Source organism: Paenibacillus pabuli, assembly GCF_039831995.1.
GTDB lineage: Bacteria > Bacillota > Bacilli > Paenibacillales > Paenibacillaceae > Paenibacillus > Paenibacillus pabuli_C.
On sequence record NZ_JBDOIO010000001.1, the window covers coordinates 170,841 to 228,147 of the forward strand.

At 37.8% G+C, this 57,307-nt stretch carries 82 protein-coding genes (1 of these 82 running past the window's edge); all 82 read left to right on the top strand.

From position 1 onward, the window contains the following. The first annotated feature begins 148 nt into the window (after positions 1 to 148). A complete protein-coding gene (locus ABGV42_RS01210; RefSeq protein ID WP_347379996.1) occupies positions 149 to 745 on the top strand; it encodes a hypothetical protein in 597 nt (198 codons plus the stop codon). Between the two features lie 94 nt (positions 746 to 839). Beyond that, positions 840 to 1,343 carry a helix-turn-helix domain-containing protein gene (locus ABGV42_RS01215; RefSeq protein ID WP_347379997.1) on the top strand — a complete coding sequence of 168 codons (504 nt, stop codon included), beginning with the start codon at positions 840 to 842 and terminating at the stop codon, positions 1,341 to 1,343. 55 nt (positions 1,344 to 1,398) lie between these two features. Next, positions 1,399 to 1,677, top strand: a complete 279-nt coding sequence (locus tag ABGV42_RS01220; protein ID WP_347379998.1) for a winged helix-turn-helix transcriptional regulator — start codon at positions 1,399 to 1,401, stop codon at positions 1,675 to 1,677. A 13-nt stretch (positions 1,678 to 1,690) separates the two neighbouring features. After that, complete coding sequence (locus tag ABGV42_RS01225) at positions 1,691 to 1,969, top strand: hypothetical protein (protein ID WP_347379999.1); 279 nt, start codon at positions 1,691 to 1,693, stop codon at positions 1,967 to 1,969. Positions 1,970 to 2,244: 275 nt separating this feature from the next. Then, a complete protein-coding gene (locus ABGV42_RS01230; protein ID WP_347380000.1) occupies positions 2,245 to 2,856 on the top strand; it encodes a hypothetical protein in 612 nt (203 codons plus the stop codon). Positions 2,857 to 3,986: 1,130 nt separating this feature from the next. Then, a complete protein-coding gene (locus ABGV42_RS01235; RefSeq protein ID WP_347380001.1) occupies positions 3,987 to 4,472 on the top strand; it encodes a hypothetical protein in 486 nt (161 codons plus the stop codon). 105 nt (positions 4,473 to 4,577) lie between these two features. Further along, entirely contained in the window at positions 4,578 to 6,185 is a 1,608-nt protein-coding gene (locus ABGV42_RS01240) for a TROVE domain-containing protein (RefSeq protein ID WP_347380002.1), read from the top strand. A 280-nt stretch (positions 6,186 to 6,465) separates the two neighbouring features. Next, positions 6,466 to 6,879, top strand: a complete 414-nt coding sequence (locus ABGV42_RS01245) for a hypothetical protein (RefSeq protein WP_347380003.1) — start codon at positions 6,466 to 6,468, stop codon at positions 6,877 to 6,879. Positions 6,880 to 7,735: 856 nt separating this feature from the next. Further along, positions 7,736 to 8,047 carry a hypothetical protein gene (locus tag ABGV42_RS01250; RefSeq protein WP_347380004.1) on the top strand — a complete coding sequence of 104 codons (312 nt, stop codon included), beginning with the start codon at positions 7,736 to 7,738 and terminating at the stop codon, positions 8,045 to 8,047. Between the two features lie 339 nt (positions 8,048 to 8,386). Next, the gene (locus tag ABGV42_RS01255) at positions 8,387 to 8,830 is read left to right on the top strand and encodes a hypothetical protein (protein ID WP_347380005.1); all 444 of its coding nucleotides are present in this window, start codon (positions 8,387 to 8,389) and stop codon (positions 8,828 to 8,830) included. Positions 8,831 to 8,982: 152 nt separating this feature from the next. Continuing rightward, positions 8,983 to 9,285, top strand: coding sequence for a hypothetical protein (locus ABGV42_RS01260; protein ID WP_347380006.1), 303 nt, complete (start codon positions 8,983 to 8,985; stop codon positions 9,283 to 9,285). Positions 9,286 to 9,339: 54 nt separating this feature from the next. Further along, positions 9,340 to 9,504 (top strand): hypothetical protein, encoded by a 165-nt coding sequence (locus tag ABGV42_RS01265; protein ID WP_347380007.1) that lies wholly within the window; start codon positions 9,340 to 9,342, stop codon positions 9,502 to 9,504. Positions 9,505 to 9,607: 103 nt separating this feature from the next. Beyond that, a complete protein-coding gene (locus ABGV42_RS01270) occupies positions 9,608 to 9,976 on the top strand; it encodes a hypothetical protein (RefSeq protein WP_347380008.1) in 369 nt (122 codons plus the stop codon). Positions 9,977 to 9,997: 21 nt separating this feature from the next. Beyond that, positions 9,998 to 10,315, top strand: a complete 318-nt coding sequence (locus ABGV42_RS01275; protein ID WP_347380009.1) for a hypothetical protein — start codon at positions 9,998 to 10,000, stop codon at positions 10,313 to 10,315. A 15-nt stretch (positions 10,316 to 10,330) separates the two neighbouring features. Next, on the top strand, positions 10,331 to 10,783 hold the full coding sequence (locus tag ABGV42_RS01280) for a hypothetical protein (RefSeq protein ID WP_347380010.1): 453 nt from the start codon (positions 10,331 to 10,333) through the stop codon (positions 10,781 to 10,783). 15 nt (positions 10,784 to 10,798) lie between these two features. After that, entirely contained in the window at positions 10,799 to 11,026 is a 228-nt protein-coding gene (locus tag ABGV42_RS01285; protein WP_347380011.1) for a hypothetical protein, read from the top strand. A gap of 20 nt (positions 11,027 to 11,046) precedes the next feature. Beyond that, positions 11,047 to 11,250 (top strand): hypothetical protein, encoded by a 204-nt coding sequence (locus ABGV42_RS01290; protein WP_347380012.1) that lies wholly within the window; start codon positions 11,047 to 11,049, stop codon positions 11,248 to 11,250. Positions 11,251 to 11,375: 125 nt separating this feature from the next. Beyond that, a complete protein-coding gene (locus tag ABGV42_RS01295; RefSeq protein WP_347380013.1) occupies positions 11,376 to 11,732 on the top strand; it encodes a hypothetical protein in 357 nt (118 codons plus the stop codon). 139 nt (positions 11,733 to 11,871) lie between these two features. Then, positions 11,872 to 12,858: a ketoacyl-ACP synthase III gene (locus ABGV42_RS01300; protein ID WP_347380014.1), complete on the top strand. Its 987-nt coding sequence runs from the start codon at positions 11,872 to 11,874 to the stop codon at positions 12,856 to 12,858. Between the two features lie 295 nt (positions 12,859 to 13,153). Beyond that, positions 13,154 to 13,363: a hypothetical protein gene (locus tag ABGV42_RS01305; RefSeq protein WP_347380015.1), complete on the top strand. Its 210-nt coding sequence runs from the start codon at positions 13,154 to 13,156 to the stop codon at positions 13,361 to 13,363. Between the two features lie 19 nt (positions 13,364 to 13,382). Then, entirely contained in the window at positions 13,383 to 13,604 is a 222-nt protein-coding gene (locus tag ABGV42_RS01310) for a hypothetical protein (protein WP_347380016.1), read from the top strand. A 10-nt stretch (positions 13,605 to 13,614) separates the two neighbouring features. Further along, entirely contained in the window at positions 13,615 to 14,373 is a 759-nt protein-coding gene (locus ABGV42_RS01315) for a GNAT family N-acetyltransferase (protein WP_347380017.1), read from the top strand. A 15-nt stretch (positions 14,374 to 14,388) separates the two neighbouring features. Continuing rightward, positions 14,389 to 15,030, top strand: a complete 642-nt coding sequence (locus ABGV42_RS01320; RefSeq protein WP_347380018.1) for a hypothetical protein — start codon at positions 14,389 to 14,391, stop codon at positions 15,028 to 15,030. Between the two features lie 21 nt (positions 15,031 to 15,051). Further along, positions 15,052 to 15,477: a hypothetical protein gene (locus tag ABGV42_RS01325; protein WP_347380019.1), complete on the top strand. Its 426-nt coding sequence runs from the start codon at positions 15,052 to 15,054 to the stop codon at positions 15,475 to 15,477. A 14-nt stretch (positions 15,478 to 15,491) separates the two neighbouring features. Beyond that, on the top strand, positions 15,492 to 15,713 hold the full coding sequence (locus ABGV42_RS01330) for a hypothetical protein (RefSeq protein WP_347380020.1): 222 nt from the start codon (positions 15,492 to 15,494) through the stop codon (positions 15,711 to 15,713). A gap of 4 nt (positions 15,714 to 15,717) precedes the next feature. Next, on the top strand, positions 15,718 to 16,272 hold the full coding sequence (locus ABGV42_RS01335) for a hypothetical protein (protein WP_347380021.1): 555 nt from the start codon (positions 15,718 to 15,720) through the stop codon (positions 16,270 to 16,272). A 1,409-nt stretch (positions 16,273 to 17,681) separates the two neighbouring features. After that, positions 17,682 to 18,179, top strand: coding sequence for a hypothetical protein (locus ABGV42_RS01340; protein ID WP_347380022.1), 498 nt, complete (start codon positions 17,682 to 17,684; stop codon positions 18,177 to 18,179). A gap of 121 nt (positions 18,180 to 18,300) precedes the next feature. Continuing rightward, complete coding sequence (locus ABGV42_RS01345) at positions 18,301 to 18,693, top strand: hypothetical protein (protein WP_347380023.1); 393 nt, start codon at positions 18,301 to 18,303, stop codon at positions 18,691 to 18,693. Between the two features lie 132 nt (positions 18,694 to 18,825). After that, positions 18,826 to 19,350: a hypothetical protein gene (locus ABGV42_RS01350; RefSeq protein ID WP_347380024.1), complete on the top strand. Its 525-nt coding sequence runs from the start codon at positions 18,826 to 18,828 to the stop codon at positions 19,348 to 19,350. A 160-nt stretch (positions 19,351 to 19,510) separates the two neighbouring features. Continuing rightward, complete coding sequence (locus ABGV42_RS01355; RefSeq protein WP_347380025.1) at positions 19,511 to 20,071, top strand: hypothetical protein; 561 nt, start codon at positions 19,511 to 19,513, stop codon at positions 20,069 to 20,071. 200 nt (positions 20,072 to 20,271) lie between these two features. After that, entirely contained in the window at positions 20,272 to 20,667 is a 396-nt protein-coding gene (locus ABGV42_RS01360; protein WP_347380026.1) for a hypothetical protein, read from the top strand. Between the two features lie 120 nt (positions 20,668 to 20,787). Continuing rightward, positions 20,788 to 21,492 (top strand): MgtC/SapB family protein, encoded by a 705-nt coding sequence (locus ABGV42_RS01365; RefSeq protein ID WP_347380027.1) that lies wholly within the window; start codon positions 20,788 to 20,790, stop codon positions 21,490 to 21,492. A gap of 12 nt (positions 21,493 to 21,504) precedes the next feature. Continuing rightward, the gene (locus ABGV42_RS01370) at positions 21,505 to 21,723 is read left to right on the top strand and encodes a hypothetical protein (protein ID WP_347380028.1); all 219 of its coding nucleotides are present in this window, start codon (positions 21,505 to 21,507) and stop codon (positions 21,721 to 21,723) included. 715 nt (positions 21,724 to 22,438) lie between these two features. Next, positions 22,439 to 22,510, top strand: coding sequence for a lipoprotein (locus ABGV42_RS31840; RefSeq protein WP_431523593.1), 72 nt, complete (start codon positions 22,439 to 22,441; stop codon positions 22,508 to 22,510). A gap of 705 nt (positions 22,511 to 23,215) precedes the next feature. Then, positions 23,216 to 23,911: a hypothetical protein gene (locus tag ABGV42_RS01380; protein ID WP_347380030.1), complete on the top strand. Its 696-nt coding sequence runs from the start codon at positions 23,216 to 23,218 to the stop codon at positions 23,909 to 23,911. A gap of 62 nt (positions 23,912 to 23,973) precedes the next feature. Continuing rightward, positions 23,974 to 24,282, top strand: a complete 309-nt coding sequence (locus tag ABGV42_RS01385; RefSeq protein ID WP_347380031.1) for a hypothetical protein — start codon at positions 23,974 to 23,976, stop codon at positions 24,280 to 24,282. A gap of 103 nt (positions 24,283 to 24,385) precedes the next feature. After that, a complete protein-coding gene (locus tag ABGV42_RS01390; protein ID WP_347380032.1) occupies positions 24,386 to 24,763 on the top strand; it encodes a hypothetical protein in 378 nt (125 codons plus the stop codon). 12 nt (positions 24,764 to 24,775) lie between these two features. Next, the gene (locus ABGV42_RS01395; protein WP_347380033.1) at positions 24,776 to 24,994 is read left to right on the top strand and encodes a hypothetical protein; all 219 of its coding nucleotides are present in this window, start codon (positions 24,776 to 24,778) and stop codon (positions 24,992 to 24,994) included. Between the two features lie 146 nt (positions 24,995 to 25,140). Continuing rightward, positions 25,141 to 25,404: a hypothetical protein gene (locus ABGV42_RS01400; RefSeq protein WP_347380034.1), complete on the top strand. Its 264-nt coding sequence runs from the start codon at positions 25,141 to 25,143 to the stop codon at positions 25,402 to 25,404. A gap of 16 nt (positions 25,405 to 25,420) precedes the next feature. Further along, positions 25,421 to 25,777, top strand: a complete 357-nt coding sequence (locus tag ABGV42_RS01405) for a hypothetical protein (protein ID WP_347380035.1) — start codon at positions 25,421 to 25,423, stop codon at positions 25,775 to 25,777. A gap of 32 nt (positions 25,778 to 25,809) precedes the next feature. Continuing rightward, positions 25,810 to 26,781 (top strand): DNA polymerase beta superfamily protein, encoded by a 972-nt coding sequence (locus ABGV42_RS01410; protein WP_347380036.1) that lies wholly within the window; start codon positions 25,810 to 25,812, stop codon positions 26,779 to 26,781. Between the two features lie 23 nt (positions 26,782 to 26,804). Next, entirely contained in the window at positions 26,805 to 27,215 is a 411-nt protein-coding gene (locus ABGV42_RS01415) for a hypothetical protein (RefSeq protein ID WP_347380037.1), read from the top strand. A gap of 16 nt (positions 27,216 to 27,231) precedes the next feature. Then, positions 27,232 to 27,591 (top strand): hypothetical protein, encoded by a 360-nt coding sequence (locus tag ABGV42_RS01420; RefSeq protein ID WP_347380038.1) that lies wholly within the window; start codon positions 27,232 to 27,234, stop codon positions 27,589 to 27,591. A 12-nt stretch (positions 27,592 to 27,603) separates the two neighbouring features. Then, positions 27,604 to 28,395, top strand: coding sequence for a DNA polymerase beta superfamily protein (locus ABGV42_RS01425; RefSeq protein ID WP_347380039.1), 792 nt, complete (start codon positions 27,604 to 27,606; stop codon positions 28,393 to 28,395). A 646-nt stretch (positions 28,396 to 29,041) separates the two neighbouring features. Continuing rightward, entirely contained in the window at positions 29,042 to 29,296 is a 255-nt protein-coding gene (locus ABGV42_RS01430; RefSeq protein WP_347380040.1) for a hypothetical protein, read from the top strand. A 22-nt stretch (positions 29,297 to 29,318) separates the two neighbouring features. Next, positions 29,319 to 29,555 (top strand): hypothetical protein, encoded by a 237-nt coding sequence (locus ABGV42_RS01435; protein WP_347380041.1) that lies wholly within the window; start codon positions 29,319 to 29,321, stop codon positions 29,553 to 29,555. A gap of 350 nt (positions 29,556 to 29,905) precedes the next feature. Next, positions 29,906 to 32,032: an ATP-binding protein gene (locus ABGV42_RS01440; RefSeq protein ID WP_347380042.1), complete on the top strand. Its 2,127-nt coding sequence runs from the start codon at positions 29,906 to 29,908 to the stop codon at positions 32,030 to 32,032. Between the two features lie 261 nt (positions 32,033 to 32,293). Then, a complete protein-coding gene (locus ABGV42_RS01445; protein WP_347380043.1) occupies positions 32,294 to 32,641 on the top strand; it encodes a hypothetical protein in 348 nt (115 codons plus the stop codon). A gap of 286 nt (positions 32,642 to 32,927) precedes the next feature. After that, positions 32,928 to 33,257, top strand: coding sequence for a hypothetical protein (locus ABGV42_RS01450; protein ID WP_347380044.1), 330 nt, complete (start codon positions 32,928 to 32,930; stop codon positions 33,255 to 33,257). A 192-nt stretch (positions 33,258 to 33,449) separates the two neighbouring features. Then, entirely contained in the window at positions 33,450 to 37,955 is a 4,506-nt protein-coding gene (locus tag ABGV42_RS01455; RefSeq protein ID WP_347380045.1) for an S-layer homology domain-containing protein, read from the top strand. 84 nt (positions 37,956 to 38,039) lie between these two features. Next, the gene (locus tag ABGV42_RS01460) at positions 38,040 to 38,426 is read left to right on the top strand and encodes a PH domain-containing protein (protein WP_347380046.1); all 387 of its coding nucleotides are present in this window, start codon (positions 38,040 to 38,042) and stop codon (positions 38,424 to 38,426) included. A 158-nt stretch (positions 38,427 to 38,584) separates the two neighbouring features. Beyond that, positions 38,585 to 39,754, top strand: coding sequence for an ATP-dependent DNA helicase (locus tag ABGV42_RS01465; protein WP_347380047.1), 1,170 nt, complete (start codon positions 38,585 to 38,587; stop codon positions 39,752 to 39,754). A gap of 12 nt (positions 39,755 to 39,766) precedes the next feature. After that, the gene (locus tag ABGV42_RS01470) at positions 39,767 to 40,009 is read left to right on the top strand and encodes a hypothetical protein (protein WP_347380048.1); all 243 of its coding nucleotides are present in this window, start codon (positions 39,767 to 39,769) and stop codon (positions 40,007 to 40,009) included. A 366-nt stretch (positions 40,010 to 40,375) separates the two neighbouring features. Then, entirely contained in the window at positions 40,376 to 40,537 is a 162-nt protein-coding gene (locus ABGV42_RS01475; RefSeq protein ID WP_347380049.1) for a hypothetical protein, read from the top strand. Between the two features lie 322 nt (positions 40,538 to 40,859). Beyond that, positions 40,860 to 41,375 carry a hypothetical protein gene (locus tag ABGV42_RS01480; protein WP_347380050.1) on the top strand — a complete coding sequence of 172 codons (516 nt, stop codon included), beginning with the start codon at positions 40,860 to 40,862 and terminating at the stop codon, positions 41,373 to 41,375. 107 nt (positions 41,376 to 41,482) lie between these two features. After that, positions 41,483 to 41,998 carry a hypothetical protein gene (locus ABGV42_RS01485; RefSeq protein WP_347380051.1) on the top strand — a complete coding sequence of 172 codons (516 nt, stop codon included), beginning with the start codon at positions 41,483 to 41,485 and terminating at the stop codon, positions 41,996 to 41,998. A gap of 485 nt (positions 41,999 to 42,483) precedes the next feature. After that, complete coding sequence (locus tag ABGV42_RS01490; protein ID WP_347380052.1) at positions 42,484 to 42,735, top strand: hypothetical protein; 252 nt, start codon at positions 42,484 to 42,486, stop codon at positions 42,733 to 42,735. Between the two features lie 21 nt (positions 42,736 to 42,756). Then, positions 42,757 to 43,167, top strand: a complete 411-nt coding sequence (locus ABGV42_RS01495; RefSeq protein ID WP_347380053.1) for a hypothetical protein — start codon at positions 42,757 to 42,759, stop codon at positions 43,165 to 43,167. A 686-nt stretch (positions 43,168 to 43,853) separates the two neighbouring features. Continuing rightward, positions 43,854 to 44,195, top strand: coding sequence for a hypothetical protein (locus ABGV42_RS01500; RefSeq protein WP_347380054.1), 342 nt, complete (start codon positions 43,854 to 43,856; stop codon positions 44,193 to 44,195). Further along, on the top strand, positions 44,195 to 44,398 hold the full coding sequence (locus ABGV42_RS01505) for a hypothetical protein (RefSeq protein WP_347380055.1): 204 nt from the start codon (positions 44,195 to 44,197) through the stop codon (positions 44,396 to 44,398). Before ABGV42_RS01500 ends, ABGV42_RS01505 begins: the two co-directional genes overlap by 1 nt. Before the next feature lie 26 nt (positions 44,399 to 44,424). After that, a complete protein-coding gene (locus ABGV42_RS01510; protein ID WP_347380056.1) occupies positions 44,425 to 44,949 on the top strand; it encodes a hypothetical protein in 525 nt (174 codons plus the stop codon). Positions 44,950 to 44,964: 15 nt separating this feature from the next. Next, positions 44,965 to 45,330: a hypothetical protein gene (locus tag ABGV42_RS01515; RefSeq protein WP_347380057.1), complete on the top strand. Its 366-nt coding sequence runs from the start codon at positions 44,965 to 44,967 to the stop codon at positions 45,328 to 45,330. A gap of 608 nt (positions 45,331 to 45,938) precedes the next feature. Further along, on the top strand, positions 45,939 to 46,325 hold the full coding sequence (locus ABGV42_RS01520; protein WP_347380058.1) for a hypothetical protein: 387 nt from the start codon (positions 45,939 to 45,941) through the stop codon (positions 46,323 to 46,325). 4 nt (positions 46,326 to 46,329) lie between these two features. Then, a complete protein-coding gene (locus tag ABGV42_RS01525; protein WP_347380059.1) occupies positions 46,330 to 46,683 on the top strand; it encodes a hypothetical protein in 354 nt (117 codons plus the stop codon). A gap of 20 nt (positions 46,684 to 46,703) precedes the next feature. Then, positions 46,704 to 47,048: a hypothetical protein gene (locus ABGV42_RS01530; protein ID WP_347380060.1), complete on the top strand. Its 345-nt coding sequence runs from the start codon at positions 46,704 to 46,706 to the stop codon at positions 47,046 to 47,048. A 1-nt stretch (position 47,049) separates the two neighbouring features. Next, positions 47,050 to 47,355 carry a GNAT family N-acetyltransferase gene (locus ABGV42_RS01535; RefSeq protein ID WP_347380061.1) on the top strand — a complete coding sequence of 102 codons (306 nt, stop codon included), beginning with the start codon at positions 47,050 to 47,052 and terminating at the stop codon, positions 47,353 to 47,355. Continuing rightward, positions 47,352 to 48,014, top strand: coding sequence for a hypothetical protein (locus ABGV42_RS01540; protein ID WP_347380062.1), 663 nt, complete (start codon positions 47,352 to 47,354; stop codon positions 48,012 to 48,014). The genes ABGV42_RS01535 and ABGV42_RS01540 overlap by 4 nt, the downstream gene beginning before the upstream one ends. 26 nt (positions 48,015 to 48,040) lie before the next feature. Beyond that, positions 48,041 to 48,640 carry a hypothetical protein gene (locus tag ABGV42_RS01545; protein ID WP_347380063.1) on the top strand — a complete coding sequence of 200 codons (600 nt, stop codon included), beginning with the start codon at positions 48,041 to 48,043 and terminating at the stop codon, positions 48,638 to 48,640. A gap of 16 nt (positions 48,641 to 48,656) precedes the next feature. Then, positions 48,657 to 49,262 carry a hypothetical protein gene (locus tag ABGV42_RS01550; RefSeq protein ID WP_347380064.1) on the top strand — a complete coding sequence of 202 codons (606 nt, stop codon included), beginning with the start codon at positions 48,657 to 48,659 and terminating at the stop codon, positions 49,260 to 49,262. Positions 49,263 to 49,294: 32 nt separating this feature from the next. Continuing rightward, the gene (locus ABGV42_RS01555; protein ID WP_347380065.1) at positions 49,295 to 49,909 is read left to right on the top strand and encodes a hypothetical protein; all 615 of its coding nucleotides are present in this window, start codon (positions 49,295 to 49,297) and stop codon (positions 49,907 to 49,909) included. Positions 49,910 to 49,933: 24 nt separating this feature from the next. Next, on the top strand, positions 49,934 to 50,509 hold the full coding sequence (locus ABGV42_RS01560; protein WP_347380066.1) for a hypothetical protein: 576 nt from the start codon (positions 49,934 to 49,936) through the stop codon (positions 50,507 to 50,509). Positions 50,510 to 50,535: 26 nt separating this feature from the next. Continuing rightward, a complete protein-coding gene (locus ABGV42_RS01565) occupies positions 50,536 to 50,868 on the top strand; it encodes a hypothetical protein (RefSeq protein ID WP_347380067.1) in 333 nt (110 codons plus the stop codon). Between the two features lie 73 nt (positions 50,869 to 50,941). Beyond that, positions 50,942 to 51,355 carry a hypothetical protein gene (locus tag ABGV42_RS01570; protein ID WP_347380068.1) on the top strand — a complete coding sequence of 138 codons (414 nt, stop codon included), beginning with the start codon at positions 50,942 to 50,944 and terminating at the stop codon, positions 51,353 to 51,355. Between the two features lie 277 nt (positions 51,356 to 51,632). Beyond that, positions 51,633 to 52,391 carry a hypothetical protein gene (locus tag ABGV42_RS01575; protein WP_347380069.1) on the top strand — a complete coding sequence of 253 codons (759 nt, stop codon included), beginning with the start codon at positions 51,633 to 51,635 and terminating at the stop codon, positions 52,389 to 52,391. Between the two features lie 102 nt (positions 52,392 to 52,493). Then, the gene (locus ABGV42_RS01580) at positions 52,494 to 52,796 is read left to right on the top strand and encodes a hypothetical protein (RefSeq protein WP_347380070.1); all 303 of its coding nucleotides are present in this window, start codon (positions 52,494 to 52,496) and stop codon (positions 52,794 to 52,796) included. A gap of 22 nt (positions 52,797 to 52,818) precedes the next feature. Then, positions 52,819 to 53,019, top strand: coding sequence for a hypothetical protein (locus ABGV42_RS01585; RefSeq protein ID WP_347380071.1), 201 nt, complete (start codon positions 52,819 to 52,821; stop codon positions 53,017 to 53,019). 23 nt (positions 53,020 to 53,042) lie between these two features. After that, positions 53,043 to 53,453, top strand: a complete 411-nt coding sequence (locus ABGV42_RS01590; protein ID WP_347380072.1) for a hypothetical protein — start codon at positions 53,043 to 53,045, stop codon at positions 53,451 to 53,453. 129 nt (positions 53,454 to 53,582) lie between these two features. Next, complete coding sequence (locus ABGV42_RS01595) at positions 53,583 to 53,783, top strand: sporulation transcriptional regulator SpoIIID (RefSeq protein ID WP_347380073.1); 201 nt, start codon at positions 53,583 to 53,585, stop codon at positions 53,781 to 53,783. A gap of 21 nt (positions 53,784 to 53,804) precedes the next feature. Then, a complete protein-coding gene (locus tag ABGV42_RS01600; protein WP_347380074.1) occupies positions 53,805 to 54,221 on the top strand; it encodes a hypothetical protein in 417 nt (138 codons plus the stop codon). A 116-nt stretch (positions 54,222 to 54,337) separates the two neighbouring features. Beyond that, complete coding sequence (locus tag ABGV42_RS01605) at positions 54,338 to 56,299, top strand: ATP-dependent helicase (RefSeq protein ID WP_347380075.1); 1,962 nt, start codon at positions 54,338 to 54,340, stop codon at positions 56,297 to 56,299. Next, positions 56,292 to 56,600: a hypothetical protein gene (locus ABGV42_RS01610; RefSeq protein ID WP_347380076.1), complete on the top strand. Its 309-nt coding sequence runs from the start codon at positions 56,292 to 56,294 to the stop codon at positions 56,598 to 56,600. Before ABGV42_RS01605 ends, ABGV42_RS01610 begins: the two co-directional genes overlap by 8 nt. A 226-nt stretch (positions 56,601 to 56,826) precedes the next feature. Then, positions 56,827 to 57,307 carry the 5' portion of a hypothetical protein gene (locus ABGV42_RS01615; protein ID WP_347380077.1) on the top strand. It continues 221 nt past the right edge of the window, so only the first 481 of its 702 coding nucleotides appear in the window; the start codon lies at positions 56,827 to 56,829; its stop codon lies beyond the right edge, outside the window.

A 57,307-nucleotide genomic window follows, 5' to 3' on the forward strand; every position in this document is an offset into this window, starting at 1 on the left:
TCCAATGAACAAGTAGCTTTCAGTACATATCTTCAGAACGCAATGAAAAATAATAAAAACTCTCACTAACTGTGGGAGTTTTTTATTTATCCTATTGCTGGCGATAGCACTAATAATATAGAATAATTGTAAAGGTGGTTGGTTAAATTTGAACGAGACTCTTTCGCTCTTGGAAAATTTGCCTGACAGATATAGGTACCAAATAGACAAAGAGATAAGTATTTACACAGAAACCAAACATCGAAGTTTAGCTAAAATGCGGGAAGCTGCAGGATACGATTATTTACGTGTTTTTAATATTGAGGATTCACTTGGAAAATTTGAGACACTGTATAAAATTATCCGAAAAGGATTCGATTACGACATTGACATGGAAATTGCACGGAAAGAAATTTTTAAGGCTGTAGCTGATAATCTTAAATTTCTACGTGCACACTATTATCATGTATACTTCAGGGAAATGCCTGATTTCGATCAGGAACTTGAAGAATTGGATGATATTATCAACTATAAACATACTATTTGGAGGGATATTGCTATGAACTATAACGACTTTGTAATGCAAGTTAATTCTCTTATGCACCATATCACTGACGCAACTACTCGAATGGCGGGAAATCGCGATACAGGTTACCGAATGAATCAGCGGGAGTTTATTAGCCAGCGTTTAGAAGAAATGACACAATTGTTTGAGACATATCCTGAGCATCACGCAGCTTACGTTATTAATGGTGGTTTTAGATAAATATAAAATCAACAATTAATCGTATTAAATATGGTATATACAGGAACAGGACTTAATCCTGATCTGATTCTTTTAGTTAAGGGAGAAAATCTTTGTGAAAATTCTATTGGATGAAATACTGACGGATTTAGGTATAAGTCGAAATTATTTTTCTGATATTTCAGGTGTTAGACCTAACACAATTAATGATTTGTGTCTAGGTAACTCGAAAAGATTCGAAGTAGAAACACTTGAAAAAATCGTATACGCACTCAACGAGTTTGTATCTAAAATGGATATCAGAAAATCCTATGACGTTGGTGATATCATCGTTTTGAATGGTGAAGATAAGCGTAAAGTTACGCCTAGACACACTGATAGATCCCTTAATGAAATGGAATTATCTTTATTGGCTCAGTTAAAGCACCAAGAAGACAGTTTTAATAGATTGATAGCAGAAATCAATCATATCCCGGAAGGGTTACCCTCTAACGATATTGATAAGTATCAGCAGTACGCAGAACGAATGAAATCTGCACAAGCTGAAATGGCAAAACATATTTCTGCTATGGAATATTTGAACGGTCAACTTAAGATGTTGAATTTGTTGCGAAGTTAATTCAATTAACTTAAATCGGATTCGATAAACTTTCTGAGAATAATAGGAGAATATCATGAAAACTCGAGTAAAGATACTCATTTTCGTAAATAGATTCGCAAGAGAGAATGGATACGCTCCGACAATCCGGGAAATCGCTGATAATGTTGGTCTTAGTTCTGTATCTACCGTCCATACACATTTATTATCACTCGAAAAAGATGGGCTGATATTACGCGATAATGGACGAATTAAACTATTTGAGAACTACGAAAGTACAACAGTACTAGAAAGAGACTCAAATGGACCAACTCGAATTTTGTGGAATAATCAAATATTTACCAGGGACGAATGATGGAGGGAATCTATTGATTACAGTTGCAATTAAAAGTGGAACTTCTGGTCATTATGATCCAGAGGGCAATGATTTAATTATTGCCCAATTTAAGTACAAAACTATACCTCAAATTGGTCACACCCTACATATTAATTTAAGGGCACGTGATGAATTTAACAAACTCTACCTATTAACTGGGGAGAAGTTGGATAAATATTACCAGGTAACTGGTGTTCACAACTACTTCTACGAGAGTGGCGTAGCTTATGAGGTATACCAAGAGGTTACCGTTTATGTGGTTGAAATTTAAATTAACGGAGGAATCGTATGTTTACTGTAATGATTAAAAGTGGTACCTCTGGTTACTTCGAACAGGACGATATTGATTTAAAAATTGCTGATATCGATTCTAACAATATTCCAAATAAAGGGGATATTTTGGAACTACCTTCGAATGATTCCCAATCAATCCAAAGTTATATTGTTCATGAAGTACGACGTAAGTATGTAAAAGGTGTTACTGTCAATTTTTATAACGAATTCTTTTATGTCTACGTATATAAAATTTAACTGGGAGGTTTGTAAATGAGCAGCTATCATGTAATCGGATCTACCTTGGATTGTATCACTGTTGAGGTAGAAAACAGATTCGTTAACAAGGCAGAATACAACAAGTTCTACGAGGCTTTCATGGAAATGCAAAGTACATACTGTTACTTCGGTGACATCGAACTGCCAATTAAAATCGCACTAAATTACGATAATGAATCAGGACTTGAGGTTCGTTTCAATTTCATTAACTGGTCCGGATATGATTTCTTGAGTAACATGGATAAAGTTAGGTGTTTTATTCCGCAAGATACTGTTCTCTGTGCTGAAGGAACCGCGTACGATTACGAATATTACAGCGACGGTCAGTACGGAGTATTGAGATTCGTTTCTGATGTCGAACTTGATACTAATTTCAATATCGAATATGAAGTTGCGCACTATGAAAAAAGTATGGGATACTTCGAAGAACAGTACTTCAAGCGTGCGCAAGGAATACCGAAAAGTGTTAATATTTACCGTATTTTAACCGCTATGAATCATTACGTCTACAATGCTTTTTATAAATCTCAGATTGATTTCGGATTTTATCTGTCTGATGAAGGTAAATTCCTTGATATCGTCGCACTTAGACCTAAAGCTAACTAATTCAACAATTTATACTGGGCACTAAAATAAAGGTGCCTGGTATAAATTATACTAACCATTGAGAGTCTAAAGTATTAAGTAGGTGTAAGGAGAAGTTAAGCAATGAAATAATTTCAAACGAGTGGTAACCTCTGGCTACGTAAATATCGGTTGCGGCTGTATTGCTAGGTGATAGGTTCCGGAATAGCTACCCTTCGCCATATCGCTTCACTCGTTTGGAATTATTTGATTGATTAACTTAGTATTCGAGTCGCTTTCTCAGGCATTCATCGACTTGTAATCGGGTGGTCAGAGGTTCAAATCCTCTCGTTCCGGAAACGGAATGTAGCTCAGTCTGGTTAGAGCGCCTTATGCTTGGGATAACACTTTTACTCGAATTACTTACATATTATCTGGAGGGATGGCATATAGTCCTTTTCGCTGAAGGTATATTTCTATTACTCGAACTACTTGTAAACCTTTTCACTTTTCTTGTCGTTTTGATAGCATATCGATTTTTGGGGCTAACGCTTTCTTGCATCTGTTTAGCTGTATATGCTATATTTTGGTTCAGTCCAGTGATGGTAGTTCTTGCAGCTATATTCGCAGTGTGTTCATTAGTATCTATGTGTCTCAGTAGCAGAGCTCGCGATGAACTTAAAGATATTGCATTCTAATAAATAACAAACTTAGAATAAAAACTGAGTCTCAAGTAAGTCCTTATAAGTAAGTAGTATAAGGAAAGAAGAAATAATAAAATTTAAGTGAGTCGCTAGATAAGGGTTTCCTCGACTTTTAACCGATAATAAACCTTTAACGCCTTATTTACTCACTTTTAATAATTAACAATATTTTGAGTCGTTCGTCACTGGTTACTTCGACGCTGATTCTATAGAACCTGTGGCATCACCTTTCACTCAAAGTAAAATATAATAGTTCGAGTCGCTTCTGAAGGAATTCTTCGCATTTGACGCACCGGGTCGTTGGTTCGAATCCAACACTTCGCTCTTAGGAGGAAGTTAGCTCAGCGGGAGAGCAGGTTATGAGTCCTTCGCCTATTACCTTTACTCGAACTATTTATTTAAAAATCACTCGCCTTCATCGAAATTAACTTCGACGCTGGCGTTTTTTAATTTAAAGGGGGATTTAACGTGAACAGTGGAATTGATCCAGTAGTTGAGCACCGGGAACTTTTGAAGGAATTGAAGAATAATTTAATTGATGAACTGGAGAACTATAGTTATTCCGGATTAATTGCCGAAGCTGAATTTTCACTTGCAATCACGTTTTATAATCCTCGTTATTATGATCGTGTTTTGCATATCCTCGATAAGGGTCGTGAAAAGGAGACACGTAAGAATCAGAACTTACTTATTAAATTTTTGACTATTACTCCCGAGAAACGTAACGATTATATACATAGTTTAACCGACGCAGAATTAATGACTAAAGCTAAGCAAATTATCACAGCTTTACTCGATAATCCTGCTTATAATAATGTAGCAAGGGCAATCTTAAAGAAGAACCCTACGACACTAAGTGAAGCACAACGTAAGGTATTTTATGGTTTATTAAATGTTGATTATCATGAATCTCGTGAAGACTACTTTTCTCGGGAAAATAAAGGAGAATTGTAGAATTACATATAATATTCTATTGTATCCTTAAACTATCCAATTAATTAAGTGGTGTTGGATTAATGGAATAGTATAAAATGTAATATACATATTGGAGGTAATAAAATGTCTAATGTTCGCAACTTATTCGATGACGCAAGTTTCGCTAAAAAGCCTGACGAACTGAACCGGGCTGGATATGAATCGTACTCTAAAAGTCTTGAAGAAAAGTATTTGCAGCTTATTTTGACTAATCAACTGGGTAATACATTTTACGCAGACAGACATAAGATTCTTAACGAATCAATTGAATTGCATCAGGCTATTTTTGAGAAAGATCCTGAGTTTATGGCAAAGGCTTTACGTTATGCACGTAATAAAGGCTTCATGCGTACACAGACAGCACTTGGATTGTCTATTCTATCCAAAAACCCAGCTATCTTCGCTAAGGTTTTTGCTGATATTATCTTGATTCCTGATGATTTGTCTGATTTCATGACAATGATCAAGAGTCAAGGACGTGGCGAAGGTGGTCGTGCTATTCACCGGGCAGTCTCTCGATTCTTTAATGAGAAAATGACTGAATATTGGGCGATCAAATACGCTTCAGCTAACCGTTCACATGGTTATGATCTTGGGGATATGCTAATCACACATCACGTTAAAGCGCCAAAAGATGATGAGGTTAAACAAGCACTGTTCAAGTACCTAGTGCTCCGTTCAGCTATTACACAGAAATCTAGCAAGAAAAAGCAAGAGTCGGCTAAGGCGCAGATGGAGCAGTTTAAACTGGAAAAACTTCATCTACTTCCGCAAGTTGAAGCTTATGAGAAATTGAAGGACTCGGAATCTGTGGAGGAACAAATCAACCTGATCACTGATGGTAAACTTCCAATGGAAGTTGTCACTCAAGCTGTAACAATGACACCTTCACACTGGCAGGCACTTATGAAACAAATGCCAATTACAGCATTGATTCGTAACCTGGAAACACTGAGCCGGCATAACGTTTTGGAAAATAACCGTGAATATATTCACTCACGGATTACGGATGAAGTTGCCTTGGAAAAAGGTAAAATCCTCCCGTATAATCTATTGAAAGCATTCAACAAAGTTACAGCTCCTTGGGTAAAAGACGGATTGCGTCTTGCTGTTGAGAAATCAATGAGCAATATCCCTGATATTCCTGGTCAAACTGCAATCTTTTTCGATGTATCATCATCGATGTGGGGAGACGAGATGTTCATGACGGGTGCAATCTTCACTTATGCACTTCACCGCAAAACTCAGGGTAATGGTGTAGCTTGGGCATTCAACCGAGCCGTATACGATATGAATCCGTCATCTATGGATACTATCCTAACACAGGCTCAAAATGCCACCAATGAGCATGCAAAAAGTGTTTACAGAAACACTGATGGTACGGACACAGGGGCACCGGTTTCCAGATTGATCTCGATGGATAAGAAAGTCGATAATATCATCATTATCACTGATGAGCAGCAAAACACTGGTCGACCTTTCTATAAAGAGTTCCTGCGCTACCGTAATAACCTGAATCGTGGCACAAAAGCATTCATTATCGACGTATCTCCTTATCAAAATGCAGTAACTCCTAAGGAAGATGGAGTTTACTATATTTATGGGTGGAGTGATAAAGTACTTAACTTTATCTCGATGGCTTCCGAAGGCTTCGATTCAATGTCACAGTTCATTCATCAGCAAGAATTGTAAATAAGAAGACCACCCTCGAGGTGGTTTTTATTTTGTCTACAATTAACCTATAAGAATAGGAAAGAGTAAAACGAAATTAAGTGAGGTGTCTTTCATGCTTAATCCTATTGAACTTATGGTTAGTCAGCAGGCTATATTCAATCTCGCAGCATACATCGTTAACTCCGATAAATTACAGCTGATTACACAATCTATTGGGATTGTCTTTATTTCAATAGTTCTGGGGTTAGTTGTATATCGAACAGAGAAAAATAAGATGACTTAGGAGGATGTATCATATATGATGTACGTTATAGCGCCAATTGATTCAGTATGTGCTAATTGTAATCGAAAAATCAAGAAAACTGTATTTATCGATCACATTCCCTATGGATCAGAGTGCGCAAAGGATATATTAGGCTTAACTGATGATGATTTTGGGGCTCCGTTGTGGTTATACAAATTAGCGCAAGAGTTCGTAAACAATGAATTCAATTTACACTCACCTTATTCTTGGTTAAGCGACGTTCAGGTCAATTTCTTTAATGAGCATGCTACCTCGGGAAAAGTTTGGGAAAAGCCTGTTGTGATTGAAGGTAAGCGTATCAAAGTTGCGTGGCAGATTGAGATTGGACGGTATATCGCATTTCAGTATGCTGAAGTTTCTGGTAGACCTATCTCTGAATTTAGTGACGGAGAGTACTACACTAAATAAAAACACAAATTTACTGAGAGTATTAGCATCTGACTACTATTTATCCAATAAAATATATAATATAGAATAAATAGAGAGGTCAGGTGGATGTTTTGGCTAGTACTCTCCCTCCAGGATCGGTAGACTTCAGTGGGATGAAGATCGGTAAATTAGATGTAGTTCGATTCTTTGATACATACGAACGAAAGACTCTATGGGTATGTACATGTCCTTGTAAGAATAGAATTTTAGCTACATTCGATGGTGAAACATTCAGTAATTACGATAGCGGTCGGTGTACGCACTCCGTATTCAATTACTCCTTTAGCTGGTTACTGGAAGGTGCAGGTTCTAAGGCTAATAGCTACTATATGTACGGAGTACCTGAGAGTGCACCGGAACACGTAGATCAAGATAATGCGGCTGAAACTATTCACGAAGCAATTAAAACGGCTTATAATAGTAATAAAGGGCCTGCACGATCAAAGAGAACTTCTCACGAAAACTACATCGGAACTAAATGGAATTCGTTAACTGTTGTAGGACCAACTGAAGAACGTAAGAATCGAACAGTTATTTGGGAGTTTAAGTGTGAGTGCGGTGAAATCGTGCTCGAGACTCTCCAACGTGTCAGTTCTGGTACTAAGAAATCTTGTGGATGTGTGGAAGTACGGAAACTTGAAGAAGCCTTACGCGGATCACGAAGTGGTAAACTTACCTTTGTGAAGATTGACCCTAATGACAAGAGGACTGTAATCTGTAAATGTGATTGCGGTGAAACGGTACCGCTACGTAAGTCTGCATTCGTCAATAAGCACTTTGCTTCTTGTGGATGTGCTAAGCGTGGTAGACCTAAAAAGACTGATGAGGTGGCATAATGGCCGAATATCAGGAAAGACATGGCAGCATTTACTTTTGGGATACTGATAGCGATAGGCCAATTCATATTATTGAGTCACCAGCCATCCTATTCGACACTGACGGAATTTACAGACTTAAATTAGGTGAACGTGCTGATTTAGATAGTTATTACGCACGTAAAGTTGCGGAAGCAGAAGAGAAAGGTCATTCTGATCTTGTAGCTACTTGGGCACTTTTAGACTTGCCAAAAGATGCTGAATTGCTTAACCGTCTCTTAAAGGATACAACTTACCTTGAAACATATCTTAAAAAGCATCTTGAAAAATAAAAAATTGATCTTATTTAAAATTTTTGCATCTTCCATGTGTCCTTTTAAATAAGTTGTATAAGTAAGAAAAGAATAAATTAACTGTTTTTGGTAGCGATATATGATGACTTAGTTAGCATATATCGCTGCTGATCTGATTTAGAGTTGGGCGTATAGGCTCTGCTCCCTCCCAGACCAGAGGGCTATACCCCAACTGTGAATCAGATCGAAATTCAACTCTATGGTCTACCTGACATAGAGTTTTAATTTGCTTAAATTTATGATATTAGTCCCTATTATGTCCTTTTAATTAATTAGTGGTGAAAGAAAGGTAAAAAATTTAAAGGAGGGTTCAGGTAGATGATTGAGAATCTACAGAGAATGTCACAACTTATTTCATTAGCTATCCAGTTTGATTTACTGAACAGTACATTAGCCTCTGGTGATACCGATTCTGCATATTCGAAGTTGGCTGACATTTTCGACAAAGACAAACTCGCTGAGTTCGATGTGATCGAATCGGAAACCGAGCGCATGGAAAAGATTAAGCAATTTTGTACTTTAGCTATACTCAAGACTGTTGCCGGGATTAACAGGTTATCTGTTCTCAGTCAGGGTAATGCTATTTTGAATGTTGCGGAAAACGATGATCCTCCTGAACTCAAAAACTTACTGATATCTTTAGCTCTGGAAATCACTGGTGACAGACTTGAACTTAACAAATCTGTCGAGGTGTATGAAAAAATCATTGCAGGTGAGATCTCGACAGAGAAGGAATTACTCACATATATTGGAAAGGGGTAAACTGATGTTAACTCACAACACTAATGATACATACACTCCTGCTGAGTTGGACCAGGTACTAATTCAGCTTATGCGTGAGGTTAGGGAATATCCTCCTGCAGTTGTGCCAATCGTAACGTGGAAATTTGATAAACAAAAAGGAGAGTTTGTCGATGTCTAAAACTAACCCTGAGTATATAAAGAACGGTCTAGAAGTAGAGGTCACATTTTACAGAGAATCCGGCAAGTATTACACGCACGGTAACGTAAACATTGGTGACGTTAGGATGCATCACGGAAACCGAGAATTTATGCAGGCTATTATTGATAATCAGCAGCTTATGTCCGGTAACTCTTGGGTCGGAGAATATCACGTAGTAACAAGAGATACGGACGATAATTGGAAGCACCGTGATTATCACGAATTCTCTAACGCAATCTTCCCTGCAGAACGATGGATCGGACTGAGAGTTTAACTCGTTAAATTATCCTTAACTATACTGTATATAGAGAAATAGGAGGTTAGGTTAATGGATGAATTTGACGGAAAGCCTGTGCCAGAGGGCAAACGTGTAGAACACTGCAACTTTTGTGGTGAGGAAACGCTTGTTGATGATGTTGACTGGGAAGTAATAATTTGCGAAGATAAAGAATGTTATAACCTCTATTTACGTGGATTAAACCATTATATTTAATATACAGCCAGAACTTAGTGACCAACTCTGCTCTGGCTGATTTTGTAATCTTTAGTAATTCGCTAGGAGTATATAGTAGTAAATTACAGGAGGAGGTTAGAAAATGACAGCAAAGTTTTACGTTAATACTGATGGGCATCAGACTAATATTGAGAACCTTTACATATCATCTCATAAGGGTGGCTTCTTATTACATGCAGTAGGATTCGACAAAGAGTTTGAGTACTGTGTATGGGCACGACCTGAAGCTGTGCTATATAATGAAGACGCACGCGAGTATTATTCAGAGCACCCAATCACGGAGAATTCAACTGGTGAACAGTTCTTCTGGTTCTTGCTTGCACTACCTGATGATATGAATATGGCAAATTTCGGACCCAACTATCCTAGTTGGCCTTATCTTCGCGTAGTACGAACTATTTACGACGGTGAAGAAACACTTCATAATACGGATGGTCTTATCGGTTGGTAAACTTACGGGAGCAGGTGCAACTTGGAAACTTGGAATGTTAACAATCAAAACAATAACCAGTATAATGTGCAAGAGGGTCCTGGCGGATATGACGGTTATGTCAATCATCGTGACCCTAATTTCATGCGTAAACGAGATTGGATCCTGGTACTCATCCTCAACGCTATTCCTATTGTCGGATTTATCATGATGCTGATTTGGGCTTTCTCATCCAGCGATAACATGACACGAAAAAATTTCGCAAGGGCTAATCTGATTATGTCACTGGCCTATGTGGCTATTGTAATTATCGCATACTTCGGTATGTTTACACTTTTATATTCGGCATATAATCTCTAGTAGGAGGTACTTCATGTGTTCAAGATTGGCAATTTCGATGTACCCATAGACGATAAAGGCAGTTATTTTAGATATAACGGGGAAAATATTCCAGGAGTATTTTACTCTATCGGGGATAATAGACTTGCAAGTATGCTCAAACTTACGCTTTGGGACGAGGAATTCGGTATCACTGCTGCTAAGGCACATTGGAAAGTGCAATTATCACGGCTAATAGATTTAGGCATAATCCTAAATCATGATTTACTTACCTTTGATGAAGATCGACAGCTCAAAGATGCGGGTATATTCCGAGGTGGGAAGTTAGACTTCGCTACAGAAGGGTATTATTGTTCCTATATGCTGAATGACCCTAATCGACCAGTTCAATTCTCTGGAGTGTTTGATATTGATCCGGCACGTATACTGAATGTTTTCGTTGAAAGTTATCCTAATGGTACTGCGGCACGAATCATAGAAATTAACTGAGAGGGGAAACCTTAAATGAGTTATTATCGACCTGATAATGTGCATCCGGGATCAGTAATTGTATTTCAACCCGAAGACACTAGTTTTTTGCCTGTGATTGCACTGGTAAAAAACTCTGATAATGACGGTGTGGAACTTGATATTGATGGTTCTTACGCATTTATTAACTACAACCAAATTATTCATCTGTACCTACCTTGCGAAGCAACTCTTAATCTAGTTGCAATGAAGCAGCAAGGTTAGCAATCTAAGGAGGAATTACATTGGTATTAAACGGAAATAACGCTTACCAGCATATTGTTGAAAGTATGGTTGACAAGAATCCAGGTTACTGGGAAACTTTCGTAATCGATGCTGACGACGGGGCTATTGATGTACTCTGTTTTCGAATTGATAATTTCGGTTTAAAAACTGAGACTCCTTACCGTAATGTCTTCGGTCAGGTCCAACTTCGAGTTAGAAAATAACAAAATTAACCTCACTCTATATGAGTGGGGTTTTTTAATTATAATTGTATCCCATAGACGTCCCTTTAATTAAGTGTATGTAGAGATAAGGAATACAAAAAACTAAGTGAATGGGGATATCAAAAATGTGTGATGGACGTTACTCAATCGAATTAAACCGTAACAGCAAGGTTATGTACCTGATGGTAGCTGGAACTTTCAACAATGAAAAGGTTGCCGAGTTTATTCGAGATTATAATTCTAATGTGGCATCCGTTGTTGCTTCTGAATTTGTACTTGAAATTGACGTAACTGATATGAAAGTACTGACTCAGGACATGATTCCACAAATGCAAGCATGTCACCAATTGTACCGGGAATCTGGTTTCAAGAAAGTTGTATTCGTGACTAACGGAAGTGCGCTGGTACAGAGTCAGATGGCACGTGTAGCTCGCATGGCAGATTTGAAGAATGTAGAATTTACACAAATGGCAACAAAATAAAAGGAACTACATAATTAAAAGACCTACGGGTCTTTTTTTATTTAGCGATTAACTCACACTTTTAGGTAGAGCAACACAATGACTATAATATCATATATGTGGCTGAAAGAAGCCTATTTATCTTATTGGAGGTCTTGCTGTGGTAGGTATTAAAATTCGCGATGTTGCTGTATATCATCCAGAAAAAGTTGTAGATAATGAATTCTACCTGAATCATTTTAAGGAAAAAGGGCGCGATATAGGTCACTTCCTTGAGGTAATGGGTAGAGATAAACGGTACGTTATTGACAACGACAGTGAAAGTACTTTAACTATGGGCATCGAAGCGGCGCGGCAAGTAATGGACAAATGCGGATTGACTGGTGAGGATATTGACATGATCGTATTCTCTACACAAGTTCCAGAAACTACATTCCCAACTAACGCAATTTACGTGCACCGGGCACTAAATGTAAAAAATGAATGTTCGTGCCAAGATTCTAATGCTAGTTGTGCAGGCATGACACTGGCTGTAGATAATACATCACGTTACATGTTATCGAGTAAAAACGTCAAACGGGCACTGATTGTTGGTTCAGATTATAATACATTATTGGCTAATCCGGATCAAGAAATCACTTATGCCAATTATGGTGATGCGGCATGTGCTTTGATTTTGGAGAAAGTTGAGGATGAGGTTGGATTTATCGATTCCGCTTATTATTCAGATCCAGTTCACAGCGATTTCATTCGTTACCCACAAAATGGACTTGCTGCTGAAACAAAATCAGACTCATTTAACAAGTACATTGATTGGCATCAGTTTGATGCAAGTGAATCTATTGGCGCATGTTACCATGTAATCGATAAAGTTTTACACGATAACGGATTAACAGCTTCTGATATTTCCGTCTTCTGTATGTCTCAATTCGCTCTGGTCAATATTCAAAAGGTTCAGGAACGTTTTGATATTCCTAATGAAAAAATCTCTTATGTTGGGGATGTTTACGGATATACGGGAACAAGTAGTCCTTTCATTGCGTATAGTGAAGCTTTGGATCAAGGGAAGATTAATCCTGGCGATTATATCCTTTTTTGTACTGTAGGCGCGGGTTATCAGTGGTCTGCTGTATTGTTTAAGGCATAGTAAACATAAAATATCCGCTCATATAATTATGGGCGGATAAAATGTATCCTATAACTATCCATATAATTAAGGGTTAGTAAGGATTAATAAGACTTGAATTAACCGAGACCTTTGATAGTATAGGATCATACTATCAAATTCGACCTAGGCTAATGCATGGCCTATTGGTTAAAGACGGGTCATAGCTCTATCGAGCAGTTCGAATCTGCATTAGTCGATCGGTTAGTTGAAGTCTTATTTATTTAAACGGGAGAATATCTATTTCTTCCGTTTTAGAATTTAAGGAGGAATTTACATGGAAGAACGTAAATTCATTTACTCGGTTTCTGAGGGTAACTGTGGTGACAAAGAAATGATTATTGACGACTTAGACATCGCTTTGGAAAGATTTCAAGGCAACGCTTCTCTTTACCAATTTGATATTTGGGAAAAGGGTGTAAAAATTAAAAACTTCAATTCATCCAGATCAACTGCTGAGGATATTCTCAAATTTTTAAATTTATAACAATTTAGGAGGTAGTACTTTGGATAAATGGTCATATATTTATGTTGTTGCTGAAGGAAATTGTGTAGGTAACGATATTGCGACTTTAGATTTAGACGAAGCTGTTCGGCATTATATGGGACGTACCGGTACATATTTTCACTTTGAGATTTGGGAAAACGGCATCTGTATTAAAACTTTCAATTCAAACCGTGATACTTCTGACGATATTTATGATTATTTTCAATTAATTAAACGATGAGGTGAACAACTTGGAAATTCCATTTAATGGTGATATGACGGAAACTGTCGCGGCACTTTCTGAACGTTTAGTTGGTCGCACGGTATGTTTCCCTGGTGTGGAAGGTTTTGAGGATGCACGTGTAATACTTGTTGAGGATGCAAATTATTACGATGGAATTTATTCTAATGGACTTCTTATTGAGGTTGATACTCCACACCTTGGAAGAGTTCGAAATTACGGGTGCCTTAAAAATGTATACGAAGATCGGCTCGAATTCTTCCCTCGAGATGGTTTTGATATCGATGATACTCAGATTATTCACCTTAATCCTGAACGTGAGGACCAATTTTACATTCGACCAATTGAATCAAATGAAATCGGTAAGGTATTGAAGTTATACGCAGAAGAGGAAGACGTCATCGTTGACGATCACTGGTTACATCACGCTAAGTCTGCTTTTAACAGTTTGACTTTAGCGCAAGGTGCAATCTTAGGTGTCTTCGACTATCATGGCGATGTGGTCGGATGTTTGACTGTAAACCTAGCACGGGACTTATACATCGGATACGCGCACGGACCTTATGCGCACTTGGAAACTATCATTATTGATGAGGGTTTTCAAGGCAAAGGATTAGCTACATCTTTAGTTAAATATGCGATCCAATATTGCAGACTGCGTAATGTAACCTACATTAACTGTCAGACAGAAAATCCAGCTATGGCACGCGTTTATGAAAAAGCAGGATTAGCGCGTAAATATACTAATTACCATTTGGAATTCAAGTAAAGGGGAATTTATTTTATGATCTTCGCTACATATCAATCTAATGCTGTGGTGGAACAGTTAAAATCTACTGGGCGTTATGAGAATACTTGGATTTCAGACTATGAGAGTGGTAAAATGTTGAGAGAAAAAGTTGGGTTCAATCCAGTATTTGCTATACCCTTTGATGATTATCAAAACTTCCTGACTATGAGTTTGATCTTATTTCCTGCGTTACCTAACAATTTGGTAATTTTTGAAACTGATGCAGCAATAGAAATTGACACTATTGCATGGAATGAGGTTATGACCGATCCTGCGAGCCGATCAATCTCGCTCATCGTGCGACGTAAGAAAATGATGACTGAGCATATTGTACCCTCAATCGATAATGTATTGGATATCATTCATCTTAACGATCATCCCTATGAGAGCATTTCTGATTTTTACTTTGATGAACTTTTTAATATTTATCCGGAATTATTTCTACCTTATGCTAAAAAGTATGGTGCAATTAATGTGGATTTGCAGGTTAACGATGTGGCAAATATCAAGAACTACGAAATGGCACGATTTAACGAATATTTACACCGAGTATTTGGAAATCCCACTAGTATGACTAAAACTGATGTCGATGACTATTTGAATATTATTAAAACTCTTATATTTGTCAATAAATAATATAACAACTGTTATGGGGTGATGGCTATTATTGGAACAAAGTTCCTTAAATACGGAGAATTAACTGTTGGAGAACTCCAAATAACAGTTGACAGAGTTATGACATATACTCCAAGGACTAGCGAAGACGGCTACCCGATTGATAATAGCTGTCCGCTAGGTATGTATCCAGTTGTTCAAAATAATCTTGGATTTGAACCCGACATTTACTATCAACCTGGGACTGAGGATATTTTATTTTGGTTAAGTGATAGGGTATTCCCTGAAAATAGGCAAAACAGACAGTACTATTTGGGTATGCTTGGACTTGTTGAATATGATGTTCTTTCTATTATTGAAAAAACTCATGGATTCAGTTTTAATGATTTTTATTGGATCGCTAACGATGAACTCGAGGAACGTCCAGATATCAACAATATTAATCTATTCGTTACAGACGATCATTAATTCAGGAGGTTGTTATGAAGGAACTTGAATATACCATTCCAATACAGAGTGAAGAGGAATGTCGTCAGATGAACGAGCTTCACGGAACTAATTTCAAAAGTACCCAAGAACACATGGAAGAACTACATGACAAACTCGCGGATTTGATTCAAGCTTGCGGAGATGAAGGCGGTTGGTACCTTAATGACGCAATAAGAGTTAAAATTGTAGTTGAGTATAATCCGGAGGATAAGTAATCGCATGGAAACAGAATTGTTTTACAGCAGGCATGTTGAAGGTGTCGAGAACCTCTTCTCTTATATCATGGAAGGTCTTACCAATGATTATAACAATCACATATACTATTCTGGTTTAATGGGATTGAACTTCAGTAAAACTACTGAAAATGTAACAATTATTGATAATACAGCTATACTTGACGAATTCGGATACAGTAGTGAAGTAGTTGCTGTTATCAAATTGAATATGACAACTGACGTGAATATTGATGTTGGTTTCAAAGGTCAGTTCTTCAGAGTAAGACTCCGCGCAGTAGTTACGCAAGATGACGTAGTATTTTGCATTGATGATTTGGAAATCCCGGTTACTATGCGCGAGGAAGGAATTGCCACCTATATCTTCGAGCAGCTCGGAATTTACATCGCTGAGCATAAAACTGTAGTGACGATCCAACTTGTCGATGGAAGTCCTAATTATAATGAAACACAGGGTATTGTAACCCATCTCGCTATCAAACACGGAATGGTACCTAGTTCTGAAACTTTAGAAAACTTGGAACTTGTGACCCAGATTTAAGGGTACAAGTTCCATAAAATAAATTAATCTTTAAATTAAAAACTAAGTCCTTAACATGTCCGTTTAAATAGGTAGTATAAGGAAGAAAGTAAAGGATAAAGAGTTTTAGTTCAGAGTTTAGCATATAACTTAGAAGTTTAGGGTTGTATGTGAAACTGTGAGGGTAAAACTTCACATATCTAGTCTGTGGGCTGGGTAGACATAGCAATACCTGGTGGGGCCAAAAAGGATTCGACAGTGCGTGTGCCGGGCATTAACATAAGGCAATTATACAATTACCGTATAGGTATTGTGGGCATGGTCGAGGGGTAAAAGATCCCCTTATTTCTTGGATGATGGCCGGTTATCATGGGCGAGGGTACAGTGTGGGAGCCAGATAACAAAATCATTGAGCGTCGGCAGTGGGCAATGTCCTCTGTGTCCGTCGCCGTGACTAAAGGTAAGTTTCCCGGAGGTTGCCCGATTGTAGTGGGCGAGGTTGGGCGCTAGCTAAAGCCTAATTCAGCGAGAAGACGGGGAAACAGTATCGGAGCGTGGGCCAGATGTGGGGGCTACCGATACATCCGATAGAATATCGGAGATATGCTTTACATGTTGAGGGTGCGTCGAGGGAGTGTACATACCCTTCGCTAATGGCAGAAACATGACGCTTGATTCAAAGATTGAGTTACCGTGATATCGGATATGCGGCGTAGTCGAATAAAGACCAACGACCTGCAGATACACGAGATGGTGCGGAAGATCCGCATAAGCATTAAGCCGGAGATTTACAATTGCGCTGCCGCGAGTTATTAAACTAGCGGCTGGCTTCTGGGGAACACAATGAATAGCTCGGGCACCGGTTATCTTCGGATAATGGATGATTTGAGTCGGACGCGGTGGGGATCGAGAGGTAACGGTCCACGGATATGTATCGCGACATCATCAAGATCCAAATGATTGATCCGGCAATTCCTTGTCGCATGGGATTGGAGCGGATTTGGGCGAGAATACTACGATACATAGTATTCATCGCTGGACTATAGTGATTATTAACTCTTATCAGAGATCGTAGGATGGTTACTCTATCACTATAGTCAAGGTCTCTGTTGGGGGGTCGGGGTAATCACTTAAGCAACTTAAGGGTTTCGATAATATCGAACAAGTCTTTAGTTCTTCTTAAGTTTTACCTTGGTGGTTTTGGACCTCGTAATCACAGGGGAAAGTGATCCATAGAAGGGGCGATTTATCGTTAGCCTTTAACGGGACCGACTGATATATTGTTGGAGGAAGGTCCGCGGGTTGAATAACGGTTAGGAGATTCTAATCGCAGTGATTATTGGTGGGGATATCACACTATAAGTAATATTAAAGTCCTAGAAATAGGACTTTTTCTTATATAAAGGGGATCATCTAAGTGGTGAAGAAAAGTGACTAAAGAAGAACTTATCGCATCTTATCCTGGAAATAACTCACTAACAATATACCTTCTTATACTGTTAATCGCTTGTTTCGTCTTCATTATGTGGTTAACTGCAGCGCTAAATCAGCAAAGAACGCTGGCAATGATTTTGTTTGTAGTCTTTGTTATCGCTATAATTGTAAGCCTGACGGGGATAATTATAAACTCAGCAGGTAAAGATAGTATTGACAGTTGGAAAAATACAACCTATCGAGAATACATAGACAACGTAACTCCAACTAAGGATAAAATATTCGATTACACGCTAAATCCTGATGGTACCGGTGATGTTTTCATCGAGACTAAAGATGGAACTGTAAAATTAATCTATTCAGGGATCCCTGCAAAGGTATCATCTACTGGATTCTCTTATGTCTCCTACGTTAAAATATCTGGATTAGAATCTATCAATATAGAGGACTCTAAAGAACGGATAACATTGTATATGGTACCGAAGAATAAATAAATTTACAGGACACTCTTGATTGAGTGTCCTTTTTAATTTAATGAAACTACTATAAGTCCAATTAAATAAGTAGTGTAAGGTTAAAGGGATAATAAAATACATATATGAATGGAGAATTTCAATGGTAACTCACTACAAAATGCAGGTAATCACTAAACAGGGCGAAGTTCTCGAATTGGAAATGACGACTGAAGGCAAAACTTTTGAAAAGTATCGAAATGATACAATGAGCAATAAATGGATGATTAGCCATGAAGGCGGACTTCTTGATACGCAGGATATTGCAGAAATGACTCTGATTGAGGAAATTCACGATGGACCTGGACGTTATCATGGTGTAGGACTCAGCTTCAACTCACCAAAAACTCGTGAAACTAAGACAAGATCATCTAGTTCAGCTAAAAAGCCAAAGACATCTGCCGAAAGTAAATCGCGCAGCACATCACGTGACGTTGATCTTCGTGATATTGATCTGGATAAAGTATTCGCGGGTGTGGAATTGGTCAGCATCTAAAATTTGCAGAAGCAGTCCTATATTCTATCATGTGCATTAAGTAGTATGTGAAAATGGTTATAGAAATATTTATTATATGGTCGACATTCTATATAGGGTGTCGACCATATGATTGTAACGGAGGAAATTGAAATGAAGAATAAAGTAAAGCCTGTTCAGTATGAGATTTCCGACGAACAGATTGAAGATGCTCGTGATAAAATGAATAAGGGTTCTGAATACTTCATTGATCTCGTTACATCGAATTTTAAGTCTTACCCTTTTAAGCACTTCTTCTCCGGTCATAATTTGGCTTTAGTTAATGATGATCCGGAAATAGTTGCAGGTTCCGGAACAGGTTTAAAGCCTATTTGGGTGCATGTTTCGAAGTACTTTAGTATTATGAAGTACGGGAAAATTGTCACTGGACTTAACATTGATCTCAAAGGTAAACTTACCAGTAAGGATTTTGAAGCACACAATATCGACGTCTTGGGCGAATATATCTCATATAACTACGGTGGAACGCTCATTTACCCGGAAATCAGCATTAAGTATGTTGACGGTTTGGATAACTTATTGAATGGTAAATATGATTCATCTCTTATCGGAATCCTTGGACTATCCCTGGAAAGATACACTGCGGAACTTGAACAGGCCGGAATTAGTTTCAATTAACTGAGTTAATTAGTTGTGGTACTTTCTAAGAACCGGGGGTAAGCGCTGAAGTGTCAATAGAGTTAGCCGGGGAAAGACAATCAGCCGCCACAAATAAATTAACTAGCATTAAAATAAAAGACAGTCAATTATACTGTCTTTTTTGCTTTAGGAGGATTACATGAAGAATAAGGTTGTGATTATCACTGGGTCATCATGTTCGGGAAAATATACGGTGATAAGCAAATTACTATCAAAGTATCCAACGTTCAAGTTTTTACCTTCTGAAACGACACGTACAATGCGAGATGGAGAAAGTGATGGAAACCCGCATATATTCATCACGACCGAAGAATTACATGCGCGTAGTATCTCCGGAAAGTATGTAGTTGAAGAATTAATTAACGACATTTACTATGCTACTACCTTCGATGTAATTGAGAACGCTATTGAAAATAGTCCTATCTCGCTGAAGGAGATTGGTGTTGATGGGGCGATGGAACTCAAGAAAAAACTTGGTGACCGTTGTATAACTATATTCTTGAGTGTAGAAAAGGCTGAACTCGAACGACGATTCACTACTCGGGGAACTCCTGATTTTGAGAAGCGACTCTCTAGATATCAGTATGAATTTAATTTAGGTAACAAGATGGATGTGGTTATCGATAATAATTCTGATATTGAACTCACAATACGTACTATTGAGGGTATTCTAAAATTGAACGAACTGGGGGGAAATTGAGTGAAACGACTCAACGCTTAGCTATAATAGTATAAATGCAATTCGACATTCAACATATTAGATATATTTTTAAACCTCAGTCCTCGGATTGAGGTTTTTTGTAGTCCTTTATATATCGCGGCCAATAGGTTGATAGAAAGTAAAGCAACAAAATGCGAACAGATAGCGAACACTATTACTTTTATTTTGGAGGAATCTGGATGTATCCTATTAAACTCTTACCTCTGCGGGAAATGACCGCTGAAGAATACACTAACTTATTCTATCATGCTCAATCTGTGACATTAGAACAATTTGAAGTATTTCTCTACGATGATGTTGAAAAAGACGGCAGATCATATTATGGAGTTTTCGGAATTTTCCGTGATTCTGCTGATGGGCATCTCCGGTATATTGATGCTTATGCTAAGGACTATGACACGTTTGCGGGTATGGATCTATATTCACATTCATCACCGCTTGATATAGGTGCCTTCATCTGGATAATGGAGTGTGTCATCTCGGAATATAACGAATTTACAAACTACTCCGACCATCATAAAGGTCTCATCTCTTATATACTCACAAGATTTTACGAGCATCAGGTTATGGTTTAGACTCGATATAAAAGCTAACCTAATCTGATGGGTTAGCTTTTGTTTATAGTATATCTCATAGTAATCGTTATAATTAAGTAGGTGTAAGGACAAACAAGAACAGCAAGGGGAAGACTTAGAATGACATTTTTGATTGAGCCGATAAATCTACATGATATGACGATTGTTTTACTGAAGTTGTTAATAATATCTATTGTTGCAATAGTAATTGGACTTGAGCGCGAAAATAAACATAAACCACTCGGGACTAAAACTTTATCTACTATAGGGATTGTCAGTTGTTTATTGACAATGATATCTATTGAATCAGTTGAACATTATATGGCAATTTACCCAACACTTAATATGGATCCATTTCGATTACCTGCTCAGGTAGTAAGTGGTATTGGTTTCCTGGGTGCAGGGGCAATCTTTATTAAAAGTAATAACTCTATTGTAAATTTAACAACTGCCTCATTAGTTTGGGGAACAGCAATGTTAGGAATTGCAGTTGGCGCTGGATTTATACTAGAGACGGCAATAGCGTTCTCCTTAATACTATTGAGTATTAAGATTATCCCTTGGACATTAACTAAGTTAAAATTCTCTGATAGCACGAAGAAGGTAGCAATCAGTCTACATGTTAAGGGCAGCGATAATATCACTGAAGTCCTGGCAAGAATTAATTCACTCTCCATTAAAATAGATGAGTTATCATTAAAGCAGTTCGATGAGGAGCATACAAAAATTAAACTCATCTGTTATGTGAAGAAGGACAATTATGTAACTGATATTTACCGTTCACTTATTGATGAGAATCACACTTCAAATATTGAGGTAACTTAGGAAGAATGTACAGTGAATTCATCTAAATACTTACTTGTTATGCTAGGATCTATTATCCTTGGGGCAATTATCGCATCAGCTATTGCTTTGATTACTAAAGATTCTGAACTGGGGCTGAATATTTATTGGACATTATTCTTTATACCATCATTCGCTGTAGTTGGATTTGACATATATAAGTTAATTCGTGAAGCAGTTGAAGACCGACGTACATCAAAAGCTAAGGGGTGATCACATGAAAGCTGAAGCACGCGTAAGTATCATTAAACAACTCTCCAAGGAAAATCTCGAGACAGTGGGAATCGATCTTGAATCACTGAGTGATACAGAACTCAAGCACCTTAATCGTAAATTCCATAATTATCTCTCCGAGTTAAGATACGCAGTTAGAATCGGTGGCGACTTCAAGGAGGATCTTGTAAATGGTAATCTAGCGTTCTACAGTTTCCGTAACACTCCTGGAATCAGATTCCTAACATTCACCGAATTCATCCAATTCGAAAGATTCGATAAAGAGAATCCCAATGTTTACCGACATTACCGGTACTCAGAAAAGTTTGGACTACCTGGGGTATGAAGACAGTATTCCAGTTAGCCGGACTCGCTTTAGGAGCATTCATGTTGATGATCATATTCCTATATTTACAGGATAGATATATTTACAGTATCCATTGGAACGTTCCTTTTTAGACAATAAATAAATTTGAATTAACTAAAAATAAACTCTTTGTTAAACAATAATAAAATTAGGAGGAACTTAAAATGTCCTTTATCGCTATAAATCAATCAAATTTCCCAATTGTTGCCTTGGTTCACGAGTTGGCTGACGATAAAGTTAAAGTTCAAATTGGTAGTGCTTGGTCTGAGACTAACAGCTACGCTGGAAAACAGAATATGATCGAACTTAATGTAGAATACGATCCTGATGGCGAACCATATTTTACAGATGAGGAAAATTATTTTTACATGTCTGATACTCACCGTACTGACTGGGGAAACAAATAACAAATTTACATGAGGGAGCCCTATTTTAGGGCTTTTTTATTTGGTTAAAAATGAGAATTGCACGAAAATCTCAGATCACAGCATAATCTCAGTTAAGATTGGAAGGTGGGATTCACGTGTTTCTCAGGTGTTTTAGCGGTGAAAATGGGAGATAAATGCTAGTCTCAGTAATATCTCAGAAATTGTGCATGATATTCTCTTAAATATCTCATTAGTATCTCATGTCGACAAATAAGTGTTAGGTGAATTTTAAAAATCAGATGCCAATTTAATTTGGGATTTTAGTTGTAATTCTATCTGGAAAACATGTACTTTTGTTGACGTTACTGTGAATTTAATCTTAAAATTATTTAAAAATAGCAATAATACCTTTCTTTGATAGACTATCATATTTAAAATCAGCTATATATAGTTTCAGTTTAATACATATAGTCCCCATATCATCCTAATTAATGATATATTAGTAAGGATAAGATTGAATATATCCTACTCGATACCAAAATGTACTTAGTTATAATACAACTATAAATAAACACTTTAGTGGTCATCTCAATTTAATACTCCCGATACAGATAATCGATTAATACTTACGTTATTAGACGGTCTTGGTGTATTTGGGCATATAATAACTTCACGTCTCCTCTGAATCAAAGTTATTAAGGGTTAGAATGTTGTAGTACGCATTAACTTAAATTAACTTATGGGTGGAGATTAAACTATGTATACAGCACTAATCAAAACAGATATTGACTCTATTTTGGAAACGATATCACAAACTAATGATTTTGACTCACAGCATCAGCAGCTTGCGGATTATGGATTTCATCAATCTGAGATTGCACGTAAAGGTGTATACTCACGTGGAATTCTCATGAACGATAAATATCTGATTAAGTTCTTCTCGCAGGAACCCTATATCTATGATAACTTTAAATCATTCTCAGGATTCACCGAGTACGGTTACCTCAAACAGCTGCAGTCATTTGGGATCGAAGGTGTGCCTCACATCTATGGATATGCTGAGGATAACTTTATGATGGTTGAATTTTGTGGGCTAATGAATCTGCGAAAAGATAATATCAGTACTTTAAATTTGATTGAAGCTGAAAATTTGTTGAGATACCTCTACGGAACTTTCTGGAGCATTTACACTGCAACAGGTACAATTCCGGATGATATGTTGCAGAAGAACATTGTAATAAGTGATGGAAAATTCACCTTTGTTGATTACTCGGCAGTATCTGCTTTTAATTCAGCATATTTTGCTAAATCTTATCTAGTACACCGATTGAATTTCTTATTCCTACGTATGTATCGGGCAGAACAGTTAAACGCGCATACATACCAGGAGATTAAGAAACAACTTGACTTAATTGAGAATACATCATTAAAAAATATAGCTATTCCTGTGTAAGTACTGATCATTATTAAATATATAAGGATATATTATAATGGATACGGATAGGTGGAGAAAACATGAGTAAGCATGTCAATGTCGCTATTGTTTTCGTCAGGACTCAGGAAGACGCAGAAAATCTCGTAATTGAACTGGGATTAAAAGCTGTGGCTATCGGAAAATGTAAAAACCGGGATTTATACTTCGCTGCTGTGCAGATACGTGTCTCATTCCGTGATTTTAAACATATGGCCGAAACACTTAGTTGTTGGACACTTGTGTGTGATGAGATTGTCAAATTAGCTTTTGGTATGGATACCGGCGAAACTCTCGCTGATAGAGTGACACGCAAAGCTAATGAGTGGATCAGTACTATTATTAATCTTTAGTTAATATTCTATAAAGATTTACTTAATAGCTCCAAGTAGAATTGAGATTTGACGAAAATCTTGTTCTATTTGGGGCATTATACGTTTGGAGGTGATTCTGTTGATGATAACCGAGGAAGACGGTAAGGTTGTCAAAATGTTTATATTAATCCCAGTTGCAGAGAAAACACTTGATGTAAATATCAAGCGAATGCGCAAGGCTGATCTCAAGATACCCGAACTCTTCATCGGACAGTTAATTCTCCTTCAGGACGAATTAATTAAAAAGTATCGAGGAACTAAAATACGGATGCGTGAGTTAGGCATAAAGGTATTGGAATCTCAACAAAACCCTGACGGAATCTTCGCAACCTATAAGTGCCGAGGTTATGAACACAAGATGAATTTACGGTGGGAATTAATCCGGAGCGATATCATGACACTTCTTTCTGAAATGATGGATATCGATCTCGATAAGCTAGAAGTATTAACTGATGAATAGGAGGAAGAATTAATGAATACTTATACGGTCGTTATTAATGTTTATGGAATGCGGAAAGTTCACGGTGTAATCGCAAATGACGAAGAATCTGCTGAAACGCTGATCCGTCAACACTGGAATGGTGAAGAAAGTGTATTTATTGAGCGTATTGAATTGGTCACAGAATGTGGTATCTTTATCACTAAAGACGTACCTGATTATTCTATTGATATTTTGGAAAAACTATTATAAAAATATTTGCATATTACACTAAACCGTGGTTAAAGCCACGGTTTTTTGTGTGACTATAAAATATCCATTTAATTATGTTATTAACAGAGAATAATAAAGTATTTATTTAAGTAGTTATCAACTACCTTATGATAAGAGGTGTACATATGAGTTTAGACATTCATGGATGGGACATGCACGATATTCAGTCAGCAATGCGAGGGAAAAGTATTTTCGAAGTTTTACAGATGTATCGTGACAAAACCGCTGAAATGACAGCCAGATCGCTTGACTACACTCAAGCACGCGATGACGACAATGAAGCCGCTATTGCACGACTTACAAGTGAGTACGATCACCTTGAAAAAGAAAAGTGTGTTATCGCATTACATATCGCAAATACACTGAGTAAAGATTCTGAAACTAGATAAATTGGAGGTATTATTTATGAAAAATCAATCGATAAACGCAGCACCTGCGGAAGTTGCCGGAGATGATTTCGAGTTTGTTGATCTTAAACCTGCATCGTATATGAGAAAACTCACTGAGACGGCTCAAAACGCAACAGTTGAAAAATGGTGGGGAACTTTCAAGTATAAGTTGGAAGCGGCTATTGAACGTGCAGCTACCAGTGAATCACTGCAGTTAGCTATTAAAAAAGGTGAGGAATTGGATGACTATGGTTTCGTTTCATCTGAAAGACACCGTAATATTTTGACACGTGAATTGACTGAACTTGGGTACACTGTTGAATATTTTGAGGATAAAGATGGCAGAGAACGTACAATCCTTATTAAATGGTAAAATAGTTGACTGTACATGAAAGGATGGTTACTATGTCAAGATTCGATTTAATGACTGCTGAAGAAAAGGAAGCTTATTTTCAACCGAATACGATCCTGAAGGTTATCACTGGTTCAACTTCCTACGGCTTAAATACTCCTGAATCCGACACCGATATGAAGTCTATTGTTAACTTACCGGTATATGACCTATTCTCGATGGGAGAGGAATTTACTACAACAGTTTCTTCTGATCCAGATCACGAATATCATTCACTTAAAAAGTTTCTTTCTCTGGCACAGACTCAAAATCCGACTGTACTTGAGATCATCAGTGGATTAGATCAGTTTGTAGTGCAGACATCTCCGGTTGGTGACTATCTCCGCAAAAATAAATCGATTTTCCTTTCTAACGGAATCGTAAATAGTTTCGGAGGTTATGCCAAACAGCAGCTTCTGCGCATCAAAAACGGATTAGGTGTCGCCACTATTGATGACAATATCGTACACTTGAAAGAAACTCTCGATCGAGTTATGGCTACATTTGATGAGCACTATCCTACATATGGCGAAGGAAAATTAACCGTCACTAATGTAGGTGTTGATGATCAAGGGCGTGCTGATATTAACTTAAATATCAATTATGATAAGATCGAATTACGGCAACTCGCTGGTATGACATCTGAACTCACTAATGCAAGCAAGAACTTTAATAAAATGGGTGCACGTAACAAAAAAGCTGGCGATAAACTGGGTAAACATGCTATGAACTTAATTCGACTTCTAATCGTAGGTGCTAAGGCGATGCGAACGGGGGAATTGGAAGTTTACCAAGGACATAACCGAGACTTACTCCTTGATTTACGTAATCTTAAATATACGTGGGACGAAGTTTTCGAAATGGTTGCTGAATATGATTTTGAATTCCAGGAAGCTCGGAAACACTCAGTATTGCCTGATTTTGTGGATAAGCAAGAAATCGACAGAATGTATCGCAGGCTATCTATTAAGTGGTACGGAGTTTAATTATAACAACTGGAGGAACTATTATGACATGGGAAAAATTGATGGTAATTTTCGAGGATATTAAATCTGAGGCTTTTGACAGTATGACAATTTCAGAAATTTTGAATGACCTCAGTTATTTATCCCCACATGAAAATTTGTATGTAGCTTCTGGAGTTTACCTTGACGGATCTTTTGGAAGCTATCGTGGGTACTATAACGATATGGCTATCGGATATAGTACGACAGAGACTGGTCTATTCCGGGTAGAAGATTTCGAAACAATTTTACGGAATGCACTAGCGGCAGGATCGATGATGAGTTACAAAAACGGTGATTACCCTATCACCCCTGATACTAAGGTCTGGCTTGCTGAGGAAAATGACCTCGGTGAAATGATTGTGGCAATCAGAAGGATTGACGGTAACGCTTATATCATCACAAAACAGGACTAATTTGGAGGTATAATTCATGGGAAAGCAGATTATTAAGCAACCTGACTCCAGATTCTGTATTTTCAGTACTAACACTGACGATCTTATTCTTTGTAATTTGAACCGTGACGAGGTAATCGAATATTTCAGCGATTATCCTGCAGAATCACAGGATCGTCTGAAAGAATTGGAATTGGTCGAAGCAGGACAACCTGCCTACTACCAATTCACTATGTCCTTTGTTGAAGCTGTAGAGCACCGCAACATGGTTCACCATAACAAATTTTACGAAGGTCATAGTCACGTTGAACCTGAAGAACTTAAACAGATCATCGAAGACCAGCTTGCACTCTTGAATATCAAATTCGAAGATACTCTATTTTTCGACGAAGACTAGGAGGAATAAGTTGTGAGCGAAGAACTCATCATGGAAGTACGTGAATTTGTGTCTAACAAAATAGGTTCGGATGACATCAGTAACTCGATGATTTACTTATGTCAGGCAGGATCACATATTAGTGGTACAAACGACGAAACATCGGATTTGGACTTCCGTGCAATATCAGCACCTGATATTAGTACAGTTTTTGGATTGGATGCCTTCGATCACACTAAACTTATTGGTGGGCAAGGTAAAATTAACCATAAGGATGACTTCGATGTGGAGATTTATAGTCCTCGGGAATTTATTAAAGATGCATACTACGGTGAAATTATACCTTTCGAAATGCTTCACGTTGGAGAAGAATTTCAATTGGATTTAGCCAAACCTTTTAAGCCGCTCTATGACCGACGTGATATGTTCTTGTCTAAATCTGTGGTACGCAAGTACTCGAAATTTATCGATGGTTGCTTCAAGAAGTCAGCTGTACCTGTCAAAAGTCTTAAACGTGAGGACAAAATTCAGCGTGCAACAGCCTATGGCTATGAGACTAAGGAAGCAATGAACTCTATCAAATGTCTACGACTCATGATCGAGCTATTGGATACCGGTGAAGTTAACCTCTATCGTAAAGATAGGGAGGAACTTCTCGACATCAAGCGAGGTAAGTATACGGTTGAAGAGTATCACAAAATTTACAAGGAACTTCGTGAGGAACTTGAATCCAAACTTAAAGAGAATACCGCTATACCTGATAGAGCAAACTACAAACAGGTCAATGAATTTCTCATAAGTTACATGAGATTCCTTTATCCTTAAAATTGTAAGCAACCGATTTATTTCGGTTGCTTTTTATTTGGTCTATAACTCATCGTTGAAATTAATTAGTTGGAAATAGATTATAGAATAGTTTTCGTAGTAAAGGGGAATCTAAATGGCAATTTGTCAGAGATGCGCTTCAAACTACCGAGAACCTGAAAACAACTCAGATGAGCATCTATGTCCTAAGTGTGAGCACTTCCTCCGCACAGGCAGGCGATACTACGGTAAAGTTATTAGGTATGATGAGGAAACACGAACTGGAATGGTGGAAGTATACGAAATGTTATATACTTTCGCAGTATTACCTAGTATTCTTCCTGGAATGAGGTCGATCCGAGAAACTGATATGATCGAACTAGCAAAAGTAGAAAAGCAAAACAGTTTGAAGTACTATTTTACTTATTTAGGTCATTATTAGTTTCAAGTAGTAAATAATGTTCTTTATACATAATCTCACAATTATCGTAATTATTTCTTGAATGTAAAGGTAAATTGTGTTATAATTATATGGGACATTAATTAATCGCATTAATTAAGAGATACAGAAGAAATGACTTTAGAAGTCGAATGAATAATTCGTCTTATAGAGTCATTACTTATTTACACCGCGTTTATTAATGGTTTACCCTAGGAGGGAATTAACATGAACTATACTATAGGGGACTCAGGGGACAAAGTATTTAATCCTCTTTACTCTCAAGATGGTGATGTTGTAACCTACTTTGAATCTTTCGGCGTTGTTGGAACAGGTGTAGTCAAAGGCAACGAACCTTACGCTGAAGGCGTTTTTGTATATGGTGAGGGTTGGAGTCAATTTGCCAATAAGTTCTTCATTATTAAAGTTGAACGTGGTAACGAAGTAATTTTTCAACAGGAGTGGTACAATGAAGTTCAATAATCACGGAATGGGGAGTTAAATTATGTATGTGTCATCTAAAAACGGAATTTTAGCTATCGAAGATGATTCAAAATTTACTTATGTTAGTCAAAATTCAATTCCCGCTGAACTTGTGGAAACGGTACCTGATACCAACGACTTCGTTTACCTATTGCCCTCAACTCTGGTGGATGAGGTAACACGACTTATCGATACCGATATGGCAAAAGCGGCAGACTACGTAAAAAGCCGATCACTTGTCACTGTGGAAGCGGTATAACAGTAGATGAGCATAATAGCAGTGATGGGGTGATTAGTTGATAAACGATTTTATAGATTTCTTAAACAATGCTGATCTGCCAACTTTGTTAGCTATTTTAATAATCTCGATAATTGCACTCGTTGCATATGTAGTTATAGACAAACTTTTCTTTTCCGACCGTCTATGGTAGTAGCTCTTCTGGGTATTCCCAGTAACACAGTACATATAAATAGAGACTGTAACGTATCGTTGCAATTCTATTAATATATAGCGATTCTATATTAATCGTTTGTTTTTTGTTGCATCTAAATAATAACCATATAATTAAGTAGTAGAAGAAAAATCTGTTTAGGAAGGTATGATATATCGTGTCTGAACACAATAACGAGAATAACTATGATGAATCATCGTTTAAGGTACTCGAAGGAATTGAACCGATCCGTACAAATCCTCACTTGACTCTTGATGGTTCCGGAATGAAAGCTATCTTCCAGCTCCTTCGTGAGGTTACGGATAATATTATCGACGAATCTAAAGAAGTTAAATCGCGTAAAATTACAGGTAAAGTCAAATTGTTCCCTGACGGTTCAGTTGAAATTTCCGATAATGCTCGTGGTATCCCGGTTGGACTTCACCCAGAAAAGAATATTCCAACTGTGTACTTGGCCTTTGAGGTTATGAACGCTGGCTCGAAAATTAAAGGGCACAGTTCTTACGCACGTTCAGTTGGTGCGAATGGTATTGGTCTTTCTGCTGTAAACGCGTGCTCTAAACGTCTGGATGTTACAATCAAACGTGACGGCGAAGTTTGGCATATCGGTTACGAAATGGGTAAACGTGTTGAAAACTTGGAAAAAGTCGGAACATGCGATATCAATGATACAGGTACTACTATCAAATTCTTGTTTGATGAAACTGTACTTTCAATGAAAGATGAAAATCGTGTTTACGATTACCCGTTCATTCTCAATGATATCAAAAAACACTTTGCAGATTATGCGATCTTTAACCGTAACGTGGAATTCTTCCTGGATTGGGATATTCCTGTTACTGGTAAAGGTACGATGGAATTTACGAACGAGTATACACCTCAATCTATTGTAGGTAAAAATGGGAATAAGGTTCTGGAATATTCCTACGAATCTACTAAAATCAATTGTGGTGCTGAATTCTACTTCTCGGTTACTGAACCTGAAAAACGCGTACAGTTGGCAGCGATCAACGGTTCCCGAGTAATGTATGGACAGCACGTAAGTGCTTTCGAAGATCGCTTAGTTGAATTCGTTTCAACTATCTTCAAAACTCGTGGCTATCTGAGTAGTGAACTCGCTTTGGACCGAGATTTGATTTTGGAACGTATTAACTACGTAATCTTGGTTAACACTGATATTAAACAGTATAAAGGACAAGTTAAAAACGAATTCTCCGCTGTTGATGTTGGTTTCGATATTCGTGAAGAGTTGCAAGGTAAATTCGAAGAAGTCTTCGATACAGCTGAACTGGATCGGTTCATCGAGGATCTGAGAGAAATTTACGGATTACGGTTGAGCGAGTATCGTGCATTGAAAGCTGCACGTGAAAAGAAACGGCCTACATTTAAAAAGGAAGTCATTAACAAGGACTTATCTAAATTCTACGACTGTGAGAATGGTCCGAGAATGCGCGAACATAACAGTGTCTGGTTCCTGGAAGGTAACTCGGCGGCAGGTACATTCTCAAGTAGCCGTAACGTGTCTACTATGGCTTATGTCGAACTTCAAGGTAAGCCGTTGAATGTCAATAAACGTTCCGATTCTCAATCACTTGAGAAAAACGGTACATTCCGAATCATCAGTCACGTTGTAAAAATGAACAAATTTACGAAATTTATTATCGGTACTGACGGTGATACTGACGGACTACATATCCAGTTGCTGATCAGTTTGATATTTTACAAGCATTTCCCTGAAATTATCGAAGCAGGACAACTTTACATCTGTTACGCACCACTCTACCGTGGTCACAAAAACGGTAAAGTTGATTACTTCTTGGAAAACGAATATGATCTGGCTATCTCGCAAGGTTTCACTATTGGTGCCGGCGACCGTTTCAAAGGATTGGGCGAGATGAAGTCTGAGGATATGAAAGCTTCTATGATCAATAACGGACGCTTCGTACGTGTTAGTCCTCAGTCCTTTGGTAAAATGGAAGAAGCAGGAATGTCCGCTGAAGATATCATTCTGCGTCTGACTTCTAATGATACATCTGCTCGTAAGGAAATCTTGAAACATATGGCTGACTCTGAATTGCTCAGTTATTACGAGAACCAACGTGCGATAAAACGTAAGTTTGATTCTAAAATTAACCCTATGTACCTGACTAGCGATGGTACTCCAATGACTCAAGAGGAATTGGATGCGAAATATGGTAACTTCGATACTGAGGTTGATGAGTACGAGCCTGGGGATTATACCGAAGAGTTGGACGAAGATATTTACGATGCTGATGCTGTATAAAATCAGTTAAACTACAAGAGGTTACCGATCACGGTAGCCTCTTTTTTATATCCTTAATTAGTCCTGTACATTAAGTAGTGTAAGGTTAATAATGTAAATTATTTAAGATAGTTCTTGGATATTCGAGAATAATTGGAATATCGGCGATTAGAATTAAAAAAAGAATTTTGGAATATTAATACATATAACTGATCGTTCAGGCTTCCCTAGCACTAAATATGAGTAAGAAAAAATAAAAAATATCGAATGGAGTGACATTTAATGTCTTTTAATTTTAATGACCCACAAGTAACTGACCTGATGACAATGATTAATATCGAAATTTCGAAAGTACCTTCGGACCTGCCTTCTCATGTAGTTTACCGCAGCTTCGGACGTATGGTATTGCAGTTGGAAGGTATCTTGTCTAACCAAGTTGGACGTAACCTGACTAACGCAGAACGTGAACATTTGGCAGGTAGCTTCCAGGATTTGCTTAACACTAAATATACATGTACTAGTGACCCTAGTGTGTATCTGTATTGCCAATTCCACCCAAGCACTTCCCGCGAAGCACATTCCTACGAAGTTGGCTACTGGAAAAACATCCCTCAATATGTTGAAGCTTAATCTTAATTCCCGCATGTAACTTAATATAATTAATCCTCAATGTAATTGGAAGTTTATTTGAGCGGGGAGTCATCTCCTTTCATATAAACTTCCAATTTGGAGGAGTTACTGAGAGTTTTACGGCTCCAGTTATAGGATTAGGCTAGTCTTGATAGGTATTTATCAGGCTAGCCTAATTTCTTGTTTAAGACCTATATTGATCTATAATAATGCGCAATAAGTAGTTATAGGAAAGAAAATAAGTAGTATTATGCTGGGATATTCAATTGTAAGGGGGAACTAATCTTTGCAATCTGTCCGAGTTAAAAAAGCTAAAAGTGAGAGTTATTGGTATGCTCAACATATCGGTAAAACTTTCACGGTAACTGGCGTTGAAGGTAATTGTTATCGCGTTATATGGGAGAAATCTCCTGATAATTTAGTGGAAGCTCCGATTCTGATTGAAGACTGTTACCAGTATACCAAAAAAGAGACTGGCCCCGAGAAGATTCTCCGGAATCAGCGTACACGATCCGAGGAAAGATCAGCTTTTAATGCTCAGAGAGAAATCACTAAATTTGAGAAATTAAACGCTGAATCGGAAGTAAAGGTATACAAGATCGAAGACTTAACTTAATATCACTAATCCCCGTGATAGGTTAGGTACATGTTATATTAGTGGCTTATTTGGTAGGTTGTTGCTGTTACCAAATAAGCTCCTAATAGGAAGCTTTCAACATTGTACTGTAACTTAAGCAGTGTGTAAGGTTTTGATAAAATATCAAAATTTGCAGCATGCGCAATCACAACGAGATAGGGGATTAGAAGGATGAGGAAAGGCAAGTTAAGTAAGACATTGTCTGTAGTCCTTTCAGCTAGTTTGCTGTTAGGAAGTCTACCTTTTTGGGGAGGAGGTAAAGCGGAAGCATCTGCCTCAGATTTGCTAACATACTCTAAGTTCCTTGATAAGCGCGCATATGCAACTGGCGTGTCTGATGACGGAACTAAGGTAACAGCATTTACAGGTGGTAGTGATTCTGGATATACCTTTAATATTTATGATAAGTCGGGTAATGCTACACCTATAGAGGTTAATCCCACTTATTTTAAGCGCGAGGTAGAAATTTCTCCGGATGGTAAGTACGTTGCATGGATCGAGAATGGCGTAGCTAATAGTTCGAGTATGTCCAGTTCAAAAGTCCGGTTGTTGGATTTAGGCACAGGAATAGTTACTGAGGTAACTAAGACAGGTACTGCAGGTGTTACACTAGCTTTCAGCCCAGATAGTAATAAGATCGTTTATTCTGTAGGAAATGTGTTGTATACATATGACATTTCTGAGCAGAAACAAACAGCTCTACCTTCGAGTATTAGCGGTCAAACTTTCTTGGCAACAAATCCTACGCTAGCCTACTCCGATTATGCAATTTTTGGACCTAATAGCACGGATGTATATTACACTCTAGCTAACTCGTCAAAAGTAGGTTCCGTTTATAAATGGGATGGAACAGCATCTACTTTGATCGCAGGTGGTCTGAATACACAATCAAATAACAGTAATCCGACTGTGTACGCTATATCTTCGGACGGAAAGTATTTACTGTTTGCGGAGAATTACAGTGGTACTATGCATGTTCGTAACCTCGAAACAGGTAAAGATGAAAACCATAGTGCGGCTAATTTTAGGGTTAACAGCTCCGCTACATTCATTGGTGATACGCATGTAGTATCTTATCTTACTTGGGATATGAACCAGGTGAGAACTCTTTATAATATTGACACTAAAGAGAAGTACTACCTTACCGCTGGTATTATTTCTAAAGATGGATCGGCATTCTATTCCAGTTCACACTACAGTGCTGAATCTGGAACAAAGGAAAGTTTTGGATATTACGATTTCAGCTCACTGGATTTAGCTAATATCAACTTCACTCCTTTATTGCCAAGAGAAGTCTACAGCTATGGTGCATCTATTCGGTATTACGCCCCGCTATTTTACAGCAGCGCTAAGTTAAAGGTAAATGGTAAAGAGATTTCCTCTGATCTAACAGTTGGTACATCCCCATTGGCTGTCACATTCACACAGAATATTTTCAGTATGTCTAATGTTCCTTATGGACCGCAAGATGTAGAATTCACTTTCTATAACTCTGCAGGTGACGCAGACTCAATTAACACGCAGTTAGGTGGTCTCCCGTATAAAACTGTAACATTGGGACAAGAAACCGTAGACTTGGGAAGTTTTGTCAACATCAATTACTCTCTTTGGAGAGTGGTTGGAGATAACACTTTGTTAAGCGTAAATTCACTTGGTAGTAAGCAATTTGCCTCGGATGGTAGAGGTAGGTTCTCTCCTACAGTAGAAGGTAATATCGCTAAGTTTTTAAATAACGATTATTACGAAGAATTTACAAAAGAAGATAAAGCATTAATCGATGAGGGAGTATGGCAAACATATTATCCGCTAACGTCGGGTACTCCTAAAGCGTACCAAGTTACTGCACGTATTGGTATGTTGAATTATGAAATGCTTAGTGCATTCCCATCTGGGGGACTCTATTTTGCTTCTACACCTTGGTTGATGGATGCATATGACACCGCTTATAGCAGAGGAACTTCTTGGTGGAATAACCTCAAATATGATAGCTATTCTACTACAACATATCTAGAAGTTTACCCAGCAATTAAGGTCGTATCTGGGGTAACTGCTGTTGAAGGATCTGGGGACTACCGAGACCCGTACACTTTGACTGCTTCTCCAGTTGTAGCTAAACCTACATCACCGGCTAACTTAAAGGTAACTACAGAAGAAACTAGTTTAACAGCAAACTGGGATCCTGTAGATGGTGCTAAGGGTTACCGAGTTGTGGTAAATAACCAACAAGTATATAGTGGTCCGAATTTGTCATACGTTTACACTGGGTTAACGGCTAATACAGACTACACTGTAGATGTGTATGCATATAATGATGCTGGTGAAAGTAGTAAAGTTAGTTTGGTTGTAAAAACCAAAGAAACTGCAGTACAACTCGCGGCACCAGGACAGCCAACTGCAATCAGTACAGAAGCAGGAAATGTTCAGATCAACTGGCCAGCTTCCGAAGGTGCTTTGATTTATAAAGTCCAACGTAATGGTGTAGACATCGGTTCTGTAGCAACCACTAGTTATGTGGACAAAACAGCAGTAATGGGCGAAAGCTACATTTACACTGTCAAGGCTTTTGATGGTATTAACACAAGTAACCCGTCCCCAATTTTGTTAGTAACTGTTGGTGAAGCGACTAACACTCCTGATCCAGAACCAGTTGTATTGGACAAACCGGCAAACTTTGTATTGACTCCGAAGACAACTTCTGTTATTGCAACTTGGGACGCAGTATCTGGCGCAAGTGAATATAAACTTATGCGAGGTAATTCTATTGTTTACCAAGGACCTCTCACTACATTCTCAAACTCTGATTTGACTGAAGGTACGCCTTACGATTACTCTGTCGTTGCTATTAAAGGTGATGTAGTGAGTGAAGCCGCTACAGCTAGCACAGTTACACTTGTTAGTCAGCTTGCTTATCCGGCTAACTTCCGCATCGTAACTCTAGAATACAACAAAGTACGTCTTGAGTGGGATCAGGTAGACGGAGCAGAAGGTTACCAAATGACACGTGATGGTATGCCGATCGGAACACCTAACTCTACTTGGTGGGAAGATGATGCAACAAGTATTTCTGCAGGTGCGACATATACTTATAAAGTATCTGCTGTAAAAAATGGAGTTGCAGGTAAAGAAGCGCAAAAAATTGTCAATGTACCAACCGAACCGATTCAAGGTGAAGCGCCAACTGGCGACTTGGTATTGAAAGCTACTCGTGTTCAACATGACAGAGTTGGGCTTTCTTGGACAACTGTTACCGGCGCAACTTATTACGATGTTTACCAGGATACAGAGAACCGTGTGTGGCATGGTGAATTGAATACAATCACTGATCCTAACGTAGGACCTGAAGAGGTCCACACTTATAAAGTAGTTGCAGGTAACGAGTGGGGAACCCTGGAATCAAACGTAATTGTTGTCACAACTCCTTCCGCACCGCAAAGCATTGTTATTACACCTTCTGAACCTATGGAAGGTACAATAACATTTGAATTTAAAACTGTAGATGGTTCTTATCATTACGTGGAAAGAAACCCGCAAACACGCTATGAGCCATTACCTGATGGTTCATTCCATAAAACTTATTATAACAGTGCAACCGGTGAACTCAGAGACGAAGGTATTGTTTACCCTGTTAATGGTAAACTCCGGTTCAGCGAATCCGGTATTGATCCGAGCAAGGACTATCACTATGACGTCATCGCTGTAGTATTAAAAGCTGATGGTACTGAAGAAGTTGTCGCTCGTGAAGAAGTAAATATCACAACTCCGGCTGATGGTAGTGGTGCAACTGTTCCAGGAACTATTGTTGATCCGACTGATCCGGGTAACGGTGGAGGTACAACTGACCCTGGTAACGGTGGAGGTACAACTAACCCTGGTAACGGTGGAGGTACAACTGATCCAGGAACTACAACTCCGGGAACTGGTGGTTCTGATAATGGATCAATTGGCGGCAACACTGGTGGTTCTACAGGTAATACTGGATCCAATAACAGTGGTTCTACAGGTAATACTGGATCCAATAACAGTGGACCAACTGGTAATACTGGATCGAACGAGAGTACTAATGATGTAGGAAACTCTGTTCCCGGTACAACTGGACCGGTTGACGAAGCTTCAGACATTCCAACGGATGTTGAAGTACCCGCTGATGTGAATTTTTCAGATGTTGAAAATAGTTTCGCAAAAGATGCTATTTCCTACCTCGCAGGTAAAGGTATTGTTAAAGGATACACTGATGGTACTTTCAATCCTGACAAACAAGTAACACGTGCTGAATTTGCAATTTTCCTTAACAGAGCGTTGGGTTATGGTGAAGGTGAATATAAGCACAACTTCAATGACTTTGATGTTAATGCTTGGTACGCACCTGAACTCGCTTCCGCACTGAACAACGGAATCACAAAAGGATTTACAGATGGAACTTATCGTCCAAATGATATTATCCCTCGTGAGCAAGCGGCAGTAATGCTTGCTAATATTATAGCTGAACGTGGAATCGAAGGTAGCGATCTGCAATATGCTGATGCTAAGGCAATTATTGCATGGGCACTTGATAGTGTCGAAGTAGTAACTGAAGCAGGTGTTATGAGTGGTTATCCTGGAGGTAAATTCCTTCCTAAGAAGGAACTGACTCGTGCAGAAGCAGCAATTATGATTTACAACCTCTTGCAAACTAAATAATTCTAAATTAATTAGGTCAGTCTTGATATAGTTTTGAGATTGGCCTAATTTTTTACTTAAATCTTCCGTTAGGAGGTAAATGACATGTACGAAGAAGAAACAATTATCTACAAAGGTAAACCTTTCCACTATTACTGTAAATTAGTTTTCACTAAATACTTAATCACTGGTCGAAGAATCAGTATTGACACTGGTATTTTTAATGTAAATACCGAAGAAATAAGGCTACATCGCGTAAACGATATATCTGTGTCCGCTTCCATGATCCAGCGAATGTTTGGTAGAGGTAGTGTCACAATTTACTCTAATGACATCACCTGTCCTACGGTTACTATTCGAGATATACCTAATTATAAAGAAGTAGCTCGAGTCCTCAGTGATTGGGTAGAGTATGCAAAGGCAACTTATAGATCAAATGAGATCATCACCAGTGTTAACCAGAGCCAGCATGAATATGTACCTGGTTATTAAGATAATTAATCCTCAGCAAACGCTGGGGATTTTTTATTTATTTCCCTCACATATCTATATTGATGCGTAATAATTAGGTATAAGGTTAAAACTAAAAAGTAATTAATGTAGCGTTTCGCTAATTATCATAGTTGCTGAGCAGACAGGTAGGTGAACTAGTGGAATTTACGAACGGACAAAAGGAAGCATTTAGCGGTTTAAAAGATTGGTGGAAGCGATTATATAAGCAGATATATGTGATAAATGGGTATGCGGGGGTAGGAAAGACTACTATTGTCAAGTACTTCCTTGAGGATATTGGGATCGAACCTCATCAATATCGAATCATGACGCTATCTGGTAAAGCTTCACTTGTGCTAACCAATAAAGGTACTCCTGCTAAGACTATGCATAGTGAAATGTACTATCTCGAGGTCACTGATGAAAGGTTACCTAGTGGTAGAATTGTGGAAACACAGCGTTTTATCTTTAACCCTAATGCTATGGACGGTGTGCTATTACTTATAATTGACGAAATCTCGATGGTTAACATGAACTTAATCCGTGATGCGCTTTCTTATGGTATCCCTATTATTGTTCTAGGAGATCGAATGCAGTTGCCTCCTATTGGGGAAGATAATGGACTTTTGGCAAATCCAGATGTAAACTTGACTGAGATCACACGTCAAGCACTGGATAACCCAATTATTTACCTATCTATGTTAGCTAGACAGAAAAAGTGGATACAACCGGGAGTTTATAAGGATAAAAAGGGAGTATCTCGTGTAGCTGTAATTCCGGCGTATAACGGAATAAACGACATAACAGATCGAATGTTACTTAATAGTGATCAGATAATTTGCGGATATAACAAGACACGGAAAGATATTAATGCACGTGCAAGGCAGTTAAAAGGACATATTGGAAATCTTCCAGTTATCGGAGATAAAATGATATGTACAAAGAATAACTGGGATATGGTAATAGATAAAACACCGCTAATCAATGGTTTAATAGGATATGCCACATCAGAAGCATATGATATCGATAAAATTGAGAGAACTTTCAAGATTAAGTTCCGACCTGAATTCTCGGATCGATTAACAGGTAAAGAAATCAAAATAGATTTACAGAATTTCGAGAATTTCGAGATACCTTTAATTAAGCGGTCTAAGATTAACCAATTTGATTTCGGTGATGCAATCACATGTCATAAATCTCAGGGTAGTGAGTACGATAAAGTTGTACTTTATGAGGAAGTACTTAGTATCGAAGATCATCACCGTTGGGCATATACTGGACTCACACGTGCACGTTCAGGATTAATCTACTTTCAAAGAACATCATAAGGGGAGATAATAATGGAACTTAAGTTTAAAAATACCGAATGTCCTTTGGTTTTTGTGGAATGGGTAATAAAAAACCTGAAAATCAGTTTCAGTCGTGATAATATTATTCAGGCGTGCGAATTGAATATTCGGGATCATCCGGAACACGAACAACTCTTCAGGAACTTCATTGAAGAAATGTATTATTTCTCACATAATCGGGTTTATGTCTATTATCACAATATGCGGGTACGTATGCTAAAAGAGTCTCAATAATATAACTACATCTGATGCACCTATCTATTTATGTTCGCAGATAATAATGATATAGAGAAATAAATTAATATATCTTAAAGCTGAATAGAAGGTGAACGTCTTGAGGTACTTTGTTATAATCAATGCTAGTCTAAGTCCATTTATTCTCGGTATGACATTCATGTATTTACTACTAGGTAATAATACCGCTATTGATCTTAATCTTTTCCAGATCGAACCTTGGGTCGTATCTCGAATTTTGATAAGTACGGGTATCGTATACTTTATTATGACTGTAGCGCAGCTTGTAGCTCTGGAGTTAGGATATTACCCTGTAAATGAAAAAGTAATACAAAAAAAGTTTGAGTCTTGGGAGGTAAAGGCTGCATGATCATTATTTGCGGTTACTGTCAGTATGATACTGTCCCAGGGCGTAATGCCGCTGATTGCATCAAAGAAGTTGAACGTGCTGGCGGGTACTATAACGAGGAAGCAGATAATAAATGTCCTCAATGTGCAGAACCCCGTCTCGAACTTATGGAACACTAAGTAAAACCCTAATCTCAATGGTTAGGGTTTTCTTTTTGCTTAATAATTTAAATAGTCCTTAATTTGTCCTTTTAATTAAGTAATATATAAAGATAGATACGTGTAATACTGAAATTGATAAGGGGTGAATAAATATGATGAAAGAACATGAATGTGACCCGCAAAAAGAACTCGATATCGAAATAAGTTATATATCAGAGTATGGGGTTTGGTGCGTATCGCCCGCAGGTACACTTGGACGAGGTACCTACCCTATTAAATACTGTCCTGCATGTGGGGCAGAGTTAGCTGATACTAATTAAAATACGAACGGGTGATTTAATTGAACGACGAACTATTTTTCGAAGCACATGCAGAAAATTTACGAAGACAGTTACGTATAGACCCAGAAATTTTCTGGGGTAACGAAGCTATTTATATAGTCAAAGATATCAATGGAAATTTAGCAAAGGGAATTTACATATGGGAGAACGATATTGACCTGGTAGCAGTACGTGAAGTCAAAAGTATCGGTACACTTGCTCACGAGATGCGTCACGCCTGGCAGTATAAATATAGAAACGAGAACAATTTTGAGTTCGAGATTCCTCAGACAGGTTTTATTAAAAGACTGCTACAACGAATTAAATATAAACATAACTACTCCTTCGACAAAAGAGAGTTGGATGCTAATAAATTCGCGGCAAACTATTGTAAATCAGTAGGACTTTTCAACGAATCTAAACGAATGAAAAATAACATTGTAAGCAATAACATTGCATCAGGTCTTATGATTTCATCGTATGTCATGTTATTAGTCTTAGGATGTGTAATATATAATTTTGTAATGACAGTTTAGCTGGATTAGAGTCCTATATAATAATCCCATATAAGTCCAAATAAATATATTATTTATAAAGATATATTTAATTAGGCAATTAAATAGAATTGCAGGGGGAATTTTGAGTGTCAGAATTTACGAATAATCTTGGACGGGATTCAGCTGAAGCATTAATTATGAGTGAGAAACTCATTCAACGTGTTTTGCGGTATTCGCGACTGGTAAAGGTCAATGCACCTGACGTCATTTTGGCCAATGAAATGGCTATGATTCAGGAAGTACTTCATGCTGAATATGCTCGAATTGGATATAATAATCACAACAATGATTCTGTTGTTTCCCTTGATGATGTGATGAATGGCGAGATTGCTGAAGAATTACGCAGTAAGTATAAAGGGTATTACGCTGAAATGGGTAGCGAAGAGTTGATTAAGGAGTATCTAGGTTCATTGCACTCTAGCTGTTTAAGTATGGTTGAGGACCGTGGAGAGTACCTATTACGTACGCTTACTGAAACCTTTCTGGAGGAAGGTAATACACAACCTGCACCGAAAGTTAAACCTTCCACGAGTAAAAAAGATGTTAAGCTTGGTGGCGATAATGTACTTGCTTTTCCTGGAAATAAAAGTCCTGTTGAATAACAGGGCTTTATCTTTATGTCCATCGGTAAATCTTGACTGATTGGGGCATTTCTGGTATAATGGTATATTGAGAAAGATTAGTTTTAGGTAATGCAATGTTAATAGTGTTCACTTTTAAATGCTTTCTCACAATAAACTCGTACTTTAAAAGCTAAATTAAGTCCAATATATTAAGTTCTTGGACTCTCCATTGAGATTAGTGAAGTTCTAATACATGCAGAAAAATACGAGATATACCGTTAAAATCTCAGAATTTACTCAGATAACAAAAAACACTTACTTTGAAGGTTCCCACATACTCTGTTTTATCCACATATACATAAATTCCGCACTTACCGCTAATCACCTAATCTCTTTAACTACCAATACATAATTTCTGCCTATAACTAATTTATCGGAGGTCATCTATGGTATCTGTTTATGAAATCAGGAACAACTTAATGAACTACAAAATAGTCCACTTTCCTTTACATGATGTTCATTTCTTGGGTGAGCATAAACTCTACAATACATATGGTGAGGATGTTGGGCACGCTATTCTGTTCAGCGGATTCGAGAATGACCATTTCGTCTTGTTGTGTGATACTGATGTGGTGTTTGTACAACCCAACCATGTCAGTTGGACTAAAGGTAATGAGAAACATACGATTGAGGTCGGTTCTGTTGTAACTCACGATGATAAACCTTTCGAATGGTACTATTCACCTGACGATTCGATTATCAAATTATTCAACTAAACAATTAAAGGTGGTTATTTCATGTCTAAAATTGACGCACTCGATTATTTGGAATCATTAACTCCCTATCAGATTAACTATATCCTTGCTAAAATTGGGATGGGATATGATGTAGCACCGACTGAAATTGAGGGTCGAGGTGTCATTATTGTGGGACAGAACGCGCTACAAGTATTTAACCCCCTTGATGAAATGTCTGATGCATTTGCACTGGTTCAGACTTTTGGTATTGTGGTAATTCCACAATCTACTGATGATGGTGGATTTAACTGGTATGCAATGGATATTGACCATGTTAGTTATCGGGGTTCTGAGGTAGCGATTGCGGAAGGTTATGATTCATCTTATTCTGACGAAACTTATCAGGTAGCTGTTACCAACTGTGCTTTACTTTCATTGTATAACCGTGGATTGATTGAGATTGAGGTCTAGTCAGATAGAAACAGCTTATATTTGATAGATCGCTACGAGGTGCATAGAATGGCAACTATTGGATTCTGGCTAAATTTAATTTTTATCTCACTTATCGGGGTCTTCATGTTAATTTACTTTTACGTGAAATTCACCGATATTTTTGTTTATCGACCTCTGATGCTGAGAATTTATAAGAAAGGTTTCAGCTATTTTGATGGACTTGCTGAGGATGAAGTCTCTAGATATTGGTCGATGATGTATGACAAGAGTGTACAACCTGATAATATTATTGTGGCAAAGAATATGTTGGTCTCTAGGGCTAAGGAATACTGTGACCAACACGGATTAATTTAACAATCTTCAAGGATAACAAACTAAGGAGTGAACGTGTTGCTCAAGTTTAGCGACGAGTTCGGGTATGACATCTCATCAGATCCCTACAACACTGGAAAACAACAATACCCACGATACATGGTCATCATTAGCGAAGACTTAAATGTCGGATACTATGAGCGACAGTACGCTATAGACTGGCACAAATTCCTATGGAAACAAGGTGTGAAATCGAGAATTTTAGATTTAACTAGTTATGATTGGAAAGACAATCCTTTCGAGATTGAGTTGTAATTAGTGCATGAAATCAGTAAACAGGATCAATACATCAGCTGCAGCAATAAGTATTAGTAAATGAAAGGAGATTTCACATGACAAGAGTCTCTTATGCTTATTGTACACACAGTGATACTGGTGGGTATAAATGGTTCGGTGGTAGTCCTATTAATGTTAAAGGTCATTCTATGTCGAAACCTGTTGAGATTTTACAGGTACATGTACAGGAAATAGCCGAAGATTACCAGTTACCTGAAGGGGTCCAAGATTATTATGCTTATTGGGACAACTCATTGCAGGAGTACAAATTTATTTACACATCATACAAAGGTTTAGCTTTATTTTCTTTTGACTTTTTTAAGAGTGCGATTGATTCCGGTGAAGGTTGTATCTGTCGGGTACACGTCACTGAGGTATCGAATGAGGGGGTATATTAATGTATAGTAATGAGGTAATGTTTGCGGTGCGTCAGGCTCTGGGTGCAGATAGTCCACATGACGAAAGTTATGATGTACGAATTTTCGAGATGGCACCGAGTGATGTGTTTAATTATTATTTGCAATGGAATGGTATTATCGGATACACAGATACAATTTTGCGTGTAGTTGATGATATCTATGATACTCAGATTTCAGGCTGATACTAAACTACGGGAAGTTGGAAAATTTGATGTTCATTAATGACCAAGATCGACACGAATCATTTACGCAAACTTTAAATGATGCTTCAGGACTGATATTCATCTCCGGCATCAGTATGGGGAACATTTTCAAATACTCACTTGATTTGATCGAAGATAAATTGAAAGCTGGGGCCCAAATTAGATTTTTGATGGCAGATTATCGTTGGGTCGCTAATAATATTGAGATGTTTCGGTGGCTGAATACTGATGCAGAGCGGAAAGCTTTTATTGACGAATGTTACGATTCTACTGCACTTTTACTTAGGTTGGCAAATACGTATGATAAGGTCAGTTACGCAGTATATACTGAACCTATCCCATATATTATGACAGGATACATTAATAATTCGCAACAATTCCGTGAGGTTCAAGTAGAAGTTGTGGATTATTTCCCTGGTAATCAGCAACTTCGGATGTTAATTAATGATTCTAACGACCCCTATTATTTTGATTTGATTTATAGTAAATTCGTCACTTATTTCAATCACTACTACGTAGACGAAAGATAATTGGAGGTTAATAGTATGTTTGTAAGAATACTCGTAGAGACCGACAAGCACCCTGATGGAATTTACCATTATGTACTACTTTCAAACAGGGACGCACTAATGGAAATTATTAATTACCCTTCAACAAAAATAATCGCTACTGAACTCTACAGCGGACGCACTGATGCCGAAGGGCGATCAATCTACGCGGGTGATGTTGTCATACAACTTGAAAATGGACTTGCACTTGAGGATTGTGAGCAACATATCGTCAGACTAGATGTTGATGGTTGGTTCCCTTTCAATAGATGGACCGGACATTACTCAGGGACAACAAACGGAGAAGTTTACAAATACCTTAAGGTATTAAACGCCGTAGAACTGGCAGCTTATGCAAAATAATATTCACTATACATTCACCTTCACATGTTACAGTGCCGAGTATGACCTCTTGGATATCGAACAGATTCCATTTGAGGCTTTTCCAGAGGGTAATCATCTAGAGGTAGCGCACATTGCAGCACAGCAGAAACTCTCTGAAATAATGAGCAGACGACCTGAGGTATATACCATCGAGTATCAGGTAATGGAACTTAAATTTAGCGACACAATTACTAGATTGGGGTGAGTAATAGTGCTAAGGCTATTTGCAAATGAGAATATCGACTACTACAAAAACCGCCCAATACTCCGCCACAGGAGTTTGGGTTTTCTTGTAAAGTTGGCACTTAGTGAGTACGATAGCAATGAACTATGCTATGGGTATCACTTCGGAGAATTCCTTATATCCACTTATGAAGGGGAGCATGTTTCACGTATCAAATTCGGATTACCTGATTTAATTGAAATTGATACTGAGACAGCTAAACATCGTCAGCATATTAAGGACTATGAGGATTTTGGGTATACTTGTTCCGAGATAGTAACTATAGCATCGGAATTAACTGTAGATACCTTATATTTTACAAATAACGGCGGGGTAATTAGTCTTTATCGTTGAGGTGTGGGTTATGTTACATCAAGAGTACATCAGAGTCGGTGAAGTTTACCGAAATAACAAAACTAACTTACATCGAAAAATATATGGATTCTACCGAGATTGGCATGGTACTGAACCTGTCGAGACTCCTGAAGATGCTAATATCTTTTATCACGCTTGCGATAGCTTAGGCAATACCGAAGGTCCAATTGTCAAATGTTCATCTCATAGTTTTCAGCTTTGGGCGGATGAGTTAATTGATTCTGATGGTAAAACTCCTTTAGACCGCGCTGTAGAAAGGTATGTAGCTTATGATAATGAGGAATATGGTAACTATGGTCTAGGATATCGCAGGGGAATGAAAGATTTAGCTTTAATATTAGGTATCGATCTGGACAATTTAACGAAGAGGAGATAATACTATGAGTAAAGATTATCAGGACATTAGACCAGAGAGTTTGGTTCCGGGCAGTTTAGAGGGATTCTATAGCGGGACATTTAATATGAATGAGTATCTTGCTAAAAAGTTCGATGGTGTCGATATCGAGGGGCAGTTTACGTTCAGTGTTGGTGTGGACAAAAAAGCTACTATGCTGCGGCACGGTTCTAATTATGTTGTAGTATCCTATTTTCCTCATGGTCAAGGTCATATTCTCTCCGTAACTGATATTAAAGGTGCTGTTGAATATCTCTCTACTTTCTTTATTCACGAAGAGGATTATATTGAGCCAATAATTAGAGAAACTGCACTCCATCATGGATGGAACCTTAAATAAAATTATAAGGAGGAATTAATTTGTACGCACTCCGTAATGTTTACCGAGATAGTGATTGGATTCATTATTATAATTACTTAGCTAATGATGGTAGTATTTTGTTTAAAGGTCGGACAAATCCGGCTGAGACAGTATTCATTGCATCCGATGAATACGTATTTTCTATTGATGACCAGCCTGTTTTTATTAACGATCATGTCGAAGGTACTGACAGTGAGGGTAAAGTATCTACTTTCCTTGTGATGTTCGACCGAACACGGCAAGTAGTATTGCGTCGGCTGATGTTTGGTGATGCAGAGGAATTACCTTTAACGGATGTAACTGTGACTTCACTGAAAGGAAACTCTTACGAGACGGTATTTTAAGATGGTAAAACTATGGTATAGCAATGTACATGTTGATTGTATTGGACGTAATGAGCATAAGTTCCGTTTGATGGCAGCTTATGAAGGTTCTAATGACGTGATCGGATACATCGATTACACTCTGATTGACGATGACATGCATGTAGACTTTATCTTTGTTAATGAGGAACATCGTCTAAAAGGTATCGGACGGTCGTTATACTACCAGCTTCAGCTTGAGAATCACACCTGCCGGCTTATGGAATCTGATTTTTACACTGCTGCAGGTTTGGCGACTAAGAGATCAGCTGAAAGGGGTACGCAATGATAAAGTATACGAAGGTTAATGGTGCACATGGAGAACAATTGTTTGTGAGATATTATTTAGACCCTGGTGTTAATAACATCTTGCATGTTATTGACGAATCAGGTAAAGGAAATCAGATTTTCTCTGAATCAATGGGTCAAGTCTACTCTGAAATTCATCGAATCGAGAATATCGATCCTGATACAAGTTTTCACTGCTATAATTACACTGATAGTGGTATCGTGTATTGGAACTCTGGTTTCGAAAGTTTGGAAAATAGTCATTATATTAATGCTCCTAGTTCATTCCTGCTCGATGAGTTCAAAACTATATGTTTTGATAGACAACGTAGAAAATTCGGATTTTCCACTGCAGATCTAGATGAGAGTTCATTCTTTTTTGTTCGGTTCATTGTGGAAGCTTCCGATTATGTTGAGACTGAGGGGCAAACTGTTGTACTCGCGACTTGTACTTATGACTTTATTTCTAAATACTCCGGTTACGATAAAGAATCTATTAATTATCTCGAATCACTGGTTGGTGTGGTACTTCAGGAAGTTTACCAAGATGGAAAAATATACTACAGAGTTCCAGTTGATGCGCGCGAACTCTTCGGTGTAATCGAAGAAGAAAGAAGAACTATCAGCCACTACGATCAGTACGTCAATTCGATGAATTAGAACAAATATAATCCGGAGGTATACAGATGTTAAATAATATTGTAGCAAATCTTAATAATGGGAGAATAATTTCCTCTGACTATTACATCGATGCTATGTCATGTAGCATTTATGTAATTGACGTGCACGTTAATAACGGAGACGAGCTGTTGAAGTATGTACAAGAAGTACAGCGCGAAATCTTGCATAAAGAAAATATTCCTTATGAGAACGTGGTAAACTACAACTGGTTCTATTGTGACTATGATGGGATGACATTCTTCCATAATCATGAGATAAACGGTCCAGTTTACTTGGATTCGAGTATTGAATATTTGCCCCAATTTATGAAGGATAGTATTCTGGAGCGTCAGGTACTTTATCATGGTTTCAGTATGTTACAGCTCACTCACATGCAAAAAGACCTCCTCAGGAGCATGGTGAATGTCAAAGAGGTTAACGAGAATGCTTATAACCCACAATCACTTGTTGAATGTTCTGGATTCGATATTAATACTGCAACCCAATTGGCAGACGAACTTCACCAAATGGGAGCACTTATCAAAGGCGTTTACGCTAACCAGAATGTAATATACGGAATCAAGAGTGCTACGCTCGATATGTTTGGGTATACACGAAAAATTTAAGTGGAGGAACTACTGAATGTCTAATTTTACGGTTATACCTCTAGATAATAATAAGTATATCAATATAGATTATCATATTAATACCGATGGTAACTCTATACATGTTGTGGAAATTTACACGTCAGATGGAGAAAAGCTCATAAACTGCATCGAAGAAGTCCAGCGTGATATACTGTGTGACCTTGGATTTGATATCGATGCACTTCACAACTTTAGTTGGTATTATTATATACTTAATGGTTTGACTTATTCTCACGATTTAACAGCAAATCGACTTGTATATATTCCATCTACTGACTCGTTAATTTTGGACAGTTTGGAATATCTGATTAAATATCGGCAAACGTCATATTTCGGGTATTCGCTTCATGATTTAAATAATGTGGATACTGGAGTTATAAAGTGTGTTTTAGGTGCATTAGATTACCCTGACGGAACCAATACTAATGGGGAGTGTAGTGTGTTATTTATTGTCGAAAATACTGGATTTTCTGTTGAGAACGTAAAGAGTAGTCTAGATAATTTAGTTCAGTATAAAATACTGAACAAGTTAAATTTATCGGGATATGAATTCTACACCGCTAGCGAAAACACACGTATTCTTTTCGGGTACGAAGTATAGAAAATATATAGTCTATGGAAGGTGGAATTATCATGGAAGATTTACTTAAATTTGAAATTGGCGATGGGTATCGCACCGCTGTAAGACATTTCACAAGTATTGATAATAAGTTTCATATTCTCGATTATCACTTGGAAGGACATATCCCTGCGAGTTTTGATTTGGATTTTACGATATCTCAGATTCTGGTATGGAAAGGATTACGCCCAGCTGACCGGCACCAATATAGTGTATATTACTACGATAGAGACGGATTTGTGTCATTCTATGATACAGATCAAAATTACACTTACGTTAAATCTAACGATTTGAGTGTCGTATACGCTGATTTTGCTGACTACTGTAGCAAGGTACAGTACAACAATTTTGGGTACGCTGCCGTTTTTCTTACAGAAAAGCAGAGAAAAATTGTAGAGTATATCATCAGTTCGATGGATTACTACGCCAAGAACGGATATGGTGAAGGTTATTCTGATATCTCATTAACTGACCTTTGTCACGAAACCGGTTGGGATATGGCTACGGTAAAGGGTATCCTTGGTACTCTGATGAAGCAGGGTGCTATTGATGCTATGGATGTCAACCAAGAATACAACGTTTATTATGCATCTGAGGTTTTGCGGAAAATGTATGGACTTGACTTTTAAATTATAATGGGTGGGCGATTGATTATGAAAAACCAAATAAGGTTTAAATTTGAAACTGACGATTACCATGTACGATACTTCATCGAAGAGAATTATGTTCATTTCATTGCATCAGGTAAAAAAGTAAAAGATTTTTATCTGTTTGCATCTATAATCATCGCCCATATTTGTGATGAATGGCAGCTAAGTAAAGACAAATACTCTTGGATATTTTACTCATTAAATGGTTGTATTTACCACTTTAACGAGCCGGGTTTTATTCCGGTAATGGCGCGTGAGAGTTTTCTCCATGCACCTTTCGTTGAAATGTGTTCTGATAGATACCGGAATGAGCATGGAAATTCGATTGTCAACGATATCGATGATCAGGAATTCTCGGTATTGATGTATTTACGCCAAAGATTAGCGCTGGTTAATTCACCCGCATATTGTGGTGAAACTATTGAGAGTATTATGGAACATACAAAAATACCGTACGAAAACACAGTATTTATTTTAGGAAAACTCACAGGTCTCCGACTAACAGGGTTACATATCGATGATTTAGGTGAGTGGCACTTCAATTTATCTTATGCTGCGCGAAGACAGCTGAGCGTATAAAGAGAGACAGCTACGGAGGTAATTGTGTGGATGACAATGTAATTTATCTTAAAGATCATTATGAGTTAGCGTATAACCTAGCAATGGACAGGTACGGGAAATACGATAAACATAATGAAAGGAACTTCCATTGGGAACATGTCGAAGAATCATTGAAACAGTATTCAAATTTTAATTTCGCTTATCGTATAGATGTGGGTATCCACTACTTGTATAATGTATATCTTAGATCATATATGGATAACCGTCCTGACTATATCATGTATAGAGATTTAGAGAACCTTATTTTCAATGAATTTCTCACTGATGTATTTTCAGGAGCAAGTCGACTTGCTGAGGGATATGAAACTGTAGTTTAAATTAATTAACTCTATAACATCGCAATATAATTAAGGTGTATAAAGATTAATAAAACAAGACGAGGTGATTAATATGATGTTTACGTTTATGGAGGATGGGCAGCTGTATTCTTTATGGCAAGGTGACGAAATGGGTCAACTCGCTGAGGGTGAAGTACATCTAATCGAGGATTCTCTAACTTTTGAAAAATATATCGATGTGGTCAAATATTTTAAAAACACTGCTTATGACGACATTACTGTGTATGATCTCAGCAACGGTGTGATAATTCGGCTACAGCAGGGTAAATTCCGAGGTATGTCATCTGAGAGTAACTATGCAAAAGCTGTTATTCGGAAGTATTGGGAACCCGATCCTGATGAATTCCTAGCTAAATATGACGAACTTAGTGCTCCTGTTGAAGATTACGACGATGATCCACCTCCAAGATGTACTTTTTGCGGCGATGGTGGTTGTCCTAATTGTCGGCCAAGTTGGTTTAACTGAATTGGAGGTAAAGGTAAATGAACTGTACAGGTAATGACAAATATGGTAATGTGGTACAGAATATTTTACATCAATGTCCAAAATGTAAATCATATCATTCAAGTAATGAAATCCGCAACATGACAGAACAGGCTTTTGATTTCATTAATGGTGATATGTTCTTTGATCCACATAACTTATTCTCGTGGATATGTCCTAGTTGTCATGTTGAACTAACAACTACTGATATTTTTATTAAGACTTTTGGCGTATACGCCAATCTTTAGGAGGAACGAAAATGCGGATAATTTCTTATGGCTTTGAGCGGTGGATACAGCACAAATTAATCTTGAATTATCCGCTTATTCGTTTGAGAGACCCACGTAAAATACTTAAACTTTATCAGCAGGGAGATTTTGTATTATTCTCTGGATGGAATAAGATGGATCGTAAAGTTTTAGAGGAACTTCGAGACTCAGGGATTCCAATGTTTCCTGACGCGGACACACTTCTAAAATTTACAGATCGTAGGTACGCAACTCAGTTTCTAGATGAGCACACTTTATTCAGTGGTCAATATACGAGACATTATGATCAAGGTCGGAAAGAGATTCCGGATATTGGTTATGAGCAGTTGGTATTAAAGCTTGGTGACCATCATGTAGGTAAGGGTAAATACATAAAACAGGCTGGCGATATGATAAACTCCAGTGATTCATGGATACTTGAGCCTTTCATTAAAGGACGCAGTCTCCGAGTGTTAATACTCAAGGATAATTACTCAGTTATCGAACATGTTAATAATCAGAACTGGATCAAGAACATCGATCCTGAATCAGAAATTATCACCTTAGATTATCCCTCATCTATTGTCAAAGATGCCCTCAATATCGCAGAGAAAATGAATTCTGAATTTCTGGGAATTGATTATCAATTAGGTGAGAATAACTCAATACTACCTTTAGAAATTAACGTTTTACCCGGATGTCCTGATTCACCCTTAATAGAAAAAGGTTATTTCCACACTGTTATGTCCGCAATCAAACAACATAGTTAAAATTAAACTAGACCATCATATATGTGATGGTCTTTATTATATCAACAGGATTAAGTGGAAGAATTAATTAAGAAATTTAAACGGAGTAAGGGTGATAATCTAATGGCATACACTGACTATTCAGTTCCAGACAGTTTCGATGAACTTTTCACTGAAGGTGAGAACTCTTATCATATAAAAGATTATAGTAAAGGTATGGACATGGATAACATTGAAGCAATGGGACTATTCATTGAAAGTGTTGGTATTCCTTCCGAAGCTATAGTTGCTGACTTTGGGACTCAGGTTAAACTTGAACATGCAGATTTCGATTTTTACATTTACATCGACAGCGCTGGTATGGGAGATTTCTTCAGTCACCGTTATGATGTAAGTATTGAAATGAAGGAACAGCTATCGACATAATTTCAGCTTTGGAGGTTATTTAGTGCACATCTACGTAGTTAACAGTGTGGAAGGATCATATACTACTTTACTTACTCATCACGACAATTTCACTCAGTATGAGTTCGAGAATATGCGAGCAGCTATTCAGGTTCAGATGGGAAATTTCGTTTCTTACGGTGAACTTATCGAACAATTAATTCACCAGTATGGTTTTAAACGGGCTTCAACAATCAATGTATAATACTATTTGGAGGACAGTAACATATGAATATTTTAGTTATTAACCATTATAATCGAGCAGTTATTATTCCGGACAACATTCTTGAAAGTGCAATTAACGCATTCGCTTCCACTATGTTTCTGGAGCATATCGTAACACTGGATGAATCGGAACTTGAGTCTTACGCTAACTATAGCGGACGAAATATCTTGACTCACGAGGACTTTGCATCAATCATTTACGGAAACTTGACGGCAACAGTTAATTACATTAACAGTGGTCTCCTGGTTCAAGGTGAGTATGAACTTTATGTGCAGAAGTCCCAGGACTTGGAAACAATTTACGCAGCTATGGTTGGAAATCGAATTGAAGCTAATAGCGCTCAAATGTACCGTTATATTACTTATGTGTTTGCTAACGGTGAACTTGAAGCTTCTGATAACTTGGTTGTATAAATCCACAAACACTCGCAATTATAGTTAGACTTGCATGTAACCTCTTGCATAACGTGCAATGAGGTTTTAGTACTATCATGGGTCGTAAACAATAAGAGAAGATAAGAAAAATATTGGAGGTAATAAACTATGAAAAATCATGTATTGGACCGTGTCGTTGAAGTTGGACTTCGTTTTTCGCAAGGAGATATCACAACTAAAGAGTTGGCTGACACTTACGGTGTAAGTAAAACTACAATTTACGACGACCTCACTAAGCGATTGCCTAAGGTTGACGAACAGCTGGCTGAGGATGTCCGTGAATTGATGGCAACTAAACGCGCATCGTAAACTCAACTGGAGGTTGATTTAGTGGGAAGTTCTGAATTTGTCTTTGTAAACGTAGAAAGTGGTCAGTTATGTTATAACAGCTCTGAGTTGAAATTGAGTCATCATTCAGGTTCCGGACTGCATGCAGTTCATCAACTTAGCGGTGAAAAGTATGTACCGCTGATGAAGACTAATATTACCGCAACACTAGGAACAATTCACGAAGGAAGTATACTTTACGCACAGCTTGATGGATGGTTTGATACATACGACATCTTTGTAATACGTTGGGTACCTGAAGACTATCAGCTACGTGCCTTCATCAAATACGGTATTGACGGATTTTTCACTACATCAGTCAGTATAAAAGATTTGATTAACATTGAGTATCTCGGAAACATTTACTCCGATTCACACTATTTAAACGATGATAACAATGAATTTCTAAACCGTCGCTAAGTGCGACGGTGTTTTAATTAGATCCTTAAGTAATCGTTTAAATTAGGTAGTATAAGATAATATTTCTTGGTATGATAGCAATAAGGTATAAAATCTCATTAAAACGGAGGAAGCACATGAAATCAACATTTGAACTGCTAGAATCTCTGCCTGAACCGATAGTATTATCATCACATCAACGGTCTCTGGTTGAGCACCATGGCACACCTCTTATCGGTGATGCAAGTGCAGGCTCCGGTAAATCCACGACTTCAATTACAAAACTACTCTATATGCAGCGCGAATTGAATATTCCGGGACATAAAATTGCTTTCCTGATGTTTAACAAAGAAGCACGGGATAAAGCAGAGGAAAAATATATTTACCTATGTAACGAGTTGAACGTTCGACCGACAGCTAAGTTTTATACGATTCACGCATTGTGTAACTTCATTGTACGGAAATGGATGCCAGACCGTAGTCTAGTATCTGAATATGAAATGATGCCTACACTGCGTAAGTTGTTGAGCGAAGTTATGGAGCGTCCAACTGATAAGGAGCGTAAGACTGTATCGGAACTTATGTCCTTCATGATTAACCGGAACTTGAATATCGAGCAATTGTCTGAAACATCTAAGTTCATTGCTTCCGGAATGCAAATTTCCACTGTAGCTCACGTATATGATGGTATGATGGATCATAAAAAGCGTAACAAGTTAATCGACTTTGATGATATGCAACTTTACGCTCTGAGACTTCTGGAAAATTTCCCTCAAGTTCGTGATGTATGTACTGCACTGTTTGATTATTGGATTATTGATGAGTTTCAGGACGTATCACCAATTCAAATTGCAGTAGTTAACCAGATGCTTCGTGATAAAGATAATTTCACAGCTATCGGTGATGGTGATCAGGCGATTTACAGATGGCGTGGTGCGGATGATAAATATATCAATGAATTCGAGAAATTCTTCCCTAATGCTCAACGGATTCAACTGCCAATTAACTATAGATGCCCGCATAATATTTTGATGCCAGCTAAGCGGTTGATTGAGCGTAATACTCCTCGTGTCCATAAGAATATCGAAGCACACAAACAGGGTGGAGTTATTCGTTATTGTCCAAGTAAATCTCAGCTTGGTTCATCACAAGGTATAGCTCAAGAAATTATTGAACTATTCAATACCAAAACTGCGATGCCTATGGACATGGCCGTACTTTGTCGAAATAACAATCAGCAAATGTTTGTTATCGATATGCTTTTACAGGCAGGTGTACCTATTCGCGTAGCCTCGAAAGAGAATTTGGTATATAATCACTTTATCACAAGTGATTTGATGAATATCCTAGAGTTTGCGACAAGACAAACTGACTCACGTTTATTCGAGAAATGCGCTATGAAAATTATGCGTGGTGTTAACAAACGTGATATCGGTAACGTTGCAAGAAGCATGGGCGCTACAGGTCAGCACTGGGTTGATATTATTGACCGCAGAACAGCAAATGAAGCGCACGAAATGCTGAACGATGTCGCTCATTGCTTGAAAAATGGCGGTACAGTGGCACAAGCCATCGCTATCTTCAAAGATGCCTATTTCGTTTACGCGAAGTGGATGATGACTAGCCTTTGGGATATTACTGAGACTGACTTGGTTGATATCTTCGATTACTTCAGCTTCCTGGGTGAAAGATCGTTCGATGATTTGAAACGTTATCTGGCACGGGCAAAAGCATTGCTCAACAGTCTTGATGAAGAGAAAAATGCGGTAACAATTATCACGATGCATATTTGTAAAGGTCTCGAATTTAAATATGTCTGGTTGTTGCACGTATCCGACGAGGTTTTACCTAACGCTAAAGTTATGGATAAACTGAAGAAGATTCTCGGTGACGCCGCGGCAGGCCAGCATCAAAAAGAGGAAACTAACCTCTTATATGTAGCAATGACACGGGCAATGGAGCAGCTTGTTATCACGTATCCGGAAGACGATATCAGTCGTCTATTGTACTTCACTTTGGAGCCGGGTAAATCATTGCAAGATGTACAAGAAGATGTACGGATGTTCTTGATCGACAAGGGAGCGACTATCAATGGCTAAATTTTGGAAGACTTTAACTTGGTTGGCGTGGCTACTATTTATTATAGTAGCCGCGATCAACGTAGCGTACATTTACGTTATCGCTACGCCGGATGTTGAAGCTAGTTGGTTGGCTAATCTTCTGGGAATAAATCAAGTATTAATTTACATTGCAGTACCGGTTATGTTTGTGCTGATGGTGAGGAACGTACTATACAGCGCAGGTAAACGCAGTCTATTTGGGGTATCCCTTGAACGCAAGTTACCTAAAAAAGACGAGACTGTTGTAGAAAGTGGGAATAGCGATGCCGTGGAAAACTAAGAAAGCAAAGATAATCGCTTACACTATTAACTGTATTATAGCTTTAGCTTTAATTGTAGGTGTGATAATGGATTCGGCTATTGCTAATACATTGGCTGTAATCTTTATCGTTGTAGAACTAACCTATACATTTATCATCTACAATAGATTATATCGTATTAGAAAAGCTAATAAAGCTAAATAAAGGGGTAGAATCCCTTATACATAACTACGGAGGATGATTATATTGAAACCATTCTTGAATAGAAACGCGTTGAACATTACATCGCTACTGAGGATACTCTCGTTTGGACTTGCAGCTTATTGCATAGTTACTACAGTACTTACGCCTTGGGATCCAGCTACACTTGTAGCAATTGAGGAAATTTACTGGATAATTAAATTAATTGTAGCTGTTTTCATTACGGCAGTAATTTACGTGATGACTAACACTATCATTACGTTAATTTCGGAGTTTCTATTTACCAGCGAAATATCTAATCTTGCACACGCGCGAATCACTAAGCATGCCTTTCGGGTTGAGTTCGGTGAGGTAACTGACGAAATAATTGAACAATACCGGAAAGATATGGCAGAGGAAGCGCGTGAAGCGCGAGAACTTGCGGCTAGAGAAAGTGATGAAGACGATGACGACGAGTCTGATCCTATCTGGGATGGGATTGAAGCTTTAGAGGACAGTATCATCGAGAAATATGATATACCTAACG

Coding starts and splice junctions, on each gene's coding strand:
- ABGV42_RS01220 (WP_347379998.1), top strand. CDS start 1,399: ATGAAAACTCGAGTAAAGATACTCATTTTCGTAAATAGATTCGCAAGA.
- ABGV42_RS01230 (WP_347380000.1), top strand. CDS start 2,245: ATGAGCAGCTATCATGTAATCGGATCTACCTTGGATTGTATCACTGTT.
- ABGV42_RS01240 (WP_347380002.1), top strand. CDS start 4,578: ATGTCTAATGTTCGCAACTTATTCGATGACGCAAGTTTCGCTAAAAAG.
- ABGV42_RS01245 (WP_347380003.1), top strand. CDS start 6,466: ATGATGTACGTTATAGCGCCAATTGATTCAGTATGTGCTAATTGTAAT.
- ABGV42_RS01250 (WP_347380004.1), top strand. CDS start 7,736: ATGGCCGAATATCAGGAAAGACATGGCAGCATTTACTTTTGGGATACT.
- ABGV42_RS01255 (WP_347380005.1), top strand. CDS start 8,387: ATGATTGAGAATCTACAGAGAATGTCACAACTTATTTCATTAGCTATC.
- ABGV42_RS01260 (WP_347380006.1), top strand. CDS start 8,983: ATGTCTAAAACTAACCCTGAGTATATAAAGAACGGTCTAGAAGTAGAG.
- ABGV42_RS01265 (WP_347380007.1), top strand. CDS start 9,340: ATGGATGAATTTGACGGAAAGCCTGTGCCAGAGGGCAAACGTGTAGAA.
- ABGV42_RS01270 (WP_347380008.1), top strand. CDS start 9,608: ATGACAGCAAAGTTTTACGTTAATACTGATGGGCATCAGACTAATATT.
- ABGV42_RS01285 (WP_347380011.1), top strand. CDS start 10,799: ATGAGTTATTATCGACCTGATAATGTGCATCCGGGATCAGTAATTGTA.
- ABGV42_RS01295 (WP_347380013.1), top strand. CDS start 11,376: ATGTGTGATGGACGTTACTCAATCGAATTAAACCGTAACAGCAAGGTT.
- ABGV42_RS01305 (WP_347380015.1), top strand. CDS start 13,154: ATGGAAGAACGTAAATTCATTTACTCGGTTTCTGAGGGTAACTGTGGT.
- ABGV42_RS01320 (WP_347380018.1), top strand. CDS start 14,389: ATGATCTTCGCTACATATCAATCTAATGCTGTGGTGGAACAGTTAAAA.
- ABGV42_RS01325 (WP_347380019.1), top strand. CDS start 15,052: ATGGCTATTATTGGAACAAAGTTCCTTAAATACGGAGAATTAACTGTT.
- ABGV42_RS01330 (WP_347380020.1), top strand. CDS start 15,492: ATGAAGGAACTTGAATATACCATTCCAATACAGAGTGAAGAGGAATGT.
- ABGV42_RS01335 (WP_347380021.1), top strand. CDS start 15,718: ATGGAAACAGAATTGTTTTACAGCAGGCATGTTGAAGGTGTCGAGAAC.
- ABGV42_RS01345 (WP_347380023.1), top strand. CDS start 18,301: ATGGTAACTCACTACAAAATGCAGGTAATCACTAAACAGGGCGAAGTT.
- ABGV42_RS01350 (WP_347380024.1), top strand. CDS start 18,826: ATGAAGAATAAAGTAAAGCCTGTTCAGTATGAGATTTCCGACGAACAG.
- ABGV42_RS01355 (WP_347380025.1), top strand. CDS start 19,511: ATGAAGAATAAGGTTGTGATTATCACTGGGTCATCATGTTCGGGAAAA.
- ABGV42_RS01360 (WP_347380026.1), top strand. CDS start 20,272: ATGTATCCTATTAAACTCTTACCTCTGCGGGAAATGACCGCTGAAGAA.
- ABGV42_RS01365 (WP_347380027.1), top strand. CDS start 20,788: ATGACATTTTTGATTGAGCCGATAAATCTACATGATATGACGATTGTT.
- ABGV42_RS01380 (WP_347380030.1), top strand. CDS start 23,216: ATGTATACAGCACTAATCAAAACAGATATTGACTCTATTTTGGAAACG.
- ABGV42_RS01385 (WP_347380031.1), top strand. CDS start 23,974: ATGAGTAAGCATGTCAATGTCGCTATTGTTTTCGTCAGGACTCAGGAA.
- ABGV42_RS01390 (WP_347380032.1), top strand. CDS start 24,386: ATGATAACCGAGGAAGACGGTAAGGTTGTCAAAATGTTTATATTAATC.
- ABGV42_RS01395 (WP_347380033.1), top strand. CDS start 24,776: ATGAATACTTATACGGTCGTTATTAATGTTTATGGAATGCGGAAAGTT.
- ABGV42_RS01400 (WP_347380034.1), top strand. CDS start 25,141: ATGAGTTTAGACATTCATGGATGGGACATGCACGATATTCAGTCAGCA.
- ABGV42_RS01405 (WP_347380035.1), top strand. CDS start 25,421: ATGAAAAATCAATCGATAAACGCAGCACCTGCGGAAGTTGCCGGAGAT.
- ABGV42_RS01410 (WP_347380036.1), top strand. CDS start 25,810: ATGTCAAGATTCGATTTAATGACTGCTGAAGAAAAGGAAGCTTATTTT.
- ABGV42_RS01415 (WP_347380037.1), top strand. CDS start 26,805: ATGACATGGGAAAAATTGATGGTAATTTTCGAGGATATTAAATCTGAG.
- ABGV42_RS01420 (WP_347380038.1), top strand. CDS start 27,232: ATGGGAAAGCAGATTATTAAGCAACCTGACTCCAGATTCTGTATTTTC.
- ABGV42_RS01430 (WP_347380040.1), top strand. CDS start 29,042: ATGAACTATACTATAGGGGACTCAGGGGACAAAGTATTTAATCCTCTT.
- ABGV42_RS01435 (WP_347380041.1), top strand. CDS start 29,319: ATGTATGTGTCATCTAAAAACGGAATTTTAGCTATCGAAGATGATTCA.
- ABGV42_RS01445 (WP_347380043.1), top strand. CDS start 32,294: ATGTCTTTTAATTTTAATGACCCACAAGTAACTGACCTGATGACAATG.
- ABGV42_RS01455 (WP_347380045.1), top strand. CDS start 33,450: ATGAGGAAAGGCAAGTTAAGTAAGACATTGTCTGTAGTCCTTTCAGCT.
- ABGV42_RS01460 (WP_347380046.1), top strand. CDS start 38,040: ATGTACGAAGAAGAAACAATTATCTACAAAGGTAAACCTTTCCACTAT.
- ABGV42_RS01470 (WP_347380048.1), top strand. CDS start 39,767: ATGGAACTTAAGTTTAAAAATACCGAATGTCCTTTGGTTTTTGTGGAA.
- ABGV42_RS01475 (WP_347380049.1), top strand. CDS start 40,376: ATGATCATTATTTGCGGTTACTGTCAGTATGATACTGTCCCAGGGCGT.
- ABGV42_RS01495 (WP_347380053.1), top strand. CDS start 42,757: ATGTCTAAAATTGACGCACTCGATTATTTGGAATCATTAACTCCCTAT.
- ABGV42_RS01500 (WP_347380054.1), top strand. CDS start 43,854: ATGACAAGAGTCTCTTATGCTTATTGTACACACAGTGATACTGGTGGG.
- ABGV42_RS01505 (WP_347380055.1), top strand. CDS start 44,195: ATGTATAGTAATGAGGTAATGTTTGCGGTGCGTCAGGCTCTGGGTGCA.
- ABGV42_RS01515 (WP_347380057.1), top strand. CDS start 44,965: ATGTTTGTAAGAATACTCGTAGAGACCGACAAGCACCCTGATGGAATT.
- ABGV42_RS01520 (WP_347380058.1), top strand. CDS start 45,939: ATGTTACATCAAGAGTACATCAGAGTCGGTGAAGTTTACCGAAATAAC.
- ABGV42_RS01525 (WP_347380059.1), top strand. CDS start 46,330: ATGAGTAAAGATTATCAGGACATTAGACCAGAGAGTTTGGTTCCGGGC.
- ABGV42_RS01535 (WP_347380061.1), top strand. CDS start 47,050: ATGGTAAAACTATGGTATAGCAATGTACATGTTGATTGTATTGGACGT.
- ABGV42_RS01540 (WP_347380062.1), top strand. CDS start 47,352: ATGATAAAGTATACGAAGGTTAATGGTGCACATGGAGAACAATTGTTT.
- ABGV42_RS01545 (WP_347380063.1), top strand. CDS start 48,041: ATGTTAAATAATATTGTAGCAAATCTTAATAATGGGAGAATAATTTCC.
- ABGV42_RS01550 (WP_347380064.1), top strand. CDS start 48,657: ATGTCTAATTTTACGGTTATACCTCTAGATAATAATAAGTATATCAAT.
- ABGV42_RS01555 (WP_347380065.1), top strand. CDS start 49,295: ATGGAAGATTTACTTAAATTTGAAATTGGCGATGGGTATCGCACCGCT.
- ABGV42_RS01560 (WP_347380066.1), top strand. CDS start 49,934: ATGAAAAACCAAATAAGGTTTAAATTTGAAACTGACGATTACCATGTA.
- ABGV42_RS01570 (WP_347380068.1), top strand. CDS start 50,942: ATGATGTTTACGTTTATGGAGGATGGGCAGCTGTATTCTTTATGGCAA.
- ABGV42_RS01575 (WP_347380069.1), top strand. CDS start 51,633: ATGCGGATAATTTCTTATGGCTTTGAGCGGTGGATACAGCACAAATTA.
- ABGV42_RS01580 (WP_347380070.1), top strand. CDS start 52,494: ATGGCATACACTGACTATTCAGTTCCAGACAGTTTCGATGAACTTTTC.
- ABGV42_RS01590 (WP_347380072.1), top strand. CDS start 53,043: ATGAATATTTTAGTTATTAACCATTATAATCGAGCAGTTATTATTCCG.
- ABGV42_RS01595 (WP_347380073.1), top strand. CDS start 53,583: ATGAAAAATCATGTATTGGACCGTGTCGTTGAAGTTGGACTTCGTTTT.
- ABGV42_RS01605 (WP_347380075.1), top strand. CDS start 54,338: ATGAAATCAACATTTGAACTGCTAGAATCTCTGCCTGAACCGATAGTA.
- ABGV42_RS01610 (WP_347380076.1), top strand. CDS start 56,292: ATGGCTAAATTTTGGAAGACTTTAACTTGGTTGGCGTGGCTACTATTT.